At 56.3% G+C, this 56,907-nt stretch carries 56 protein-coding genes and 1 tRNA gene (2 of these 57 running past the window's edge); 39 read left to right on the top strand and 18 right to left on the bottom strand.

The annotated features are described in order from the left end of the window. The 5 genes from SIK97_RS09475 to SIK97_RS09455 all read left to right on the top strand — a co-directional run. A protein-coding gene (locus tag SIK97_RS09475; protein ID WP_057173121.1) for an N-acyl-D-amino-acid deacylase family protein crosses the window boundary here: on the top strand, positions 1–245 show its end. Its footprint begins 1,195 nt before the window's first position; only the last 245 of its 1,440 coding nucleotides appear in the window; its start codon lies beyond the left edge, outside the window; it ends in the stop codon at positions 243–245. Positions 246–255: 10 nt separating this feature from the next. Beyond that, a complete protein-coding gene (locus tag SIK97_RS09470; RefSeq protein WP_032747792.1) occupies positions 256–648 on the top strand; it encodes a RidA family protein in 393 nt (130 codons plus the stop codon). Positions 649–751: 103 nt separating this feature from the next. Further along, a complete protein-coding gene (locus SIK97_RS09465; RefSeq protein ID WP_025106892.1) occupies positions 752–2,236 on the top strand; it encodes a sodium:solute symporter family protein in 1,485 nt (494 codons plus the stop codon). Continuing rightward, positions 2,233–3,105 carry a 2-dehydro-3-deoxygalactonokinase gene (locus SIK97_RS09460; RefSeq protein WP_057173122.1) on the top strand — a complete coding sequence of 291 codons (873 nt, stop codon included), beginning with the start codon at positions 2,233–2,235 and terminating at the stop codon, positions 3,103–3,105. The genes SIK97_RS09465 and SIK97_RS09460 overlap by 4 nt, the downstream gene beginning before the upstream one ends. Further along, a complete protein-coding gene (locus tag SIK97_RS09455; RefSeq protein WP_032747798.1) occupies positions 3,092–3,694 on the top strand; it encodes a 2-dehydro-3-deoxy-6-phosphogalactonate aldolase in 603 nt (200 codons plus the stop codon). Before SIK97_RS09460 ends, SIK97_RS09455 begins: the two co-directional genes overlap by 14 nt. Here the strand turns inward: SIK97_RS09455 and SIK97_RS09450 are convergent. Continuing rightward, positions 3,691–4,554, bottom strand: a complete 864-nt coding sequence (locus SIK97_RS09450; RefSeq protein WP_014227796.1) for a MurR/RpiR family transcriptional regulator — start codon at positions 4,552–4,554, stop codon at positions 3,691–3,693. The two genes, SIK97_RS09455 and SIK97_RS09450, sit on opposite strands and share 4 nt — an antisense overlap. 70 nt (positions 4,555–4,624) lie before the next feature. Then, positions 4,625–5,158, bottom strand: coding sequence for a GNAT family N-acetyltransferase (locus SIK97_RS09445; RefSeq protein ID WP_029946908.1), 534 nt, complete (start codon positions 5,156–5,158; stop codon positions 4,625–4,627). Between the two features lie 32 nt (positions 5,159–5,190). Here SIK97_RS09445 and SIK97_RS09440 point away from each other — a divergent pair, with 32 nt between their 5' ends. Then, positions 5,191–6,027 (top strand): GNAT family N-acetyltransferase, encoded by an 837-nt coding sequence (locus SIK97_RS09440; protein ID WP_032747802.1) that lies wholly within the window; start codon positions 5,191–5,193, stop codon positions 6,025–6,027. Between the two features lie 3 nt (positions 6,028–6,030). Here the strand turns inward: SIK97_RS09440 and SIK97_RS09435 are convergent, their stop codons facing one another. Both SIK97_RS09435 and SIK97_RS09430 read right to left on the bottom strand, forming a co-directional pair. Continuing rightward, entirely contained in the window at positions 6,031–7,392 is a 1,362-nt protein-coding gene (locus tag SIK97_RS09435) for an MFS transporter (protein WP_025106887.1), read from the bottom strand. A gap of 179 nt (positions 7,393–7,571) precedes the next feature. After that, complete coding sequence (locus SIK97_RS09430; RefSeq protein WP_032747809.1) at positions 7,572–8,486, bottom strand: GntR family transcriptional regulator; 915 nt, start codon at positions 8,484–8,486, stop codon at positions 7,572–7,574. A 139-nt stretch (positions 8,487–8,625) separates the two neighbouring features. On the opposite strand from SIK97_RS09430, the gene SIK97_RS09425 reads away from it, so the two are divergent. The 10 genes from SIK97_RS09425 to SIK97_RS09380 all read left to right on the top strand — a co-directional run bounded on the left by SIK97_RS09425 (position 8,626) and on the right by SIK97_RS09380 (position 19,843). Then, the gene (locus tag SIK97_RS09425) at positions 8,626–9,648 is read left to right on the top strand and encodes a zinc-binding alcohol dehydrogenase family protein (protein WP_032747812.1); all 1,023 of its coding nucleotides are present in this window, start codon (positions 8,626–8,628) and stop codon (positions 9,646–9,648) included. Between the two features lie 11 nt (positions 9,649–9,659). Then, entirely contained in the window at positions 9,660–11,105 is a 1,446-nt protein-coding gene (locus SIK97_RS09420) for a tagaturonate reductase (protein WP_032747814.1), read from the top strand. Between the two features lie 134 nt (positions 11,106–11,239). Beyond that, the gene (locus SIK97_RS09415; RefSeq protein ID WP_032747816.1) at positions 11,240–14,005 is read left to right on the top strand and encodes a sigma 54-interacting transcriptional regulator; all 2,766 of its coding nucleotides are present in this window, start codon (positions 11,240–11,242) and stop codon (positions 14,003–14,005) included. A gap of 99 nt (positions 14,006–14,104) precedes the next feature. Next, positions 14,105–14,527 carry a PTS sugar transporter subunit IIA gene (locus SIK97_RS09410; protein WP_047724582.1) on the top strand — a complete coding sequence of 141 codons (423 nt, stop codon included), beginning with the start codon at positions 14,105–14,107 and terminating at the stop codon, positions 14,525–14,527. 14 nt (positions 14,528–14,541) lie between these two features. Then, positions 14,542–15,012, top strand: coding sequence for a PTS sugar transporter subunit IIB (locus tag SIK97_RS09405; RefSeq protein ID WP_025106881.1), 471 nt, complete (start codon positions 14,542–14,544; stop codon positions 15,010–15,012). Positions 15,013–15,030: 18 nt separating this feature from the next. Beyond that, positions 15,031–15,810 carry a PTS mannose/fructose/sorbose/N-acetylgalactosamine transporter subunit IIC gene (locus tag SIK97_RS09400; RefSeq protein WP_025106880.1) on the top strand — a complete coding sequence of 260 codons (780 nt, stop codon included), beginning with the start codon at positions 15,031–15,033 and terminating at the stop codon, positions 15,808–15,810. Then, entirely contained in the window at positions 15,788–16,639 is an 852-nt protein-coding gene (locus SIK97_RS09395; RefSeq protein WP_057173123.1) for a PTS system mannose/fructose/sorbose family transporter subunit IID, read from the top strand. Before SIK97_RS09400 ends, SIK97_RS09395 begins: the two co-directional genes overlap by 23 nt. 12 nt (positions 16,640–16,651) lie before the next feature. Then, the gene (locus SIK97_RS09390; RefSeq protein ID WP_047724579.1) at positions 16,652–17,713 is read left to right on the top strand and encodes an SIS domain-containing protein; all 1,062 of its coding nucleotides are present in this window, start codon (positions 16,652–16,654) and stop codon (positions 17,711–17,713) included. Positions 17,714–17,730: 17 nt separating this feature from the next. Beyond that, positions 17,731–18,741 carry an SIS domain-containing protein gene (locus SIK97_RS09385; protein ID WP_025106878.1) on the top strand — a complete coding sequence of 337 codons (1,011 nt, stop codon included), beginning with the start codon at positions 17,731–17,733 and terminating at the stop codon, positions 18,739–18,741. 139 nt (positions 18,742–18,880) lie between these two features. Beyond that, positions 18,881–19,843, top strand: a complete 963-nt coding sequence (locus tag SIK97_RS09380; protein WP_047724573.1) for an Rpn family recombination-promoting nuclease/putative transposase — start codon at positions 18,881–18,883, stop codon at positions 19,841–19,843. A 52-nt stretch (positions 19,844–19,895) separates the two neighbouring features. On the opposite strand, the gene opgB is transcribed toward SIK97_RS09380, so the two are convergent. The 6 genes from opgB to SIK97_RS09350 form a co-directional block, all read right to left on the bottom strand. After that, positions 19,896–22,187: a phosphatidylglycerol--membrane-oligosaccharide glycerophosphotransferase gene (opgB, locus tag SIK97_RS09375; protein ID WP_057173124.1), complete on the bottom strand. Its 2,292-nt coding sequence runs from the start codon at positions 22,185–22,187 to the stop codon at positions 19,896–19,898. A 257-nt stretch (positions 22,188–22,444) separates the two neighbouring features. Next, complete coding sequence (locus tag SIK97_RS09370) at positions 22,445–22,939, bottom strand: DUF2501 domain-containing protein (protein WP_014227812.1); 495 nt, start codon at positions 22,937–22,939, stop codon at positions 22,445–22,447. Between the two features lie 65 nt (positions 22,940–23,004). After that, positions 23,005–23,742 carry a DNA replication protein DnaC gene (dnaC, locus tag SIK97_RS09365; RefSeq protein ID WP_014227813.1) on the bottom strand — a complete coding sequence of 246 codons (738 nt, stop codon included), beginning with the start codon at positions 23,740–23,742 and terminating at the stop codon, positions 23,005–23,007. A 2-nt stretch (positions 23,743–23,744) separates the two neighbouring features. Continuing rightward, positions 23,745–24,284 (bottom strand): primosomal protein DnaT, encoded by a 540-nt coding sequence (dnaT, locus tag SIK97_RS09360; RefSeq protein ID WP_047724569.1) that lies wholly within the window; start codon positions 24,282–24,284, stop codon positions 23,745–23,747. 108 nt (positions 24,285–24,392) lie between these two features. Then, positions 24,393–24,866: a threonine/serine exporter gene (locus SIK97_RS09355; RefSeq protein ID WP_004098364.1), complete on the bottom strand. Its 474-nt coding sequence runs from the start codon at positions 24,864–24,866 to the stop codon at positions 24,393–24,395. Next, positions 24,857–25,633 carry a threonine/serine ThrE exporter family protein gene (locus tag SIK97_RS09350; protein WP_025106875.1) on the bottom strand — a complete coding sequence of 259 codons (777 nt, stop codon included), beginning with the start codon at positions 25,631–25,633 and terminating at the stop codon, positions 24,857–24,859. Before SIK97_RS09350 ends, SIK97_RS09355 begins: the two co-directional genes overlap by 10 nt. Before the next feature lie 283 nt (positions 25,634–25,916). Between SIK97_RS09350 and pobA the strand changes: the two genes are divergently transcribed. The 4 genes from pobA (at position 25,917) to bglJ (ending at position 29,635) form a co-directional block, all read left to right on the top strand. Next, a complete protein-coding gene (gene pobA / locus SIK97_RS09345) occupies positions 25,917–27,101 on the top strand; it encodes a 4-hydroxybenzoate 3-monooxygenase (protein ID WP_032747826.1) in 1,185 nt (394 codons plus the stop codon). Positions 27,102–27,123: 22 nt separating this feature from the next. Further along, on the top strand, positions 27,124–27,993 hold the full coding sequence (locus SIK97_RS09340; protein WP_032747828.1) for a helix-turn-helix domain-containing protein: 870 nt from the start codon (positions 27,124–27,126) through the stop codon (positions 27,991–27,993). Positions 27,994–28,271: 278 nt separating this feature from the next. After that, positions 28,272–28,994: a helix-turn-helix transcriptional regulator gene (locus SIK97_RS09335; RefSeq protein WP_014227819.1), complete on the top strand. Its 723-nt coding sequence runs from the start codon at positions 28,272–28,274 to the stop codon at positions 28,992–28,994. After that, entirely contained in the window at positions 28,955–29,635 is a 681-nt protein-coding gene (bglJ, locus tag SIK97_RS09330) for a DNA-binding transcriptional activator BglJ (RefSeq protein WP_032747831.1), read from the top strand. The genes SIK97_RS09335 and bglJ overlap by 40 nt, the downstream gene beginning before the upstream one ends. 13 nt (positions 29,636–29,648) lie before the next feature. Here bglJ and SIK97_RS09325 read toward each other — a convergent pair whose 3' ends face one another. Further along, the gene (locus tag SIK97_RS09325) at positions 29,649–30,107 is read right to left on the bottom strand and encodes a YbaK/EbsC family protein (RefSeq protein WP_014227821.1); all 459 of its coding nucleotides are present in this window, start codon (positions 30,105–30,107) and stop codon (positions 29,649–29,651) included. 340 nt (positions 30,108–30,447) lie between these two features. On the opposite strand from SIK97_RS09325, the gene SIK97_RS09320 reads away from it, so the two are divergent. Next, on the top strand, positions 30,448–31,791 hold the full coding sequence (locus SIK97_RS09320; RefSeq protein ID WP_025106871.1) for a PTS sugar transporter subunit IIC: 1,344 nt from the start codon (positions 30,448–30,450) through the stop codon (positions 31,789–31,791). Positions 31,792–31,837: 46 nt separating this feature from the next. Here the strand turns inward: SIK97_RS09320 and fhuF are convergent, their stop codons facing one another. Next, the gene (fhuF, locus tag SIK97_RS09315) at positions 31,838–32,626 is read right to left on the bottom strand and encodes a siderophore-iron reductase FhuF (RefSeq protein ID WP_025106870.1); all 789 of its coding nucleotides are present in this window, start codon (positions 32,624–32,626) and stop codon (positions 31,838–31,840) included. 108 nt (positions 32,627–32,734) lie between these two features. Then, entirely contained in the window at positions 32,735–33,781 is a 1,047-nt protein-coding gene (locus SIK97_RS09310; RefSeq protein WP_014227824.1) for a GGDEF domain-containing protein, read from the bottom strand. 263 nt (positions 33,782–34,044) lie between these two features. Between SIK97_RS09310 and SIK97_RS09305 the strand changes: the two genes are divergently transcribed. Beyond that, positions 34,045–34,284, top strand: a complete 240-nt coding sequence (locus tag SIK97_RS09305) for a DUF1435 domain-containing protein (protein ID WP_014227825.1) — start codon at positions 34,045–34,047, stop codon at positions 34,282–34,284. 19 nt (positions 34,285–34,303) lie between these two features. Here SIK97_RS09305 and SIK97_RS09300 read toward each other — a convergent pair. Continuing rightward, positions 34,304–34,390, bottom strand: a tRNA-Leu gene (locus tag SIK97_RS09300). A gap of 168 nt (positions 34,391–34,558) precedes the next feature. Continuing rightward, positions 34,559–35,587, bottom strand: coding sequence for a 16S rRNA (guanine(1207)-N(2))-methyltransferase RsmC (gene rsmC / locus SIK97_RS09295; protein WP_057173125.1), 1,029 nt, complete (start codon positions 35,585–35,587; stop codon positions 34,559–34,561). 158 nt (positions 35,588–35,745) lie between these two features. Here rsmC and SIK97_RS09290 point away from each other — a divergent pair, with 158 nt between their 5' ends. From SIK97_RS09290 to deoD, 13 genes are all read left to right on the top strand, one after another. After that, positions 35,746–36,159, top strand: coding sequence for a DNA polymerase III subunit psi (locus SIK97_RS09290; RefSeq protein WP_014837349.1), 414 nt, complete (start codon positions 35,746–35,748; stop codon positions 36,157–36,159). Beyond that, complete coding sequence (gene rimI, locus SIK97_RS09285; protein WP_004098383.1) at positions 36,128–36,574, top strand: ribosomal protein S18-alanine N-acetyltransferase; 447 nt, start codon at positions 36,128–36,130, stop codon at positions 36,572–36,574. The genes SIK97_RS09290 and rimI overlap by 32 nt, the downstream gene beginning before the upstream one ends. A gap of 14 nt (positions 36,575–36,588) precedes the next feature. Continuing rightward, on the top strand, positions 36,589–37,266 hold the full coding sequence (yjjG, locus tag SIK97_RS09280) for a pyrimidine 5'-nucleotidase (RefSeq protein ID WP_004098385.1): 678 nt from the start codon (positions 36,589–36,591) through the stop codon (positions 37,264–37,266). Positions 37,267–37,358: 92 nt separating this feature from the next. Beyond that, entirely contained in the window at positions 37,359–38,948 is a 1,590-nt protein-coding gene (prfC, locus tag SIK97_RS09275) for a peptide chain release factor 3 (protein WP_004098388.1), read from the top strand. A 217-nt stretch (positions 38,949–39,165) separates the two neighbouring features. Beyond that, entirely contained in the window at positions 39,166–39,777 is a 612-nt protein-coding gene (osmY, locus tag SIK97_RS09270; RefSeq protein WP_014227828.1) for a molecular chaperone OsmY, read from the top strand. A 124-nt stretch (positions 39,778–39,901) separates the two neighbouring features. Further along, entirely contained in the window at positions 39,902–40,063 is a 162-nt protein-coding gene (locus tag SIK97_RS09265; RefSeq protein ID WP_003856556.1) for a DUF1328 domain-containing protein, read from the top strand. Between the two features lie 120 nt (positions 40,064–40,183). Continuing rightward, positions 40,184–41,257: a patatin family protein gene (locus tag SIK97_RS09260; protein WP_032747842.1), complete on the top strand. Its 1,074-nt coding sequence runs from the start codon at positions 40,184–40,186 to the stop codon at positions 41,255–41,257. Further along, positions 41,254–42,048, top strand: a complete 795-nt coding sequence (locus SIK97_RS09255; RefSeq protein ID WP_057173126.1) for a metal-dependent hydrolase — start codon at positions 41,254–41,256, stop codon at positions 42,046–42,048. The genes SIK97_RS09260 and SIK97_RS09255 overlap by 4 nt, the downstream gene beginning before the upstream one ends. A 131-nt stretch (positions 42,049–42,179) precedes the next feature. Next, positions 42,180–43,457: a NupC/NupG family nucleoside CNT transporter gene (locus tag SIK97_RS09250; protein WP_014837350.1), complete on the top strand. Its 1,278-nt coding sequence runs from the start codon at positions 42,180–42,182 to the stop codon at positions 43,455–43,457. Positions 43,458–43,871: 414 nt separating this feature from the next. Beyond that, positions 43,872–44,651, top strand: coding sequence for a deoxyribose-phosphate aldolase (gene deoC / locus SIK97_RS09245; protein WP_057173127.1), 780 nt, complete (start codon positions 43,872–43,874; stop codon positions 44,649–44,651). A 77-nt stretch (positions 44,652–44,728) separates the two neighbouring features. Further along, complete coding sequence (gene deoA, locus SIK97_RS09240) at positions 44,729–46,051, top strand: thymidine phosphorylase (protein WP_057173128.1); 1,323 nt, start codon at positions 44,729–44,731, stop codon at positions 46,049–46,051. Positions 46,052–46,103: 52 nt separating this feature from the next. Then, the gene (gene deoB, locus SIK97_RS09235; protein ID WP_057173129.1) at positions 46,104–47,327 is read left to right on the top strand and encodes a phosphopentomutase; all 1,224 of its coding nucleotides are present in this window, start codon (positions 46,104–46,106) and stop codon (positions 47,325–47,327) included. 93 nt (positions 47,328–47,420) lie between these two features. After that, the gene (gene deoD / locus SIK97_RS09230; protein WP_004098401.1) at positions 47,421–48,143 is read left to right on the top strand and encodes a purine-nucleoside phosphorylase; all 723 of its coding nucleotides are present in this window, start codon (positions 47,421–47,423) and stop codon (positions 48,141–48,143) included. 49 nt (positions 48,144–48,192) lie between these two features. Here the strand turns inward: deoD and lplA are convergent, their stop codons facing one another. Together lplA and SIK97_RS09220 are read right to left on the bottom strand one after the other, a co-directional pair. Next, complete coding sequence (gene lplA / locus SIK97_RS09225; protein ID WP_014227834.1) at positions 48,193–49,209, bottom strand: lipoate--protein ligase LplA; 1,017 nt, start codon at positions 49,207–49,209, stop codon at positions 48,193–48,195. A 10-nt stretch (positions 49,210–49,219) separates the two neighbouring features. Further along, complete coding sequence (locus SIK97_RS09220; protein ID WP_048262666.1) at positions 49,220–49,861, bottom strand: YtjB family periplasmic protein; 642 nt, start codon at positions 49,859–49,861, stop codon at positions 49,220–49,222. A 104-nt stretch (positions 49,862–49,965) separates the two neighbouring features. On the opposite strand from SIK97_RS09220, the gene serB reads away from it, so the two are divergent. From serB to nadR, 3 genes are read left to right on the top strand one after another with little or no spacing between them, the layout of a single operon-like run. Further along, entirely contained in the window at positions 49,966–50,937 is a 972-nt protein-coding gene (gene serB / locus SIK97_RS09215; protein WP_014227836.1) for a phosphoserine phosphatase, read from the top strand. A 9-nt stretch (positions 50,938–50,946) separates the two neighbouring features. Beyond that, positions 50,947–52,329, top strand: coding sequence for a DNA repair protein RadA (gene radA, locus SIK97_RS09210; RefSeq protein WP_004098408.1), 1,383 nt, complete (start codon positions 50,947–50,949; stop codon positions 52,327–52,329). Between the two features lie 21 nt (positions 52,330–52,350). Continuing rightward, positions 52,351–53,583, top strand: a complete 1,233-nt coding sequence (gene nadR / locus SIK97_RS09205; protein ID WP_004098414.1) for a multifunctional transcriptional regulator/nicotinamide-nucleotide adenylyltransferase/ribosylnicotinamide kinase NadR — start codon at positions 52,351–52,353, stop codon at positions 53,581–53,583. A gap of 108 nt (positions 53,584–53,691) precedes the next feature. On the opposite strand, the gene ettA is transcribed toward nadR, so the two are convergent. Further along, on the bottom strand, positions 53,692–55,359 hold the full coding sequence (gene ettA, locus SIK97_RS09200) for an energy-dependent translational throttle protein EttA (protein ID WP_014227837.1): 1,668 nt from the start codon (positions 55,357–55,359) through the stop codon (positions 53,692–53,694). Between the two features lie 273 nt (positions 55,360–55,632). Between ettA and sltY the strand changes: the two genes are divergently transcribed. Then, positions 55,633–56,907 carry the 5' portion of a murein transglycosylase gene (gene sltY, locus SIK97_RS09195; protein ID WP_057173130.1) on the top strand. 663 nt of this gene lie beyond the right edge of the window, so the window shows 1,275 of its 1,938 coding nt (coding positions 1–1,275); the start codon lies at positions 55,633–55,635; its stop codon lies beyond the right edge, outside the window.

Below are 56,907 nucleotides of genomic sequence, written 5' to 3'. Positions count from 1 at the left end.
ACAAAATGACCGGGCTGTCGGCGGCGCGTTTCCAGCTGGCGGATCGTGGGTTGGTGAAAGTGGGCTACTTTGCCGATCTGGTGCTGTTCGATCCGCAGACGGTGCGCGATGTCGCCAGCTTCTCCGACCCGAAACAACCGGCGGAGGGGATCGAGGCGGTGATGGTCAACGGCGTGATGAGCTACGGCAGCGACAAAAAGATTATCGGGCGCGCGGGGCGTTTCCTGCGCCGCCAAATGAACTAAGGAGTGCAAAATGAGTATTAAACGTTATGGCGTAGAAGGCGGTACCGGCACCGGCGGGCAGCATCTGCCGTTCGCGCGCGCGGTGGAGGCGGGGGGCTGGCTGTACGTTTCCGGCCAGACGCCGATGAGGGACGGTGAAGTGGTGGAAGGCGGGATTGTCGACCAGGCGCGTCTGGCGATTCAGAACTGCGTGGATATCATGACCGAAGCGGGCTACACCCTGGCCGACGTGGTGCACGTCAAGGTGATCCTCACCGATGCGCGCTATTTCCAGTCTTTCAATAAAGTGTTCCGCGAGTTCTTTGGCGACAACCCGCCCGCCCGTATCTGCTGCGTCGCAGACCTGGTGGTGGATTGTAAAGTCGAAGTAGATGTGACCTGTTATAACGCGGCTCGCGTATAAAAATTTATTAACCAGAAATATAAACAGGATTTTTGAGCGCTGAATTCATTCAGCGCTTCGTAGCCTTTTACCTTTTACATACTCAACTGGCAGGATGTGAATAATGAATAGTCATATCTTTTTAGTCGGCTTTATTATTTACGCGTTGGCCATGATTTGGCTTGGCTGGTACGTGTCGCGTAATCAAAAAAGCGGTGAAGATTTTTTACTCGGCGGCCGTTCCTTACCGCTGTTCCTGACGCTGGGCTCCACCGTGGCGACCATGGTGGGGACCGGTTCAAGCATGGGCGCCGTAGGCTTCGGCTACAGCAACGGCTGGGCCGGAATGCTCTACGGCGTGGGCGGAGCCATCGGTATTTTACTGGTGGCCTGGCTGTTTGCCCCGGTGCGTAAACTGCGCTTTATGACCATGAGCGAAGAGCTCTCTTATTATACGGGCGGCAGCCATTTAATTAAAAATATCGTTGGCATAATGATATTTGTTGCCTCGATTGGCTGGCTGGGGGCGCATATTCTTGGCGGCAGCATGTATTTATCCTGGGCGACGGGGATAAATCTGACGGTGGCCAAAATTATTATTGCCCTGGCCTTTGCGATTTACGTCATCATCGGCGGTTATTCTGCGGTGGTATGGACGGATACCATTCAGGCATTAATTCTCTTTTTCGGCTTTATCCTGATGGCGATTCTGGCGGTGGTTCACGTCGGCGGATGGGATGCCATCGTACAGGCGATGGATCCCAGGGCGATGAGCCTGTTTGCGGTCGATAAGCTGGGCGTCATTCCGGCGCTATCGCTGGCGATGGTCATCGGCGTCGGCGTGCTGGCGACCCCTTCCTATCGTCAGCGTATTTATTCGGGGAAAGATGTCTCTTCGGTGCGCCGTTCGTTTGTCTATACCGGCGTGCTGTATCTGTTTTTCTCGGTGCTGCCGGCGATTATCGGCATGGCGGCATGGACCATGAACCCCCATCTTGAGAACAGCAACTACGCCTTCCTGTTCGCCACCAGCTTCCTGCCGGCGATACTGGGTCTGGTGGTGCTGATTGCCGGGCTTTCCGCCACCATGTCTTCGGCCAGCTCCGATGCGATAGCCGCCGTGGCCATCATGATGCGCGATGTCTACACCCTCGTTACCGGAAAAATGCCGCCGGCGCATAAGGCAATAACGCTCTCCCGCTGGATGCTGGCGTTCGTCATCGGCCTGGCGATGATCTTCGCCCTGACCTCGAACGATATCATCAGCTATATCACCAAAATGATCTCCATGCTGATGTCCGGGCTGTTCGTCTGTTCAATTCTGGGCCGCTTCTGGCTGCGCTTTAACTGGCAGGGCGCGCTCACCGCGCTGCTGAGCGGCATGCTGGTGTCGATTGTGGTTCTGGTTAAGGCAGACTGGCTGGCTTACTGGGGCAATCCGTGCATACCGTCGGTCGTCGGCAGCTTCGTTTCCGCCATTTTTGTCACCGTCATGACGCCAGCCAGCAAAATCAGCCGTCAGCAGGCGCTGGAAATGATTACGCAAGAGCGGGAAGGGCAGGCGATTCCGGCGAAGACGGCGGTGCAGGCCTCGGGAGAAGCACCATGAAGGACTATATTGCCGTCGACTGGGGCTCTACCCAGCTGCGCGGCTGGCTGATTCGCAACGGCCAGTGCATCGGGACGAAGCAGCTGCTGCTGGGCATCACCCGCCTGAACGGACGATCGCCCGCCGACGTATTCGCGGAGCATGTGGCTCCCTGGCGCGGCGCCGAAATGCTGCCGGTGCTGATGGCCGGGATGATCGGCAGCGATGCGGGCTGGCAAGCGGTGCCGTATCTGGCCTGTCCGGCGGCGATCGACGCGCCGGGGCAGCAGCGATGCGCCGTGGCTGAAGGCGTGTGGATTATTCCCGGGCTCAAGATTGCCCAGGGCGGGGAGTTCAACGTGATGCGCGGCGAAGAGACGCAGCTGCTGGGGGCGATGGAGCTGGCGCCAGCGGAGTGCTACGTGCTGCCGGGCACCCACTGCAAATGGGTACAGGTGACGGACGGCATGGTGCGTCATTTTGCCACGGCGATGACCGGCGAACTGCACCATCTGCTGATGACGCAATCGCTGATCGGCAAAGGGCTGCCGGCCCAGCAGGCGGACGAGGCGGCCTTTGAACAGGGGCTGGAAAAAGGGCTGGCGCAGCCGTCGCTGATTAGCGAACTGTTTGTCGCCAGAGCCGCCCGGGTACTCGGGGCGCTGGCGGCAACCTCGGTCAGCGACTATCTCTCCGGGCTGCTGATTGGCGCGGAGGTGGCGACCCTCGGGCAGCGTTACCGTACCTCCGGCGTCACGCTGGTTGGCGACCCGGCGCTGAATGCCCGCTACAGCCGGGCGATGAGGGCGCGCGGAATGACGGTTAACAGTTGCAGCGGCGATGAGGCGCTGCTGGGCGGCATGGCGAGGATAATGCATGGACAAGATTAAACTGGTAGCGATTTTACGCGGTATTCGCCCCGCTGAGGCGGCGGAGCATATTGAGACGCTGATAAAGGCGGGATTTCGCTATATCGAAATTCCGCTTAACTCACCGGACTGGCAGCAGAGCATTCCGCAGATGGCCGCGCGCTTTGGCGAGCAGGCGGTGATTGGCGCGGGAACGGTGCTTAAGGTGGAGCAGGTCGATTTTCTGGCCGATGCCGGGGCGAAGCTTATCGTGACGCCGAATACTCAGCCGGCGACCATCCGCCGGGCAGTGGCGCGCGGAATGCGGGTCTGCGCAGGATGCGCTACCGCGACCGAGGCGTTCAGCGCGCTGGACGCCGGGGCGCAGTGGCTGAAGATTTTCCCGTCTTCCACCTTCGGCCCGGACTATATTCGGGCGCTGAAAGCGGTGCTGCCGCCGGAGGTGCCGGTGCTGGCGGTCGGCGGCGTGACGCCGGAGAATCTGGCGAGCTGGGTCGAGGCGGGATGCGCCGGCGCCGGTCTGGGAAGCGATCTGTATCGCGCCGGGCAGGCCGTGGAGCGTACCCGTCAGCAGGCGGAGAGGTTTATCGCCGCCGCCCGCAGCGGTTAATCGCCCAGCGGCTGCCTGTCGACGCCGCCGCGATGGCTGTCGAGCGCCAGCTTAATCCGGCGCAGCCTGCCCTTTGCCTGGGTTTTGTTGGCCATCGCCAGTTCGGTGGCCAGCACGTCAACCATCGCCAGCATCGCATAGCGTGAAGTGCTGGGCTTGAAGATATAGTCGTTTTCGCGCACCAGCAGCGGCAGCACCAGATCCGCCTGCTCCGCCAGCGGCGTTCCGGCGGGGGTGATGGCAATGACCTTTGCGCCGTACTGCCTGGCAATCGCCGCGCTCTCAATAATTTCCTGGGTATAGCCGCCCAGCGACAGCACGATAACCACATCCTTTGGCGTCACCGCCGAGCTCATCATGCGCACCAGCAGGCCGTCGTTCTGGCTGACCACCGGCAGGCCGAGGCGAAACAGACGGTACTGGATCTCCTGGGCGCAGATGGTGGAGCCGCCGCCCATCCCGAGGGCCAGGATCTGCCGCGCGTCGCTCAGCCAGCTCACCGCGCGCTTCAGCGCCTCAATATCCAGCGCCCGGCGGTTGGTCTCCAGCACGCCGATGATCGACTCGTAGATCCCCTGCACGCCCTCAAGGTCCGGAACATCGAGGATAAATCGCTGCCCGACCGCCAGGGATTGCGCGAGCTTCATCTTCAGCTCGCGGACGTCTTTGCAGCCGAGCGCCCGGGCAAAGCGGGTGACCGAGGCCTGGCTGGTGTGGGTCAGGCGCGCCATCTCCGCGATGGGCAGCTCCGCCGCCGCCGCGACATCATCGAGAATAAACTGCGCGATGCGTTTTTCGGTCGCCGTGAGTTCCACAAAGCGATCGGTAATGCAGGAAATGATATCGATTGACCAGGACATACGGGTATCAACGGGTAAGTTTTGAATGGTACTTTGTACCATATTCCGCCGCTGAAATCAGTGCCGGAGGCTACAGCGCTAAGCGCATGGCGCAGCGCGTTTCCGGCGGCAGGCCGTGTTCCGTTTCCAGCTCCCTTTTCGCCGCCAGTCCCGCCGGTAGCCTCAGCTCGCTTAACATTGAAAACCCCAGGCGCGTGTAAAACGGCGCGTTCCACGGCACGTCGCGGAAGGTGGTGAGCGTGACCGCCGGATACGCCGCCTGGCGGGCTGTCTCTATAACCTGCTCCAGCATCATGCGGCCAACGCCTCGTCCCTGCCACGCCTGATGAACGGCGATCTCCACGATAAACAGCGCATCGTCCAGCGGTTCGCTCAGCAGGAAGCCTATCGGTTGGTCATCGGCCACGGCCAGCAGGCTATGGTCAGTTTCAAGAAACAGCCGGTGGCGCTCGGGGCTTATCACTTCGCTTTCCGCCAGCCAGGCCAGCGCCGGGATCTGGCGAAAAGCCTGGGCCGCCGAGCGCTCAATGGCGGGCAGAAGAGGGATGTCTCTCTCCTCAGTCAGGCGTAACGTCGCGGCGGCGGTTATAGTGTTAGTTTTCATCACCTCAGCATAGCAGCCTCCGGGAGAAATGTATGGAGCTTACCGCCGTTTCCGCCACCCAGTTCAGCGTCGCGCAGCTGACGACGATCCTTTGCGACTGTTTCGAAGATTACCTGGTTCCCGTCACGCTATCGGTAGAGGTTTTTGTCCAGCGTTTTAGCGCCGAAGGGCTGAGCCTGCTGGATTCCTGCGTCTGGCTGGATGGAGATGTCCCCGCGGCGATGGCGGTCGTCGCCCGACGCGGCGATGAAGCCAGGCTGGCGGCGTTCGCGGTGCGGCCTGCGTATCGCGGAAAGGGCGTTGGCCGCCGGCTGATGTCGCCGCTTATCGACGCGCTGCGCGAGCAGGGCGTACGGCGGATGTGGCTGGAGGTTATCCGCGACAACCACGCCGCGGTGGCGCTGTATCAATCGCTGGGCTTCGAGGTGCGGCACGGGCTGTGCGGCTATCTGAGCGCGCAGGCCGCGAGCGAGGAGTCATCCGTATTGCAGGAGTATGACGTGCTGGCGCTGACGCGCAGGGCCGGCGCCGAGATTAACGGCCAGCTGCCGTGGCTGATGGACCCGCTCACCTTCAGCACCCTGCCGTGCCGGGCGCTGAGCCTACATCAACAGGCTTTCGCCGTGCTGGCGACCTTAACCAGCAGGCCGCAGCTGCAGTTTTTATGGGTCGATCCCGCCGCCCGCGGGCGCGGGCTGGGACGGGAAATGCTGATGGCGCTCGCCAAACGCTTTCCGGGGCTCGGGACCTCGGTGACCATCCCGGAGCGCTTTACGCCGCTGTTTCACGCCGCCGGCTATACGCCCATGGCATTAAAACAGTATGAAATGAGCGCAACGTTGAGCGCCCCGCCGCCAGCAGGGCGTTGAGATTCAGCCGTTACGCGGGTCGCTAATCGGCTGACGAACCAGGAAAATATAGGCCAGCGCGCCGAGGGCGGTCACGCAGCCGCAGATAATCAGCGCCAGCTGGAATGAGTGGGTGGTATCGACGATAAACCCGGTCACCACCGGCGCGAAGGAGGCGCAGATAAAGCTGGCGAAGTTCTGGATGCTGCCGACGGACGCGGTCATTCTCGAGGCCACCGCGACGTGAATCAACCCCCAGCAGGAGGTGCCGGCAAAGTGGATGCAGAACAGCGCCATACCGATTAACAGCACCGCAGCGATAGAGGTAGTGGCCTGCGGCACAATTAACGTAAACGCGGCGGAGCAGAACATCCCGGCAATAATGCAAATTTTACGGCTTTTGATCGGCGCCATGCCGCCTTTAACCAGCCAGTCGGTGACGTAGCCGTTGATAAGCATACCGGCGGCGCCGAACAGGAACGGAATGGCGGCCATAAAACCGGTACTTTTCAGATCGAGGCTATACGCCGTTTGCAGGTAGCCCGGCAGCCAGGCCAGATACAGCCACGCGGTATAGTTGATGCCGCTGAAGCCCAGCATCATTCCCCACATGGTTTTGTTTTTAAACAGGCTGCGCCATTCGGAAAAGCTCAGCGGGTCGCGGCGAACGTTGACGCTTCCGGCGTTAAGGTAGGCCTGCTCGTCGGCGGTGAGAGAGATATCTTCCCGGTTGCGATAGAGCATATACCAGCCGATAGCGACGAAGATCCCCAGCACGCCGATGGTGATAAACATCCCGCGCCAGCCCATCATCAGCATCATGGCGGCAAGGATCGGCGGGCTGATCGCGACACCAATCGTCGAGGCGGCGTTAAAGAAGCCCATCGGGCGGCCGCGCTCTTTGATATTAAACCAGTCGTTGATCACCTTGACGCCGCAGGGGTTCATCGGCGCTTCGCCGATCCCCATGCCGATACGCACCAGCACGAACTGGGTAAAGCTGTGTACCATCCCCGAGACCGCCTGAAACAGCGACCAGAAAAACATCCCCAGCCCCAGCATGATGCGCGGACCTTTACGGTCCAGCAGCGGCCCGCAGGGGAGCTGGGCGATGCCGTAGGCCAGCGAGAAAACGGACAGCAGCGCCCCGATTTCGGTGGCGCTGAGCCCCAGCTCCTCGCGAATCGTTAAGTTCGCGACGGACAATGAACTTCTGTCGAGGTAATTAATCACCGCCGCCAGAAATAACAGGATCATTGCCGTTGTCTGAATTTTTTTAATGCGAGTACTACGCGTTAACGTATTATCTAACGGAACAGTCATCGTCTCCGCCTTTCCTTTATCAAAGGTTGTCTGCGGGTCGATAGTGATATTTCGTGATTCCACGCCTGACTCCTGGTTATTCTATTTGAACGACAAGTGACATCGAATGGTTTAAACCCCACCCACCTATTTCACAGTAAAGTAAGTCGACTTGTTTTCAGCATAAATAACCTTTTTTCTGGCGCTGGTTTATGTTTTGAGATCTGTGCTGCTGATTATCATTTTCTGTTTTTAATCGGTACTTAATAAGCCAGGGATTCGCTCTGCCTGAGCGAGTTAATCATTGATTGCTTCGCCGAGTTCAGGTGGTTACGCAGCGCCAGGTTGGCGTCCAGATCGCTGCGGCAGATGAGCGCGCTCAGGATAGTCATATGTTCATCAATGGCGATGATATTGCGCTGTTTAAGGTCGCTCTCATCCCACTGATAGTGAAAGTGAAAAATCACGGAAATAATCTCAAGTGATTGATTAAAAAATATATTCTCAGCCGCGGACAGGAGCAGAGAATGAAAGTCGCGATCGAGCTGGGAAAACATACGAAAGCTGTCGCCGATGCTGTCACGCAGGGCGCGATGGCGCTCAAGCAGGGTTTTCGCCTGCAGCCAGCGGGCGTCGTTGTCCGGGAGGTTGAGGAAGTGCTGTAGCGCGTGGGTTTCCAGCATTTCCCGCAGTTCGAACAGCTGCTCGGCCCAGGATTGCTCAAACTTCTTCATATTCCACTGGCCGCGCTTTTCGCTTTCAATCAGGTTGTAGCGGCTGAATTTCAACAAAAACTCCCTGACCACGACCGGGCTGACGCCGGCAGCACGCGCCAGCTGTAGCTCGGAAAATATCTCTCCGGCGCGCAGCTGGCGCTGGTTAATCATGGTGTAAAACGCCTGCTCGAAGAGACGGTTCTGTTCGGCCAGCGAGGCGCTGGAGCCATCGAAGCCGTCCTGCATCTCCGGCTGGCGAAGGATCTGGTAGTCCTGACCGCGCTGGCGCAGCACGCCGCGCTCGCACAGGTGGCTGAGGATATGGCGCACGGTGGTGCGGCTGATGTTGTACATCTCCGCCAGCGCGCTTTGTGAGGGCAGCGGCGACGGAAGAAAGCCGCGCGCCATATCGTTAATGACCTGGTTAATGACGTTGTGACGAAGATTTTGCGAGCGGCTCATTATGCATCTCCATTTTTTTAGCTATTAAAGCCGGATTTAAAACAGTTTTGTGCGTGAGATTTCACAATTTTTGCAATGAATTTATTCTCACCTCTGTTTTTCATCGATATCTAAACCAACAAATACGGAGGAAATTATTATGACGTCGATGAATACATTAGTGTGTCAGGAACCCAAAATATTGCGCTGGGAAAAACGCCAGATTCCCATTCCCGGCGATGATGAAGTGCTTATTAAAATAAAAACGGTGGGGATTTGTGGTACGGATATTCATGCCTGGGGAGGGAATCAACCTTTTTTTAGCTATCCGCGCGTACTCGGTCATGAAATATGCGGTGAGATTATCGGTCTGGGTAAAAATATTCTTAATCTGAAAAGCGGACAGCAGGTTGCCGTCATACCCTACGTCGCCTGCGGTCAGTGTCCGGCCTGCCTGAGCGGCCGGACAAACTGCTGCGAGAAAATTTCCGTGATCGGCGTACATCGGGACGGCGGGTTTAGCGAGTACCTCTGCGTGCCGGTAAAAAATCTGCTGGTGGTGGATGACGTCGAGCCGGAAGCCGCGGCGCTGATTGAGCCTTTTGCTATCAGCGCCCACGCGGTGCGTCGCGCCGCTATCCAGCCGGGAGAGCAGGTGCTGGTGGTCGGCGCGGGCCCCATTGGTCTCGGGGCGGCGGCGATCGCCAAAGCCGACGGGGCGCAGGTGGTGGTGGCGGATACCAGCCCGGCGCGGCGCGACCACGTGGCGCAGCACCTTGGTCTGGCCACGCTCGACCCTTCCGACCCGCAGTTCACCGAACGGCTGTGTGTCACGTTTGGTGGTTCGCTGGCGCAGAAGGTGATCGACGCCACGGGGAATCAGCAGGCGATGAACAATACGGTGAATTTAATCCGCCACGGCGGCAGCATCATCTTTGTTGGCCTGTTTAAAGGTGAGCTGCAGATCCCGGACCCGGAGTTTCATAAGAAAGAGACGACCATGATGGGCAGCCGTAATGCGACGGAAGAGGATTTTGCCAAAGTCGGGCGGCTGATGGCCGAGGGGAAAGTGACCGCCGGGATGATGCTGACCCACCGCTACGATTTCAGGTCGCTGGCTGAGATTTACGAAAACGACGTGATTAACAATCGCCAGCTTATCAAAGGCGTCATTCATTTTTAGCAGTAAAGGCTATGAAATCGTTAAACAGAAAAGATTTTCCCGGGCCGCGGTACCCGACGCGCGTGATTCAGTTCGGCGAAGGCAACTTCCTGCGGGCGTTTATCGACTGGCAGCTGGACCTGCTGAATGAGCAAACCGATCTGGCGGCAGGCGTGACCATCATTCGCCCGATCAACACCGAGTTTCCGCCGTCGCTTAATATCCAGGACGGACTCTACACCACGGCGATCCGCGGGCTGGACGAACGCGGCGAGGCGGTGAGCGAGGTGCGGATTATTCGATCGGTGAATAACGAGATCAACCCGTGGCAGGATTTTGCCGGCTATCTGGCGCTGGCTCGTAATCCGGCGATCGCGTTCGTATTTTCAAATACCACCGAAGCGGGCATCAGCTATCACGCCGGAGACCGGCCTGACGATAAGCCGCCGGTCAGCTTTCCGGCGAAGCTGACCCAGCTGCTGTTCGAACGGTTCCGCCATTTCAACGGCGCAGCGGATAAGGGATGGACGATGATTCCGTGTGAGCTGATCGACTACAACGGCGAAGCGCTGAAGGCGCTGGTGCTGCGCTATGCCGAAGAGTGGCAATTGCCCGCGGCTTTTCGCGACTGGGTTGAGACCGCCAATACGTTTTGTTCAACGCTGGTTGATCGCATCGTCACCGGCTACCCGCGCGAGGAAGCGGAAAAGCTCGAAGCGGAGCTGGGCTACCATGATGCTTTCCTGGATACCGCCGAATACTTCTGGCTGTTCGTTATCCAGGGGCCGCAGGCGCTGGCGAAGACGCTGCGGCTCGAACGTTACCCGCTCAATATCCGTCTCGTAGAGGATATCCGGCCCTATAAAGAGCGCAAAGTCGCCATTCTTAACGGCGCGCACACCGCGCTGGTGCCGGTGGCGTGGCTGTGCGGCGTCGATACCGTTGGCGAAGCGATGCAGGACGAAGCCATTCGCCATTATGTGCAGCAAACTATCGACGAGGAGATTATTCCGGCGCTGGATTTACCGGCCGATGAGCTGAGGCAGTTTGCCGATGCCGTGACCGGGCGCTTTCTTAATCCCTGGATTCGCCATCAGCTGCTCTCTATCGCCCTGAACGGCATGACCAAATTTCGCACCCGGATCCTGCCGCAGCTGCTGACGCATATCCGCCAGCACGGCGCAATCCCGCCGAGGCTAACGTTCGCCCTGGCGGCGCTCATCGCCTTCTATCGCGGGCAGCGCGACGGGCAGGCGTATCCGCTGCAGGATGATGATGTCTGGCTAAGCCGTTTTGCCGCAGGATGGGCGCAGGTGGCGCAAGGCCGCCCGCTGCATGAACTGGTCACCGAAGTCCTGCAGGATACCGGGCACTGGGGTGAAGATCTGACGGCAATACCGGGGCTTGCCGAACAGGTCACGCGGTATCTGGAAGTCATTTTGAGCGCGGGGATGCGGGAGGCCCTGTCGCGGCTGTAATCGGTTTGTTGTGCGGCGCCCGCGGATTTGGGCGTCGTTTTTTTTGTGCTCTGAACCGCAAAAAATAAATTAAGCGCCAATGGTTGGTGGATTTCCCGCATCATAAGCCTCTGAAAGGTGAAGAGGGGGATGCGATGCGTAAAACGGAACTGTTGGCTTTTCTGCAAAATCAGACCGATTTTTTTGATCCGGATAACCTGAGCGAGGTCTTCACCGCCGGCTACCTGGCCCGGCGTTTTGCGATGCAAAGAAACACCGCCAGCCACTATCTGAATCAGCTGGTGGCCCAGGATGTGCTGGTGAAGATTAATACCCGCCCGGTCTATTTCCTGCATAAGGCCGCCTTCTGCCAGCAGTTTTTCCCCCTTTCCCGCAGCGAGTACGCCAGCATGGCGGAGCTGCTCGCGGAGAGCGATCGGCAGCCGGAACAGGCGGATCATTTTTCATTGCTTACCGGCCATGACGGTAGCCTGCGCAAGCCTATCGAACAGATGAAAACCGCGCTGTTTTATCCCAACGGCGGGCTGCCGCTGCTGATCGTCGGCGATAGCGGAACCGGCAAAAGCTACATGGCGGAGCTGATGCACGAGTTTGCTATCGCCCAGGGACTGCTGGCGCCCGATGCGCCCTTTGTCTGCTTCAACTGCGCCCAGTACGCCAGCAACCCGGAGCTGCTGGCCGCCAACCTGTTTGGCTACGTCAAAGGCGCGTTTACCGGCGCGCAGGGCGATAAGGCCGGGGCGTTTGAAGCGGCAAACGGCGGCGTGCTGTTTCTCGATGAAGTCCACCGCCTCGATGCGCAGGGCCAGGAGAAGCTCTTCACCTGGCTGGACCGCAAAGAGATCTATCGGGTGGGAGAGACGGCGCAGGGGATACCGATTTCGCTGCGGCTGGTGTTTGCCACCACCGAAGATATTCACAGCACGTTTCTGACCACCTTTATTCGTCGTATTCCGATCCTCATTAGCCTGCCTGATTTACAAAACCGCAGCCGCGGCGAGAAAGAAGCGTTAACGCTGCAGTTTTTCTGGCAGGAGGCCCGCACGCTCGCCGCCCGGCTGCAGCTGACGCCCCGGCTTTTACAGGTGCTGACGCACTACGTTTATCGCGGCAACGTCGGTGAGCTGAAGAATGTCGTCAAGTACGCCGTCGCGTCGGCGTGGGCCAGGTCTCCGGGCAGCGAGAGGCTAAACGTCACGCTGCACGATCTGCCGGAAAATATCATGGCCGCGACGCCGGCGCTTAGCGAACCGATGGGCCAGCAGGAGCCGCTGCTTATTGAACCGCAGACCAGCCTGGTCTGGCTGCTGCGCGCGCGCGACCCGGTTCAGGGGCTGATCTATGATGCTCAGTGCCGCGTTCTCGCGCTGTATGAGGCGGTGCTGAGTAAAAAAACGGTCTGGGAAGAGGCGCAAAAAAGCATGGGCGAGGAGATGGAAACCCTCTTCGATCGGCTGGTTTTCGATAATCATGATGCCAACAGCTCGCATCTGCTGCTGCTGATAACCCATCAGGTGCGGGAGGAGTTTTATCGCCTTGAAAAGCGCTTCAATATTCAGTTTAACGGCAACTGTATCTACGCCCTGAGCCACTACCTGATTCATCGTTCTCGCCAGGCGCAGTCGACGATGAGCAATGAGAAAAGCCGCCAGCTGGAGGATTTCCTGGCGCAGAAATACCCGCTGCTGTATCGCTTTTGTGAAGAGATCCTCGCCGCGCTGGCGCTGAAGCTGGATATTGAACCCCGACGCATTGACCTGCTGCTGCTGGTGCTGTGGTTACAGAAAAATGGCGCCATTAGCCAGCAGCAGGTGACCCGGGCAGTTATCCTCGCCCACGGTTACGCCACCGCCAGCAGCATCGCCAACGTGGCGAACCGGTTGCTGAAAAGCCAGCTGTTTGAGTCATTCGATATGCCGCTCGACGTGACGCCGGAGGCTATCGCTAACCAGGTGATGGCCTGGATCGAGAGTCACGCGCTGGCCTCCGGACTGGTCATTCTGGTCGATATGGGATCGCTGAACGCCATTCACAGCCACTTCAACCGCCGGCTGTCCACGCCGATGGCGATTATTAATAACGTCTCGACCGGGATGGCGATGTACGTCGGGGAGCGGGTTTTGCAGGGCGATATGCTGGAAGATATCGTCCGGGAGATAGGCAATGACCTCGCGGTTGAGCATCAGCTCTATTACCCGCAAACGGACAAACCGCGGGCGATTCTTACAACCTGCGCCACTGGTCTGGGGGCGGCGGCGAATCTGTCGGCGCTGTTAAAAGCCAGCATTCCTGAGACGCTCGGCATCGATATTGTGGCATGCGATGTGGAAACCCTCGCCGATCCCGCGCGGCGGGCGCCGATGCTCAGCCGCTATGAGGTGCTGGCGATTGTCGGCACCCTCGATCCGCATCTCGCCGATCTGCCGTGGATCTCGCTGGATTCGCTGATTTCCGGCGAAGGAAGCCGCCCGCTGATGCGTATCTTCGGCGAACTGGCCTCCGCTGAGCAGGTCAGCGAGATCAATAACCTGATCCTGAAAAATTTCTCGCTGCGCCGGGTGATCGAGTCGGTGACGATCCTCGATACCGGTAAAGTGATCAATCAGGTCGAGCAGTTTTTACTGCGCTATGAGCATCTGGCCGGCTGCGATGTGCCTAACGATCGCAAGGTGGCGCTGTACGTGCATATCAGCTGTCTGATAGAACGCCTGATCCGTAACGCTTCGCCATCCCATTATTCCGGCAAACAGTGTCCGGAGAGCGAGCTGGTTATTCTGCGCGAGGCCTTTAGTGTCATTGAGAACGGATATAGTGTCAAAATCCCCGCCGTTGAGCTGTATTACATTCACGATATCCTGACGCGAGAAACGGAATTTATTCAGGAAGATCAAGAGTTTTAAGACTCGTCATCGGTTCGTCCTTGCGCTAACCGGCACGCCACTGTTTCTGGCACGCCGGTTGCAATTAAGAAAGCAGTGGAATGCGCTTTCGAGGTAAGGATGAAACGACACTATATTTTTGCCAGCCATGGCACCTTTGCTAACGGTTTGCTGAACTCCGTGGAGCTGATCCTCGGTAAGCAGCCGGATATTTATACTCTCTGCGCCTACGTTGAAGAGGAGGCCGATCTGACGCAGCAGGTGGAGACGCTGCTGGCGCGTTTCCCCGCCCAGGATGAGCTGATTGTCATTACGGATATTTTCGCCGGTAGCGTCAATAATGAGTTTGTGCGTTTTTTATCGCGCCCTAATTTTCATTTATTGTCCGGTTTAAACCTGCCGCTGATTATTGATTTACTTATTTCCACAGGCGAAGAAAATACCGAGAAATTAATTTCTGAAGCATTAACAAGCGCCAAAGAGAGCATTCAGTACTGCAATCAGACGATTGCCAGTGCGATGACTATTGATAAAGACTTCTGAAATGAGGGAACACCATGATTACGCTATTAAGGGTTGACCATCGATTACTTCACGGCCAGGTGGCCTTTTCCTGGACCCAGTATGTCGGCGCCGATTGCATTTTAATCGCCAACGATAATGTCCCTGAAGATGAGCTGCGGAAAACCACAATTAAGCTCGCTAAACCGCCTTCGGTAAAACTGGTGATTAAAAATATTAACGACGCTATCGAATCGATAAAAAGCGGCGTGACGGATAAATATCATCTTTTTATCGTCGTGGAATCGGTCAATGACGCCTGGCGTATTGCCAGCGCCGTCGAGGGGATAAAAAGTATTAATCTCGGCGGAATAAAAGCCAAAGAGGGCAGTAAAAATATTTCTAAGGCGATTAATTTACTGCCGGAAGAAATTGAACAACTGCAGCAGCTGGTCGGGAAAGGCGTCGAAGTTGAGATCCGCCAGGTCCCTAACGATCGCAAACAGCTTTTTGCGCAATGCGTTTAACTCCGCGGAGGACAGATTATGGTAGAGGCTCTCTTACTGGGTCTGGTGGCGTTTATCGCGCAATCGGAATATGCCCTGGGGACGTCGCTGATTTCGCGGCCAATCGTCACCGGGCTGCTGACCGGGCTGGTGCTGGGGGATGTCCAGACCGGCGTCATCATGGGCGCGACGCTTGAGCTGGCGTTTATCGGCTCTTTCTCCGTCGGCGCATCGATCCCGCCTGATGTAGTAACCGGCGGTATTCTCGGCGTGGCGTTCGCTATTACCTCCGGCGCAGGAACGGAAACGGCGCTGCTGCTTGGCCTGCCCATCGCCACCCTGACGCTGATCCTGAAAAACGTCTATCTGGGGATGTTTATCCCGATGCTCAGCCAGAAGGCTGACGGCTACGCGGAGCGGGCGGATACGGGCGGCATTGAGCGCATGCATCTGATTGCCGGCTTCGGGCTGTCGCTGATGCTCGCCACGGTGGTGACCATCTCATTCCTGGTCGGCAGCAATGCGGTGAAATCCCTGCTCGATACCATCCCGGAATTTATCAAACACGGGCTCAGCGTCGCTACCGGCATTATTCCGGCACTCGGCTTCGCAATGCTCGCCAGGCTGCTGATTAATAAGAAAGTCGCGCCGTACTTTTTCCTCGGCTTTGTGCTGATGGCCTACCTGAAAATCCCGGTGACCGGCATCGCTATTCTCGGCGCTATCGTGGCGGTGGTGATGGTTAACGTCACCGCGCTGAGCTCACCTCGTACGACGACAGAACAAGGAGTCAGCGATGACGACGAAGATGATTTCTGAAGAAACTCTGCAACCGCAGGCGCAGGAAGAGGCCCGTATCACGCCGCGCGATCTACGCCGGGTATTCTGGCGCTCCTTCCAGATGGAGTTCTCGTGGAACTATGAGCGGCAGATGAATCTCGCCTTTGTTTACGCGCTGATTCCGGTGCTGAAAAAGCTCTATCCGCGCAAAGAGGAGCTGGCCGGGGCGTTGAAACGGCATCTGGTGTTCTTCAATACCACGCCGCATATCGTCACCCTGCTGCTGGGGATCACCACGGCGATGGAGGAGAAGAATAGCCAGCAGAAGAACATGGACGCCAACGCGATTGATAACGTCAAAGCGTCGCTGATGGGGCCGCTGGCCGGGCTGGGGGACTCCTTTTTCTGGGGCACGCTGCGCCTGATCGCTACCGGCATCGGCACCAGCCTGGCGTTAAAGGGCAACATTCTCGGTCCCATTCTGTTTCTGCTGGTGTTCAACGTGCCGCACATCCTGGTGCGCTGGTTCTTTACCCGCTGGGGCTATGTGCTGGGCACCGGGGTTCTGCAGCGGATCCAGAAGAGCGGAATGATGGAGAGCCTGACCTACGGCGCGTCGATTATCGGCCTGATGGTGGTCGGGGCGATGACCGCCTCAATGATTGATATCACCATCCCCCTCTCATTCGGCGCCGGAGAGGCGAAAACCCAGGTGCAGGACATTATCAACGACATCCTGCCCTGCATGCTGCCGCTGGGGAGTTTTGGCATCGTTTACTGGCTGCTGGGGCGCAAGGTTAAACCGCTTTCTATTATCGGCGGAATGGCGCTGGTGGGCATTCTGGGGTCGTGGATAGGTTTATTTTAACGGGAGTCGAAAATGGTACCAACGATGATGACCTATATCAGCGAAGAGTCGGCCTGTCTGACGCAGATCCTGCGCGACTACCGGCAAAAGCTGGCGGCGATTGAGACCTTTGCCCGCCAGCACCCGGTGCGCCGCATTCTGCTGTTGGCGACCGGCTCGTCGCTGAACGCCGCCCTGTGCGCGCGCTATTTCTTTGAGCAGCGCTTCGGCGTACTTGTTGAGATTAAAGAGCCGTACAACTTTACGCACTACGAGGCGGTCGATCCGCATACCGATCTGGTGGTGGCGATTTCGCAGAGTGGAAAAAGCGCCTCGACGCTGGCGGCGATGCGTAAGGTGCAGGCATTGAGCCTGCCGGTTTTTGCGCTGACCTCCGATCCGCAAAGCCCGATCGCCCGGGCCTGCGACGGGATACTGGATATCAATACCGGGATTGAGAGCGTGGGGTTTGTCACCCGCGGGTTTAGCGCGACGGTGCTGAATTTGCTGCTGATGGCGTTGATGATTGCCCGTGCCCAGGGGAACGCCAGCGAGGCCGAGGAGCAGCGCTATCTTGCCGAACTGCAGCGGCTGGCGGCGGCGATCCCGGATGTCATTGACCGCACCTCGCGGTTTATCGACAGGCATGGCGAAGCGCTGCGGGGCGGCGAGCGCTTTGTCGCCACCGGCTATGGCGCGCTGGTGGGCGTCGCGAAGGAGTTCGAAACCAAATTTACCGAAACGGTACGCGTGCCTTCCAGCGGTTTTGAACTTGAGGCCTATATGCACGGCCCCTATCTGGAAGCCAATGCCCGCCATGTGATGCTGTTTATTGAAGATGCGCCGGATGCGCGGAGCCGGGCGCTGCGGGACTATATGGCGCCGTCCATTGCCCGCGCCTTTACGCTGACGCTGAGCGACGAAGAGGATGCGCAGACGCTGGCGCTAAGCTGCCCGTGTGAACATCACCTGGCGCCGCTGCTGCTGATTGTTCCCGTCCAGATGCTGGCCTGGCATACCGCCGGCCTGAAAGGCATCGATCTGGCTAAACGTATTTTTGACGATTTTGATCGCGTCTTAAAAAGTAAAATCTGATTATTCAGGAGAAAACTATGTTGGGTTTTAATCAGGACGAGTACCTGACCAGTGCTCGCGAGATCATCGCTGCGCGCAAACAGGCGGAAACCGTTGCCGATGATATTTATCAGAGCGGCTGTAGCGCCTTATTTTTCGCCTCGGTGGGCGGTTCTTTGGCGCCGATGATGGCAATAAATGAGTTTGCAAAAGAATTAACCAGCGTGCCGGTTTACCTTGAACAGGCGGCGGAATTAATTCATCGCGGACATAAAAAATTAAATAAAGATGCGGTGGTGGTGACGCTATCTAAATCCGGCGATACCAAAGAGTCGGTGGCCATTGCCGAATGGTGCAAAGCGCAGGGGATTCGCGTGGTGGCCATCACCCGTAACGCCGATTCGCCATTAGCCGAGGCGGCGAGCTGGCATATTCCGATGTGCCACAAGAACGGCGTGGAATATGAATATATGCTGCTCTACTGGTTATTCTTCCGCGTCATTTATCGTCACGGTGATTTCGCGAATTACGATCGTTTTGCACGCCAGCTGGAATTGCTGCCGGAAAATCTTCTGCAGGCCAAACGCCAGTTCGATCCGCAGGCGGATAAAATCGCCGCTCAGTATCACGGCTGCGACTATATGATGTGGATCGGCGGGGCGGAAATGTGGGGTGAGGTCTATCTGTTCTCAATGTGTATTCTCGAAGAAATGCAGTGGAAGCGGACCAAATCGGTGAGTTCAGCCGAGTTTTTCCACGGCACCCTGGAGCTGCTGGAAAAAGAGGTCCCGCTGTTCCTGGTCAAAGGCGAGGGTAAATGCCGGGCGCTGGATGAGCGCGTCGAACGCTTCGCTGAGAAGATCACCGACCATCTGGTGGTGATTGACCCGCGCGACTATCCGCTGAACGGCATTGATGAGGCTTTCCGCTGGATTATGGCGCCGTGCGTGGTTTCCACCCTGCTGGTGGACAGGCTGGCGGCCCATTTTGAACACCATACCGGGCACGACCTTAATATCCGCCGTTATTATCGTCAGTTTGATTACTAAGCTTTGCTGATGGCGGCCAGCCGGGCTGGCCGCTGCGCGATTCTCCGAGGCGCTTCCCATAAAATCATCGCCAAAACCAACGAAGTAAAAACCGATGGTAGAGTCCGGCTTTCCTTCTCTTCCAGGCAAGCGGACGGCCATGAAAAAACGGATGACCTCGACGCCGCACGATGCGGTCTTTAAGCGATTTCTTCGCCACCCGGAGACGGCGAATGATTTTCTCACGCTGCATCTGCCGGAAGCGATCCGCCAGCGGTGTGATTTTTCTACCCTACGGCTGGAGCCGGCGAGCTTTATTGATGAAGATCTGCGCGCCTGGTATTCGGACGTACTGTGGTCGGTACAAACCCCCTGCGGCCTGGGATATGTGTATGTGGTGATAGAGCACCAGAGTTCGCCGGATAACCATATGGCTTTTCGCCTGATGCGCTATGCGATTGCCGCGATGCAGCGGCACCTCGACGCCGGGCACAAAACGCTGCCGCTGGTGGTGCCGATGCTTTTTTATCACGGCGCGACCAGTCCTTATCCCTTTTCCCTGAACTGGCTGGACGAATTTGCCGACCCGCAGATGGCGAGGACGCTGTACGCCTGCCCGTTTCCGCTGGTTGACGTAACGGTGATGCCGGACGATGAAATCGTTCAGCACCGGCGGGTCGCTCTGCTGGAGCTGATGCAAAAGCATATTCGTCAGCGCGATCTCAGCGGGATTACGGAGTCGTTGGCGACCCTTGTGATGCTGGGATACACTAACCGCAGGCAGTTAAGAGTGCTGTTTCATTATATGCTGCAGTACGGCAATAGCGCCGATCCGAGCGTGTTTCTCCGCCGGTTGGCCCGCCGTCTGCCACACTATGAGGAGAGGTTGATGTCTATCGCTCAAAAGCTCAAGCAGGAAGGTCGGCAAGAGGGAAGGCAGGAAGGGATACAAGAAGGCCGACAGGAAGGCCGGCAAGAAGGGCGCCTGGAAGGCCTGCAGGAAGGGAGCCGGCGGGAAGCGCTGCGCATTGCCGGCAGTATGCTGCAGAACGGTTTAGATACCGAGACGGTACAGCGGATTACCGGACTGTCGGCGGATGAGCTAAAGCCGCTGCATAGCTAATTTCCACCCATCGTCACCACGGCCCGGCGAAAAAGCCGCCGGGCACGATGGCTTATCCTTCGCTTTTCACCACTTTGATTTCAACCATGCCGATGCCCAGCTGACGCGGAGAGTGGCCGAGAATATTGCCCTCGTTCGTGGACTGCGGGTCCGGCGGCGCAATCGTCAACGTACTGCTGCGCGACGGATTATCGAAATGCAGGGTGGTGGTGGTGACATCATTGGCCAGCGTTAGCGTTTGTTCGCTGTTGCCCACTCGTACCGGAATTGGCTTATTGGCATTCGGCCCGTAGGCTTTGGCGGTAATCACCAGATCGAATTTCTCCGGCAGCGGCTCTTTATATTCAATTTTCACTTCACTGCCGAGCTGGGCATTAGACCAGCGCCCCCAGGTTTCCGGTCGGGAGATGCCGCTGAACTGCTTCACCTCTTCCGGCGCGCCGGCGACGTTAAACAGGAAGCTGTCGGCTTTATAGCGAATATCGTTATCGACGATCTTCAGCGTATCGACGTTGCCTTTATAACGCTCCATGTCGATAAGGGTATCTTTGAACGCGGTTTTACCTTGCCACTGGGCTTTGTCGACGCGCTGGACTTTCTGTTCGCCCCCCAGCTGGCCCTGCGAGACGCACCAGTCGGTGGAGAGCGCCACTTCCGGCGACCACAGCTGACCCATCTTGTAGCAGCGGTCGACCCAGACGAAGTTATCGCGCGGCGCGAAATCGGCCAGCTGGAAGCGCAGCGGCGCGGAGTATTCGCTTTCCGGCAGCGGCTCAACGCGCTTATCGGAGATACGCAGCAGCAGCGGCAGGCGGAAATGGCTGCCGGAGAAGGAGATCATATTCTTCTGTGAATCCACGGTGAAATTCTTCATCTCTTTGGGGAAATTCCACAGGCGGATGATATCCGGCTTCCACGCCAGCACCTTCTCTTTCATATTGAGGAACACGGCGGAGAGCGACTCGCCGGAAAGGCTGCTGCGGCCAAGGCCAATAAAGTTATCGCCGCCGAGGATATCGAGCACCGTCGCGCCGTTATCCATGGTATTACGCTTGATGGCCAGCGTATCCTGCCGGGGCTCATCGCCGCGGAGAACGAAAAACAGGTTGCTGCGATTCTGCTTATTCAGATAGTCCCAGGCGCTGTTTTTCATTGCCAGGTGATCGGATGACACCACGATGACCGTATTTTTGAACCACGGCGAAGCTTTAATCTTCTCGATTAACGCCGCGATATGCTCCTGACTACAGGAGACGGCGCTGAACGAAAGATTCTTTTTACCGTCCATATCGTAGCTTTTACGCTGGCAGGTGCGGGAGATAAAGCCATCCGGATGATGGGTATCGACCGTCAGCGCAAACAGCGAAAAGCGTTTTCCTGACTGCGAAAGCGCTTCGAATTTTTTCCAGGTTTCATCAAGAACCGTATCATCGTAGAACCCCCAGTCGTTACGATAGGTCGGATCGGCGACCGTGGTTTTTAGCTCTTCCGCGCCGTACAGATGATCGAAGCCGTGAGATTTAAGGAAAACGTCTTTTCCGGCGAAGCGCAGATTAGCGCCCTGCACAAAGTAGTTCTCATAGCCCGAGTTTTTCAGGATATCTCCAAGGCAGATATTCTGCGGGAAAAAGCTGGAAACCGAGGCCGAGGCGTTGCCTTCAAACGGCGCAAACAGCGGGATCCCGCACTGGGAGGCGACCATTCCGGCAATCGTGTAGTCGGTACCGGGGAGCTGGGCGGTGTTGCTGAAGTCCAGCCCCTCGCTTTTCAGTTTGCCGAGCTCTGGGGTCAGGTTCGGGAACGCATCGTTATTAAAATAAGTGCGCTCAAGGCTTTCGCCGTAAATGTACACCAGGTTCAGTTTCGGGTTGGCGATGCTTTTTGACGGCTCTTTGTAGTAAGCCGCAAAGTCAGGATCGCCATCGCGGGACTGGGATTTAACCAACTCGCTAATCTGGCGGAAGGCGGGGCTGGCATCCACTGACGCCAGCGCCAGAACCAGCGCCACCAGGCTGTAACCAAAGTGATGAGGATGATGCCGGCGACGGCGGAGCACCCAGCCGAGTGCGCCAAATACCGCGACCAGCGCGACGACCAGCCCCACGCCCGGCAGAATATATTTGCCCACGCCGGCGCCCGTCAGGCTGTTGGTCAACGTATAAAGTACCGCGTCATTGATACCGTCGCCGGTGAAGTAATTGCTGGCGTAGAGGGTAATATTCAGAACAACGAACAGGCCCAGCACCGTGAGGGTGGCGGCGAACCACCAGGTATTACGACCGGCTTTTAATGCGTAAATCATCACCGAAGCAAGAAACAGGGCGATGGATAACAACTCTGACACAGCTCATCCTCATTCACGCCAGCTGTCGGCTGGCCAGATAGATCTTTTTTCACGCTACACTGTAATTGCAGCGCAATATTGCCGCAATTGTATCGTCATGAATTTGTGCTGTGGTTCAGAATTGGTTTAGAAATCGCCATTTTTGAACTGCCTCACATCCAGTCAGCCAGGGGATTTGGGGGAAAGATGTTAAAAAACAGACGTTGCCGCCGCGCAGGCCAAGGTAACGCGCCAAACGCGGCATTAAGAGGATAAAATCAGGAGAGGAAGCTCACGCCCTGTTTTAAGACCAGATCGCAGGCTTTGGTTTTCACTTTTTCCGCCAGCGGGCTGCTGCCAAGGGTGTTCAGATTCAGCTGCTGGCCGTCTTTACTGGTCAGCAAGCCCTGAAGGCCCTCAAGATAGCTGGTGTCCTCTTTTTGTTTTTCCGGCGTGCTGAGACCCAGCTTATCCAGAACCTGATTTTTAACGTTTTCGGTATTGGTAACCGAAGCCAGCTTCTGTTTCGCGCAGTAAGACATAATCCCGGCGGCATTATTCATGCTGCTGGAAGTCAACGACTGGCTGCCGCCGTTGAGCAAACCGGTCAGCGAAGAGAGGGACATACCGCCGCTTTGCTGGCTTCCGCTCTGACTGCTGAGCTGGTTAGCGGCGCTGGAGAGCGAATCCTGCCAGGAGGTGGCGTGCGCGCCAAAGGTCAATAAAGCGCCGGCCACCATTGCCGTGCGGAACAACGTTTTTGCAGATTTCATAGACGTACTCTTCGCCGTGACTGAATAATCCCCTGATTATAACGCCGGCGGGGTTCAGAAATATCTTAATACTCTTTTCCGGTTACGCGATCGCGGTAGCTGTCCCAGTTGAAGTTAACCCACAGGCTATTGCCCAGCCGCATCCGGTCCATCACGCGCTCGCCGAGCAGCTTGTTCATCTCGTCCATGGTGCTGTTGGTTAGCATACCGGTAGGGCGCTTTGACGAAGAGCGGCGATCGACGATCTGGTTAATAATCACCTTTTCGTAGCGTGATTCCGTTTGCATGCCGATTTCGTCAATCACCAGCAGGTCCACCTTGCTCAGGTCGGTGAGCAGCTGCTCTTCGCTGGTTTCCCGGTTGCCAAAGGTATCTTTCATCGCTGACATGATATCGGCGACGGTGATAATCAACACCGACTTACCCCGAAGCAGCAGTTCGTTGCAGATAGCGGCGGCGAGATGGTTTTTTCCGGTACCCGGTTTGCCGGAGAAGATAAAGCTGGCGATATTGCCGTCGAACTCCTCGACGTACTGGCGCGCTCGGGACAGCGCAATCATCTGGCCTTCACACTCCACCCGGTAGTTATCCAGCGAGCAGTTTTGATGCAGCGGGCGGATGCCGGAGCGGTTAAAGGTTCGCTGCATTTTCATGGCCCGGTTTTCGCGTTCCAGCGCCTCAGAACGCAGCTTGCCCTGTTCTTTTTGCCATGCCAGCAGCTCCTCACCTGTCTTAAACGCGGGTTCGACATGGGCTGGCATCATCTTTTGCAGGCGCTTCATTAAATCGCCGACATTTTTCATGCTCATCCTCGGAATCCTCGTGGAATGTGATTATCAGGTTCGCTAATCGCGTTGACGTCCCGGCGCGGCTGGCCGCCGTTGCTGGCCCGGCCAATCTGTACGCTGCGCGCCAGCTTCTGCTGCCACTGGACATGATGAAAGACTTTACCTTCAGCCTGCCAGTAAGCGACAAATGCCGCCAGCTCTTCCGGCGTAACGGGCTGGCTCAGGGCGATGCCCCACAGCGCGGCCAGGCGCTGAAAATCCGCATCCGGCTGCCAGTCGGCGTACATCGGAAATTTCCCCATCGGAACCGCAACGGGGGTCGCCGTCGGCTCGTCAAAAAACTGCGCGTCCAGCGCAATATCGCTGTTAGGACGCGCGAGTTTTGCTTCCAGCTCCAGCAGCTGCGACAGACGCTCCGGCGTCAGCGCATAGAATGCGGGGGCGTTGTTGGCAAATACGGCGACGGCGCCGCTGGCCGATTTTGCCAGTACCGCTGCGTGATCCTGCATGAAGTCATCCAGACCGCTAAAATCGGTAGTTAATATTCGTGAAGACATAAATCAATCTCAACTCTGAACAACTAAAAAGAGAGGGGTAGCTGCACACATAGTAGCATAGAGGTCGCTCAGGAAGGAGCGCCGCGGGCGACCCGGCGGCGCGATTAGCTAGACGCGCGGACGCTTGCGATACAGCCAAAGCCCGGGGATAGACAAGCCAATGGATAATGCGCCAACGATCGATGAAGCCTTAAGGAAGTTGCTCAGCAGCATAATCATCATCTCTTCCGAGTAGCCGAAATGGCTGATTTTCACCGCTGAAATCATCGCGGTATAGGCGGAGATGCCGGGGAACATCGGGATCACCGCCGCTACGGTAAAAATCTTCGGGTGCGCCAGATACCAGCGGGACCACTGGATACCGATGCTGCCAACCAGCAGTGCCGCCATAAACGTCGCCCACTCAATATTAAAACCCGCCGTCATCATGACCATGCGCGAGCCGTGGCCGATAGCGCCCAGCAGCGCGCACCAGCGCAGCGCCCGCTGCGGGACGTTGAACACCATGGCGAACCCGACGGCGGGAATGGCTGCCAGCATCATATCCAGCGCCAGTTCGTAGAGATAGAAAATTATGCCCATCCGCGTAGCCCCCACATCGTCATCGCCATCACCACGCCGATACAGGTGGCGAGCGTCAGCAGGCTGGCAATGGCCCAGCGCGCCAGACCGGTGTTGATATGCCCCTTAAACATGTCGGCAACGGCGTTGATCAGCGGAAAACCGGGTACCAGCAGCAGCACGCTGGCGGCCATCGCGATCGTCGGCGTGCTGGCGAAAGCCGGCAGGCGCAGCATCAGCCCGGAGATAGTCGTTGCGACGAAGGCGGTGAGGCAAAAGTTGATTTGCGGATGCATTGAACGATGGGTGAGTACCTGGCGAATATACATGGCTACCGTACTGGCGCAGAAGGTGACCAGCGCACCGTCCCAGCCGCCGTTGTTAAGTTTGCAAAAGCAGGCGCAGGAGAGGCCGACCATGAAAACCAGCAGCCAGCGCGGATAGCGCAGCGGCTTGATTTGCGCGAATCGCTTTTCGACATCCTTATAATCCAGCAGCTTATGCTCTGCCATAATCACAATATGCTGAACCTCCGTGACGACGTGCATGTTGATGCCGCGATCGGTGTTTTTTCGCGTTGAGGTCAGACACTCCCCGTCCTTAATGGTGGTGAGAACAATCGCATTCGAAGAGATGGCGCTTTCCACGCTATCCATCCCTAAGGCCAGACCCAGACGGGTTGAGAGCTCCTCAACCAGCGCGCTTTCCGCGCCGTGTTGTAATAAGAAAAGACCACATTGAATACACAATCGCGTGATAGCGCGCTGAGTTGCCCGATCTGCTTGCATAAATACCTGCTGTCCGTGATGCCCGTTGCCGTAGTGTCTGGCGATACTTTTACCTGAAGTCTTGTTTTAGCTGAGCGGTCAGGATCAAACAATGTGTAAAAAACCACCCGCTCTACGGGAACCCTGAAATTTGAACTCTGCCACACTTCCGCAAGATTGGTGAAAAGTCCAATTTTTGCACCCGTTTCTCCCTTCTTTTTCCCATCAGAGTTATCAAAAATGCAAATTCAAACTTTTAATAAACAAAAAACAAACAAATAATTAACCATGCTGAGGCGATGCGATGAAAACACAGGTGGCGATTATCGGAGCGGGCCCGTCGGGACTCCTGCTGGGGCAGTTATTACATCACGCCGGGATTCAGACCGTCATCCTTGAGCGACAGACGCCTGAGTATGTGCTGGGGAGGATCCGCGCGGGAATTCTGGAAAGCGGAACGGTAGAACTGCTGCGCGAAGCCGGGGCGGCCCGGCGAATGGATGCGGAAGGGCTGATCCATCACGGCGTCGAATTTTTGTTTGAGGGCAAGCGCGTACCGGTTCCGCTGACGGAACTGACGGCAGGCAAAAGCGTGATGGTGTATGGCCAGACCGAAGTGACGCGGGATTTGATGGCGGCGCGGGAGGCATGCGGGGCAGCGACGATTTATGGCGTCAGCGATGTCACCATTAATGAGGCAAAAAGCGATCGACCGTCGGTCTCTTTTATCAGCAATGGCGAAAACTGCCGCCTTGAGTGCGACTTTATTGCCGGCTGCGACGGCTTTCACGGCGTGTCCCGTCAGAGCATCCCGGCAGGGGTGCTGAAAGAGTACGAGAGCGTCTGGCCGTTTGGCTGGCTCGGGCTGCTGGCCGATACGCCACCGGTGAACCCGGAGCTGATTTACGCCCACCACGAGCGGGGGTTTGTGCTCTGTAGTCAGCGCTCACTAACTCGAAGCCGCTATTATCTGCAGGTACCGCTTAGCGAAAAGGTGGAAGAGTGGTCTGATGAACGCTTCTGGACTGAGCTCAAGCGGCGTCTCCCTGATGAGCTGACCAATAAGTTAGTAACCGGTCACTCACTTGAGAAGAGTATCGCGCCGCTGCGCAGCTATGTAGTGGAGCCGATGCAGTACGGGAGGCTATTTCTGCTGGGGGATGCGGCGCATATCGTACCGCCTACCGGGGCGAAGGGGCTGAATCTCGCGGCGTCCGATGTGAACTATCTTTGGCGGATCCTGCGTGAGTATTATCACCATGGCCGTATTGACCTCTTAGCCAGCTACTCGCGTTTGGCGCTGGATCGGGTGTGGAAAGGTGAGCGATTCAGCTGGTTTATGACGCGTCTGCTGCATGATTTTCCGCAACAAAGCGAGTTCGACAGAAAAATGCAGGCGGCGGATCGTCGCTACTATCTTGAATCACGCGCCGGGTTAACCACTATCGCTGAAAACTATGTGGGTCTGCCGATGGAACGCGTGGCGTAATAGAAAAGGCTCTGGAGTCGTGATGCAGGCAGCGAGTACCATTCCCGTTTTCAAACTGTATGGCGAAGATCAGGGCTGGCCAACGCCCGATCTTCTGCACTGTGAGTCCATACTCCAGCGCAGCCATCTTTATGAATGGCATATCCGCGTGCATCAGCACGCAGAGCTGGTGCAGCTACTGTATCTGCATAAAGGGCGGGCGGAGATTGAAATCGAAGGCGCGACGACCGTGATGACGGAGTCCTGTATTCAGGTGGTTCCGGCGCTATGTATTCATGGATTTCGCTTTTCGCCGGGTACGGAGGGCTACGTTTTGTCGCTGGCGCTGCCGCTGCTCGGAAGCCTTGAAAATCAGTTTGGCAGTCAGCTGGATGTGCTCGGCCACCCGCGTTGCGTGTCGGTGAAGAGCTCCCGGGGCCATATCCGGGCGCTGTTTACCGCTTTGCAAGAGGAGTACCGCGAAGATTACGATGCGCGCGAAATGATGCTTCATTCACTGCTGGGAGCGCTGTTGGTCTGGCTGAATCGGCAATATCAACCGCAGCTCATAACGGAGGACAAAGCGGAACGTAAGCGGAGCGTCATGCGTCATTTCTCGCGCCTTATCGAAAGCCACTATCGTGAACATATGCCATTAGCCGGGTATGCCAGGGAGGTGGGGGTGTCTGCGACTCATTTGAATTATTTGTGCCATGAATTTTATGGCTGCAGCGCACTGGGAGTTTTACATCAAAGGTTGATGCTTGAGGCGCGTCGCAACCTGCAGTACACCAGCATGACTATCGCTCAACTTTCTGATTACTTAGGGTTTACTGACGCGGCCTATTTTTCTCGCTTCTTTCGCCGCTATAGCGGTGAATCACCAAAAGTATTTAGGAAAAAAATAAAATAAATAAATCTTTATTTAATATATCTTAAGTTAGCGTATCTAACGACGATGTTAACCATTTCTAATTTATTGATGACAACTACCTGTGTTAATGTTAATCATTGGTATGGATAACAGCAATATGTTACTCCTCATTATTAAGTTGGCTTTAGGGTGCGATATCGCGCACCCGCCAGGGATGATAAAGATTCATTTGGGCAAAATAATTACGATGACTATTAAATTATGCATCCAATTGTTTTTCCGCCGGCGGTGAGTCTTCGACAGGAAGCGGAGGGTTTATGTTACCAGGACAAGGTAAGTTCGGCATTATTATCAGCAGAATACCGGTTATGCAGTCCGGCTTAAAAGCCATCGTTGGGGAGCATCTCCCTGATTATGAATTGAGTTTTTGTCGTTCTCAGGATGAGCTAACCCTGCTGCAGCTGCGTCGTGCAGTGTTAGTCATTGCTGACTTGTCCGGTGAAATAGAGCATCCAAGAAATATTTGCGAACATTACTACTCTTTAATGACTCAATACAGGGATATACACTGGGTCTTTATGGTAGGCAACGCCTGTTTTCCGTTAGCTGTTCAATTATTAATGCGTCCTGAAAGTACATTAATTTCGGACAGCGAGCCGGTAAAACGTCTCATTGAGGTTGTGCGCGCGGGTGGACTTGCCGCTGAACGAATTAGCCAGACGTTGTTCTCTCCTGAGGTAGAACGCATCGATGAAGAACCGCAAAAGCTGGTTATTCTGACTCTTTCTGAGCGTAAGGTGTTGAGGCTTCTTGCAAAAGGATGGGGAATTAATCAAATTGCTGCTTTATTGAAGAAGAGCAATAAAACCATAAGTGCGCAGAAAAATAGTGCTATGCGCCGCTTATCTTTGCGTAGTAATGCAGAGATGTATGCCTGGATTAATAGTGCACAGGGAATGAAGGAGCTGAATATTTATTCAGCCTATGGAGATCAAACAGAATGGAAAAAGACCTCACAACAAGATATGTCGCTGTCGTAGAGAAATGTGCGATGACAGAAGTGGCGCTTCGCCACATATTAATTAATGAAAGTGGTAAGAATTATCGTATTCAGTTCTTTAAAGATACGATGGCATTAAAACGGGAGTTTCAGGCGAGAGATTTTTCTGCGATTATTTTTTCACTTTCAGGTAACCGCAGATCCCGACTTGAAAGCTTGCTCTTTCTCCATGAGATCGCGCGTTATTGTCCCGACACGCAAAGAATTATCTTAGCTAATGATGAAGCGGAAATGCGTTTGGTCAGCCATCTGACGCCTTCTCGCTTACACGGTATTTTGAATAAATCGGCCTGTCGGCTACAGCTGCAGGAGTGCTTGCTTCAGCTTCTCGATCGTAGCTATCCGGCGAATGAGAGCTCGTTAAGCCAAAAGCAGAGTATCTATAGCCAACTTTTGAGCCCAACGGAACATACCATCCTGCGATATATGTCTTATGGCTACTCGTTGCCGGAAATAGCGACGCAGCTGGAACGCAATATCAAAACGATTCGGGCCCATAAGTTTAACGCCATGACCAAGCTCGGCGTCAGTTCTGATATGGGACTACTGAGCGCGGCAGACATACTCATGCGCCTGTCGGCGAATAATGATGATGCCACGGTGATGCGCCTTGCTCAGTAACCTCAGCGGTCTGTTAAAGACACACGTCAATCCACTTAGCATCAGTCAGCTGCGCCAACCGTTCAGGTGAAATACGAACGGCGCTATATATTGAACCTGCTGCTGGCAGCACTTCCGGGTACTGCCTCAGTGAGATATCGCAGTACACAGCCAGCGGAACTTCCAGGCCAAATGGGCAGACGCCGCCAATGGGGTGTCCCGTTAGCGTAATGACCTCATCGCTGCTTAGCATACGGGCTTTAGCGCCAAAGGCTTCCTTTAGCTTTTTATTATCCAGGCGCGCATCGCCTTTCGCGACAACGAGAACAACCCTTTCTTTTATTTTTAAAGACAGGGTCTTGGCGATTTGCCCGGGTTCAACGTTATGCGCCGCTGCGGCTAACGCTACCGTGGCCGTGCTCTGAGTAAGTTCGATGATTTCGATATCGGGGGCGTGGTCAGTAAAAAACTGCCGCACGGACTGCAGACTCATTGGAATCTCCTGATTAAGGCTTGTTAAAAATCTGTCACAAGCTTCGCAAAGTGTAAATATCCATGGTAGAGAATCAAGATTCTTTTTAATTTCTGGATCTCCTTCACATTCACCGCAACCGGTTACTGTAACCGGTTGCGGTTATTCACGGAGACAGGAATACTGACAAGGTAACTTCCCTGCGTCACCTATAACAAAGAGCCGAAGATGAATCGAACCTGGTTGAGCAGTCAGGCCAGCAGGCTACCCGATTGGGTAACTCCCTCGCCGAAGCGGGTTCATCATAACGGCAAGATAATCGTTGTTGGGCCTGTTCATCTAGCCTGTCAGGAGGGCTGCTATGTCTGCTAACCATGCTGCATTTAATCTGATATTTCGCTTCGTAGAAAATTACATCAGCCCTGTCGCTGGACGCATCTCGTCTCAGCGCCACGTTATGGCAATCCGCGACGGTTTTATCTCCGCCATGCCGTTTATGATTGTCGGCTCTTTTCTGCTGGTATTTGCGTATCCGCCGTTTTCACCGGATACCACATGGGGATTTGCCCGCGCCTGGCTGGATCTGGCAAAAGAGTTTGAAGGACGAATTCTGACGCCGTTCGATATGACGATGGGCATTATGTCGATCTACATTTGCGCCGCGATCGCCTATAACCTCGGCAAGCATTACGAAAAAACCAATCAGCTCGACCCCTTTATGTGCGCCATGCTGTCGATCATGGCCTTCCTGCTGGTGGCGGCGCCAAAAACGAACGGCAACCTGCCGGTAGATAGCCTGGGAGGAACGGGCATATTTACGGCGATTCTGGTGGCGGTCTACTGCGTTGAAATGATGCGCTTCCTGAAGGCGCATAATATCGGTATTCGCTTGCCGGATCAGGTGCCGCCGATGATCAAAAACTCGTTTGATCTGTTGATCCCGGTACTGGTTGTCGTCCTGACGCTCTATCCCCTGAGCCTGCTTATTCAGCATCATTTCGATATGCTGATCCCTCAGGCGATTATGGCTATCTTTAAGCCGCTGGTTTCCGCAGCGGACTCCTTACCCGCAATTTTGTTGGCGGTTCTGGTGGGCCACCTGCTGTGGTTTGCGGGGATCCACGGTGCGGCCATTGTTTCCGGCATGCTGCAAATGTTCTGGCTCACTAACCTCGGCATGAACCAGCAGGCCCTGGCTCAGGGGGCTCCGCTGCCGCATATCTTTATGGAAGCGTTCTGGACATTCTTTATTGTGATTGGCGGTTCAGGGGCGACGATGGGGCTGGTATTCTGCTATCTGCGCAGCCGCTCCGCGCATCTGCGTTCGATTGGCCGTCTGAGCGTGGTGCCAAGCCTGTTTAACATCAACGAGCCGGTTATTTTTGGCACCCCTATCGTGATGAACCCGGTATTCTTTATTCCCTTCCTGCTGGCGCCGATGGTTAACGCCGTACTGGCCTGGGCGGCAATGAAGCTGGATCTTATCGGCCGGGTGATTTCGGTTGTACCGTGGACTGCTCCGGCGCCGATTGGCGGCGCGTGGGCGCTGGGGTGGGATTTCCGGGCGGCGATTCTGGTGGTCGTCCTGGCCTGCGTTTCGGCGATTATCTACTTCCCGTTCTTCAAGGTGTACGAGAAACAGCTGCTCGCGCAGGAGGCCGAAGAGGCGCAGCGCATGGCGGAAGAGAGTCAGCAAACGGCATAAAAACAAACGGGCGGCTGAATAGCCGCCCGTTTGTTTTCACCATCGATTATTTCAGCGTACAGTCCCCGCACTGCTGTACGTCCGGCAGGCGATAGCGCTGGCAGCAGGTGCGGCGCACGAGCTGCCCTTCACGTAAAACCACCGTACGCCACAGCGGGTTATCCTCACCGCCTGATAGCTGTTTGTTGAAGAAGAAGAGCTGACGCAGCGCGGCTACTTTTTCATCTCCGACCAGGGTTCTCATTTCCCCAAGATACCAGTTAATCAAATAACCCGTATTGCTCCAGATAAGTTTGCCATTGATATCGCCAGTGGCTTCAAGCGCCTGCACCACGGGTTGCAAAGCGGTGGTGACCAGCTTTTCCATCCGGGACTGAGCGGATTCTGCCGAGGAAGTACCTGCTGAATGGATATCAATCCAGAAACAGGCGGCACGGCCTGTTTCATGAAACTCGACGCGAAAATGCTCCGGCGCCAGGCTAACGGCGCGTTCTTCACTCAACAGCGCCAGCATTAAAGGGGGCACCAGTAAACCGATGTACCATTGTGCCCAGAGGGATAGCAGCGGTTTTTGCTCACGGGCTTGCCCGGGCTGGTTGCGATAAATATGGTCAGAATACGTCGCGATTAACGAACTCAGCGTCGCGGGCTGCGACCACTCAGCCAGGGTGAGGGCATGGTGAGGGGCTTCTTCATTCAGACGGATAAAATCCAGCAGATGCGGACGTAACGCGGTAATCTTGTCCCGTATTGCGTTCGCCAGTTCACGCTCAGCCGAAGGGAGCGGAGCCCGCCAGATGATCTCATTGTTGAATGCAAGTGAACGGTAAGCCATCGGGTGCCAGATACAAATCTAAATGATAATGATTTCTGATACTAATGCCGCGGCACCGGCTTGGCAAGAGATTTGTCCGCGCGGTGACGCCTGCCGCGCGGTAAAGGCCTAGCTGGTGAGAATAATGTTACGTCCCATATTTTTGGCTTCGTAGAGCGCGTTGTCCGCCCGTTTCAGCGCGCTGTCGATATCCGCATCCATCAGCGGCGTCATGCCGATACTGATGGTCACGTTGGTCGCGACGCTTTCATTAAACATATGCGGGATTTTCAGATCGTAGACCCGCTGGCGGATGCGCTCTGCGGCCTGAAGGGCGTTTTCCGCACTGCTGCTGGTCAACAGCACCATAAACTCCTCGCCGCCAAAGCGGGCAACGATGTCGCGCGAGCGCACGGCGTTACGAATGGCGGCGGAGACCTGAATCAAAGCCTGGTCGCCCATCATATGCCCGTAGTGGTCGTTGTAGGCTTTGAAATGATCAATGTCCAGTAGCAGAACGTAATGCCCGGCGCCGTCGAGAGAAAGAATGGTGTCCAGCCGGTTTTGTAAGCCCCGGCGATTATACAAACCGGTAAGCGGATCCAACATACTGAGATCGTTAAGGGTATTGCGTTCCTTCAGCAGCTTATCCATGAGCCCCTGCGTGAATACATCGCTGCGTTTCTGAATAAGGCTTTGCAGGGTGATACCGGCAATAGGCAACAGAAAGCACCAGGACATGCGCAGCCATTGTTCTCCTCCGCCAAGAATCAGGCAGATAAGGTATGTGGGTAAAGAGTGCAAAGTAAAGCCAATGATATTGCTGGAAAAAGCAATGGTGCCAATAAATAACACGCTTAATAAGGCGATCACCAGGTAGTTAAAATGCGGCGGCCCCATCACCATTGCTTTTAGCGCAACGTGCCACGCCCAAAGCAGGCCAAATAGCAGAGAAATAACCGGAATATTTATTTTGTGCTGAGAGAATTTACAGTGCCATAGCAGCAGGACCGTGCTGCAGGCAACTATCAGAAAACAGGGTAATGTAAAAGTGATGACGGTAAAGAGCGGGCTGACAAGGGATAAGACGGATGAAACTAAATTAAGCAGTAAAAATAGCCGTAAGGAATACTGATATTTCTGTTCGTAATGGGAGCGCCAGGATTGTGCAGTCATGTCGGAGTTGTCATTATTAATCGTTAAAATTCAATGTGATGTTAGTTTGAAGTGAATAATAAAAAACAGTGCGCAAAATAAGGTTTTTACGAAATAATCAGATAATTTAATATATTATTTTTTGCCGCTTAATTTATCACCTTCATGAATGTATGTCATTACCACAAACGTAAAGAATAAGGACGCGCTATTTCCCTGGGATGACAAATGATAAAAATTAACATATGATATTGGTTATCATTATCGTTGTGAGAGGCGAAAACATGTTGCAGCGAACTTTAGGGAGTGGATGGGGCGTGTTAATCCCTGGCGTACTGATTGCCGTCCTCGGGTTTGCCGATTTGTCGGTAGATGCCTGGCGCGGATTGGTGACGCTGGGAATGCTCATGTCAGCGGTGATGATTTGGCACCGTCAGCTAAGGCACTTTGTTCTGCTGCCATCATGCGTGGCGCTGGTCAGTGGGATGATGCTGGTAATAATGAATTTGAAGCTGATGGGATAAAACGGAAGGGTAAGAATATTGGTGCGAGGGGGGGGACTTGAACCCCCACGTCCGTAAGGACACTAACACCTGAAGCTAGCGCGTCTACCAATTCCGCCACCTTCGCATACCATCGACACTATGAAAGTATCGTTACCACGGAGGCGCATTCTAGTGGTTTTCAGCTATTCGTCAATAGTTAATTGTATCAGTTGGATTGATTGTTGCAAAAATGGACGGTCAGAGAGGAAAAACATCGGCGACCAGCGTCTGCTGGCGCCGAAAAAACGCAGGATTATTTCTTCGCCTGACGGGTCATCACCGTCCGGTAGACCTTAAAGCGGCCCGTTTGGGCAATCACTTCATGGAAGCCGAAGATCTCATCCAGCACGTTCGGATAGGGCAGGAAGGCGTTAGCGACGATGCGCAGCTCGCCACCGCTGTTCAAATGACGAACAGCGCCGCGAATCAGCGTTTGCGCGGCCTCCAGGCTGGTCTGTAGACCATCGTGGAAAGGCGGGTTGGAGATAATCATGTCGAAGCGGCCGTTCACTTCAGAGAACACGTTGCTGGCGAACACTTCCCCTTCGATGCCGTTAGCGGCCAGCGTGGCGCGACTGGCTTCAACTGCCGGGGCGCTGACGTCGCACAACGAGAGGCGGACTTTAGGCGAGTGGCTGGCCAGCACGGTTGCCAGCACGCCAGCGCCGCAGCCGACATCAAGCACTTTACCTTTGGTATGCGGCGTCAGCGTGGAAAGCAGCAGCTGGCTACCGACATCCAGGCCATCGCGGCTGAAGACGCCCGGCAGCGTTTTAATCGTCAGATTTTCCAGCGGATACTCGCCCCAGAATTGCTCGGGATCGAAGGTCGGCTGTTTTTCCAGACGACCGTGATACAGCCCACAGCGGCGCGCGCTGTCGACTTTAGTCAGCGGCGCATATTCCGCCAGCATCTGCTCGGCGCTGCGCACGCCGCTGCGGTTTTCGCCAACCACGAAAATATCAATACCGACCGGCAGCAGGGACAGCAGATTCATCAGCTGAAACTGCGCTTCCGGTTTGTTCTTTGGCCAGTAGTAAATCAGCGTATCGCAATCGGCGACATCGCCGGCCTCTGCGACCAGGCTATAGCGGGCATTTTCGCCCATCTGGCGGCTCAGTACCTGCCAGTGGTGGAACTGCTGGGTATGGGCGCGGCTGGCGGCCGTGTCCAGACGTGCGGGCAGGTCATCCTGCAGGTCACCGGCAAACAGAACGCGGGCGGACTCGAAATCATCACTGTGGCGCAGCAAGACTTCACTTGCCGGGGTAAAAGCGGACATGAAACACTCCTTCATTAAGACTGGCGCCGATTATACACGTTATCTTTCGGCCTGCCTCTTTGTTGGCGGCGGGATGCGCTCCGACCGCCGCGTAGTTTGTTGGCGCAGATACGACGGATTTGCTATATTGCGCGCTTAATTAACAGGAGTGTTTCGCTATGACATCCCGACGAGACTGGCAATTACAGCAGCTGGGCATCACCCAGTGGTCGCTACGTCGTCCTGGGGCGTTACAGGGTGAAATCGCTATCTCGCTTCCTGGACACATTCGTCTGGTGATGGTGGCGGAAGAACCGCCATCGCTGACCGAACCGCTTATCAGCGATATTCTGCGCGCGCTGGCCCTGATGCCGGAGCAGGTGATGCAGCTGACGCCTGAACGCGTTGCGATGCTGCCTCAGGACGCACGCTGTAATAGCTGGCGGCTGGGCACCGACGCGCCGCTGCTGCTGGCGGGCGCACAGCTTTCCACGCCCGCTTTCGATGAACTTCAGACCAGCACGCCTGCTCGCATGGCGCTCTGGCAACAGATTTGCGCACATGAACACGATTTCTACCCTCAACCCGGCTGATTTGCCCCGCGCCTGGCAAATTGAAACGCGCGCCCACGCTTTTCCGTGGAGCGAACAGACGTTTGCCAGTAATCAGGGCGAGCGCTATCTGAATCTTCAACTGTCCGTGGACGGCGTGATGGCGGCCTTTGCCATTACGCAAATCGTGCTCGACGAAGCGACGCTGTTCAATATTGCCGTCGACCCCGCTTTCCAGCGTCGCGGTCTGGGCAGGGCGCTGCTGGAACGGGTGATTGATGAAGTTGAAAAACGCGGCGTCGTCACGCTGTGGCTGGAGGTGCGCGCGTCTAACGTCGCCGCCATCGCGCTCTATGAAAGCTTAGGCTTTAACGAGGCGACGATTCGCCGCAACTATTACCCCACGGTCGACGGACGTGAGGACGCCATCATAATGGCACTGCCAATCAGTATGTAAGACAAGGTGATACGATGAAGTGGGACTGGATTTTCTTTGATGCCGACGAAACGTTATTTACGTTTGACTCATTTAGCGGCCTACAGCGGATGTTTCTCGACTATAGCGTGACGTTCTCCGCAGAGGATTTTCAGGACTACCAGGCCGTGAATAAGCCGCTATGGGTGGATTATCAAAACGGCGCCATTACCTCTCTTCAGCTGCAGCATCAGCGCTTTGACGGTTGGGCGGAACGCCTGAACGTCCCTCCCGGCGAGCTGAACGCCGCGTTTATGAACGCGATGGCGGAGATCTGCTCGCCGCTGCCGGGAGCGGTATCGCTGCTTGATTCGCTGCAGGGGAAGGTAAAAATGGGCATCATCACCAACGGTTTTACCTCACTGCAGCAGACGCGTCTTGAACGTACCGGACTGCGCGATCACTTTGATTTGCTCATTATTTCCGAAGAGGTTGGGGTGGCTAAGCCGGATGCGCGTATTTTCGACTATGCGCTGGCGCAGGCGGGCAATCCCGATCGTTCGCGGGTGCTGATGGTTGGCGATACGGCGGAATCGGATATTCGCGGCGGCGTGAATGCCGGGCTGGCGACCTGCTGGTTCAACCCCCATCAGCGCGAACTGCCCGCGGACCTCCGCGCGGACTGGACGGTCACCTCTTTAAGCGAACTGGAGCAACTCCTGTGTAAACACTGATTGCCTCCCCCCCATTGATGGGTAAAATAGCCGCAATTTTTTCGTATTCAACATGCGCGGCGCGTTGCCGCGTTTACTAAGAAGATTGAATTATGACGTTGTCTCCTTATTTGCAGGAGGTGGCCAAGCGCCGCACTTTTGCCATTATTTCTCACCCGGATGCCGGTAAAACGACCATTACTGAAAAGGTGCTGTTATTCGGACAGGCTATTCAGACCGCCGGAACGGTGAAAGGTCGCGGCTCCAGCCAGCATGCGAAATCTGACTGGATGGAGATGGAAAAGCAGCGCGGTATCTCCATCACCACGTCCGTGATGCAGTTCCCGTATCACGACTGCCTGGTTAACCTGCTCGACACCCCGGGCCACGAAGACTTCTCCGAGGATACCTACCGTACCCTGACGGCGGTGGACTGCTGCCTGATGGTTATCGATGCCGCGAAAGGCGTCGAGGATCGTACCCGTAAGCTGATGGAAGTCACCCGTCTGCGCGATACGCCGATCCTGACGTTCATGAACAAACTCGACCGCGACATCCGCGATCCGATGGAGTTGCTGGATGAAGTGGAAAACGAGCTGAAAATCGGCTGCGCGCCGATCACCTGGCCGATTGGCTGCGGCAAACTGTTCAAGGGCGTTTACCATCTTTATAAAGATGAAACCTACCTGTATCAGACCGGTAAAGGCCACACCATCCAGGAAGTGCGCATCGTGAAGGGGCTGGATAACCCGGAGCTTGATGCCGCGGTGGGTGAAGACCTGGCGCAGCAGCTGCGCGATGAGCTGGAGCTGGTGCAGGGCGCGTCTAACGAATTCGATAAAGAGCTGTTCCTGGCGGGCGAAATTACGCCGGTATTCTTCGGCACCGCGCTGGGTAACTTTGGCGTCGATCATATGCTGGACGGTTTAGTGGAGTGGGCGCCCGCGCCGATGCCGCGCAAAACCGACACCCGCACCGTGGAGGCCGCGGAGGAGAAGTTCACCGGCTTCGTCTTTAAAATTCAGGCCAACATGGACCCGAAACACCGCGACCGCGTGGCCTTTATGCGCGTGGTTTCCGGTAAGTACGAGAAGGGTATGAAGATGCGCCAGGTGCGTATCGGCAAGGACGTGGTGATCTCCGACGCGCTGACCTTTATGGCCGGCGACCGTTCGCATGTGGAAGAGGCGTATCCGGGCGATATCCTGGGTCTGCATAACCACGGCACCATTCAGATTGGCGATACCTTCACCCAGGGTGAAATGATGAAGTTCACCGGTATCCCGAACTTCGCCCCGGAACTGTTCCGCCGCATTCGCCTGAAAGATCCGCTCAAGCAGAAACAGCTGCTGAAAGGGCTGGTTCAGCTCTCTGAAGAGGGAGCGGTGCAGGTGTTCCGTCCGATCGCCAATAACGATCTGATCGTTGGCGCGGTGGGTGTGCTGCAGTTTGATGTGGTTGTTGCTCGCCTGAAGAGCGAGTACAACGTTGAGGCGATTTACGAGTCCGTCAACGTCGCGACCGCACGCTGGGTGGAATGCAGCGACGCGAAGAAATTCGAAGAGTTTAAGCGTAAGAACGAAATTCAGCTGGCGCTGGATGGCGGCGATAACCTGACTTATATCGCCCCGACCATGGTTAACCTGAACCTGACGCAGGAACGTTACCCTGACGTCCAGTTCCGTAAAACCCGCGAGCACTAATCCTCTCCGGAGCGCGGTTTTCGCCGCGCTCCACGCCATTTTCCCCTCGGATTGCCCTTTCTGGAAAGTTCTTAATTCTTACCGTTTTGCGCGCTTTTTTACCCGTTAATGCCGCACTCTTCCGCGTATCTACTACATTTAATAAGTAATTTTTGGAATCCTGGCTTAATAGACTACTTATTTTGCTTTACCTGCTTAGATATAACGAGGAACAACGATGACAAAACTTAAGAGCGGCAAGACACTCCTGGCCCTCTTCCTGGGCTCAGCAATAATCAGCGCTTCGGCGTATGCGGAAAACTCGACCGCAGATAGCGCAAAATCTGCAGCAAGCAATGCCGGGCAAGCCGTCGATAATTCGATGAACAAAGTCGGGAATTTTATGGACGACAGCACCATCACCGCCAGGGTGAAAGCGGCGCTGATCGATCATAAAGATATTCGCAGCACCGATATCTCTGTGAAAACTGAAAACAAAGTCGTCACGTTAAGCGGTACGGTTGACAGTTCAGAGCAGCATAAGCAGGCGCTTAGCGTAGCGAAAGCGGTTGAAGGCGTGACCTCCGTTAACGACAAGCTTAGCGTACAGAACGAAAAATCTGCTTCGCTGAAGGGCTACGCCGGCGACACGGCGGTGACCAGCGAGATCAAAGCGAAATTACTGGCTGACGATATCGTTCCGTCGCGTAACGTGAAGGTTGAGACCACCGATGGCGTTGTACATTTATCCGGTACGGTAGAGTCCAGTAAGCAGTCGGAGCGGGCGGAAGGTATTGCGAAAGCCGTTTCCGGCGTCAAAAGCGTGAAGAATGACCTTAGCGTCAAATAAATCTATTCACTAAAAAAATTTATTCTGCGGTCTTTCCGCAGGATGTGTAGCACCACAGGGTTGTGTATGCGCGGCCTGAGTGCGCAGAAAATCGACCGTCATTAACTATGGTAAGGAGAGACGTATGTTTAGATGGGGCATTATTTTTCTGGTGATCGCGTTAATTGCCGCCGCTCTGGGCTTTGGTGGCCTGGCGGGTACCGCTGCCTGGGCTGCGAAAATTGTCTTCGTTGTCGGTATTATCCTGTTCCTGGTCAGCCTGTTCACCGGCCGTCGGCGTCCCTAGACGTTAACGCGTGAAATACCGTCTTACATAAAGCCAGTCAATGTGACTGGCTTTCTCAGTTTCAGGGCGTTAAAAATTGCGTTACCTTTGTTTTTATAATAAGCCAGACAGGAAAGCAGGGTGGGGCAGCGAATTCCCGTTACGTTGGGCAACATTACGCCGTTATCTGTTAAACCCTTCCAGCCGGGCAGGCTCGCACTGGTGTGCGAAGGCGGGGGGCAGAGAGGGATTTTTACCGCCGGGGTACTGGACGAATTTATGCGCGCGGGATTCAACCCGTTCGACATGATGTTCGGTACCTCTGCCGGGGCGCAAAATCTCTCGGCCTATCTGTGCAACCAGCCCGGCTATGCCCGCAAAGTGATCACCCGCTACACCACCGCCCGCGAGTTTTTCGACCCGATGCGTTTTGTGCGCGGCGGGAATCTTATCGATCTTGACTGGCTGGTCGACACCACCTCGAAAAAGATGCCGCTGGCGATGGCCTATGCTGAAGATTGTTTTGCTCAGGGAAAAGAGTTCTGGATGTGCGCCTGTCGCGGCGATGATTACACGCCAAACTACTTTTCCCCCACTCAGCAGACCTGGCTTGACCTGATTCGCGCCTCCAGCGCCATTCCCGGTTTTTACCGCAGCGGCGTGCTGCTGGATGGCGTGAGCTATCTTGACGGCGGCGTCAGCGATGCGATCCCCGTACAGGAAGCGGCCCGCCGAGGGGCGCAAACCATCGTGGTGATCCGCACCGTTCCGTCCCAGATGTACTACACGCCGCAGTGGTTTAAACGGATGGAGCGCTGGCTTGGCGAAAGTAGTCTGCAGCCGTTTGTGAATCTGGTGCAGCATCACGAAACCACCTATCGCTCCACGCAAGAGTTCATTGAAAAACCGCCGGGTAAGCTGAGAATTCTGGAAATTTATCCGCAGAAGCCGTTGAGGAGTATGGCGTTAGGCAGCCGTCTTCCGGCGTTGCTGGAGGACTACAAGACCGGACGCCAGTGCGGGCGCTACTTTCTCGCTACCGTCGGTAAACTGCTGGCCGACAGACCGCCGCTGCTGCGCCATGCGCCGCGTATTGCGGTACCGAAAACGGTCGTTATTCCGCCAGCGCCGGTGGCCAATGAGATCCCTCAGGCGCCGGTCATCGCGGCGGTGCAGGCCAATGATGCCAGCTTTGAAAATGAGGACCTGGCGTGACCCTACGATTTATTGATACCCACTGCCATTTCGATTTTCCCCCTTTCACCGGCGACGAAAGCGCCAGCATTGCCCGGGCGACGGAGGCTGGCGTGACGCAGATCGTGGTACCTGCGACAGAAGCGGATAACTTCGCCCGCGTGTTAGCGCTGGCGGAGAAATATGATGAGCTCTACGCCGCCTTAGGCCTCCATCCGATAGCGATTGAACGGCATAGCGCAGAGAGTCTTGAACGGCTTGAAGCCTGCCTGGCGAAACGCGACGCTAAGCTGGTCGCGGTTGGGGAGATCGGTCTCGATCTCTATCGGGAAGATCCGCAATTTGCACGTCAGGTTTCTGTATTTGAGGCGCAGATGCGGCTGGCGAAACGCTACGATTTGCCGGCGATCCTCCACTCAAGACGCACTCACGACAAGCTGGCGATGCTGCTGAAAAAGCACGCTTTACCGCGAACCGGCGTAGTGCACGGTTTTGCCGGTAGCCTTCAGCAGGCGGAGCGATTTGTGCAGCTGGGCTACAAGATTGGCGTTGGCGGCACCATTACCTATCCGCGCGCCAGTAAGACCCGCGATGTGATCGCGCAGCTGCCGCTTTCGGCGCTGCTGCTGGAGACCGATGCGCCGGATATGCCGTTGAACGGTTTCCAGGGGCAGCCGAACAGGCCAGAACGGGCGGCTCGCGTCTTCTCCACCTTATGTGAACTACGCCCGGAGCCCGCGGAAGAGATAGCGAATACCCTGATTGATAATACAAATGCGCTTTTTGCGCTTCCGCAGCGCTTTGTTGAGTGACCTGTGTCTCATTCCTGCCTTTTTATCTCATTGTTTTGCTTAAAATGTGTGAGCTGAAATGAGCATGATGGTTTCATGCCGTTATAATCGCGGGGTTTTAAGGCTGAACTCTCAATACACAGGGACTCTGTATGCAAATTATCATGGGACTTATCGGCATGGTGGTGCTGTTAGCCATCGCTGTGCTCCTCTCCAGTAATCGAAAAGCCATCAACCTGCGTACCGTCCTCGGCGCCTGGATTATCCAGGTGGGGATCGGCGCGTTAATTCTCTACGTGCCGGCCGGGCGCACCGCGCTGCTGGCCATGTCGAACGGCGTTGCCAACGTGATTGCTTACGGCAATGAAGGGATCGGCTTTATCTTTGGCGGGCTGGTTTCCGACAAGATGTTTGAAGTCTTCGGCGGCGGCGGGTTTGTTTTTGCCCTGCGCGTCCTGCCGGTCATCGTCTTCTTCTCATCGCTGATCGCCGTGCTTTATTACCTCGGCATCATGCAGTTTGTTATCCGCATTCTCGGCGGGGCGCTGCGCGCGGTACTGAAAACCTCGCGCACGGAATCGCTCTCTGCCACGGCGAACATCTTCGTTGGCCAGACCGAAGCGCCGCTGGTGGTGCGTCCATATATCGCCACCATGACCCGTTCCGAGCTCTTCGCCGTGATGTGCGGGGGCCTGGCCTCGGTTGCGGGCTCCGTTCTGGCCGGTTACGCGCAGATGGGCGTACCGCTGGAATACCTGATTGCCGCTTCGTTTATGGCGGCGCCGGGCGGCCTGCTGTTCGCGAAGATTATCGTGCCCGAAACCGAGCAGCCCCGGGACAACCCGGCGATGGACAAAAACGACGCCGATCCGCAGGCGCCGGCGAACGTGCTGGATGCCGCCGCGTCCGGCGCGGCTTCCGGGATGCAGCTGGCGCTTAACGTCGGGGCGATGCTGCTGGCGTTTATCGCGCTGATTGCCCTGGTTAACGGTATTCTCTCCGGCGTGGGCGGCTGGTTTAACCATCCGGACCTGTCGCTGCAAATGATCCTCGGCTGGGTCTTCTCGCCGCTGGCGTGGGTGATTGGCGTGCCGTGGAATGAAGCCACCGTTGCCGGCTCGTTTATCGGCCAGAAGCTGATTATCAACGAGTTTGTGGCCTATATGAATTTCGGTGAATACCTGAAAGCCGACGCCGAGGTCGCTGCCGCCGGTTTGCAGGTGATTTCAACTCACACCAAGGCCATCATCTCGTTTGCCCTGTGCGGTTTTGCCAATCTGTCATCCATTGCGATCCTGATTGGCGGACTGGGCGGCATGGCGCCTAATCGCCGTCAGGAAATTGCCCAACTGGGTATGCGGGCCGTGGCGGCGGGGACGCTGTCTAACCTGATGAGCGCCACGATAGCGGGCGTATTCCTCGCGCTGTAACGCCCTCTTGCACGCTAAGAACCCCGCGGCATTGCCGTCGTGGGGTTCTCACTTCAGAATGTTAAAATCCTATCATTATATAATTCTTTATTTATCAAAATGTAATGATCTTTATGGCCTTTTTTCGCACAAAATGCCCGTGTCGGTATCGTGGCTTGTTGCCTGATGGTGTTATAATAATAACATTGATTCGGAGTGGCGATTCCTGATTATGCTTAAAGAGAGTCTGGCGTTGGAAGAGCACGGATTAGGCTTTGTTATGTGATTTGTATCACTATACAGTAATGCAAATTAGTAATTAGTTTTCATTAACTGTGATGTGTATCGAAGTGTAGCGGCGAGGGAATGTTACAATAGTAACAGACTCGCAAGGTGAACAAACTTTAAAACGGCACTACGCCGTCGGAGTATGAAATGACTGATTTAACGGCAAGCAGCCTGCGCGCGTTGAAACTGATGGACCTGACCACCCTGAATGATGACGACACCAATGAAAAAGTGATCGCGCTGTGTCACCAGGCCAAAACACCGGTAGGGAATACTGCTGCAGTATGCATCTACCCGCGCTTTATCCCGATCGCGCGTAAAACGCTGAACGAGCAAGGTACCCCGGATATTCGTATCGCGACGGTGACCAACTTCCCGCACGGTAACGATGATATTGATATCGCGCTGGCGGAAACCCGCGCGGCGATCGCTTACGGCGCTGACGAAGTTGACGTCGTGTTCCCTTACCGTGCGCTAATTGCGGGCAATGAACAGGTCGGTTTTGACCTGGTGAAAGCCTGTAAAGAAGCCTGCGCGGCAGCAAACGTGCTGCTGAAAGTGATTATCGAAACCGGCGAATTGAAAGAAGAAGCGCTGATTCGTAAAGCGTCTGAAATCGCCATCAAAGCCGGCGCCGACTTCATCAAAACCTCTACCGGTAAAGTTCCGGTGAACGCGACCCCGGAAAGCGCGCGCATCATGCTGGAGGTCATCCGCGATATGGGCGTTCAGCAGAGCGTCGGCTTCAAGCCAGCAGGCGGCGTGCGTAGCGCAGAAGACGCGAAAAAATTCCTCGCGATTGCTGATGAGCTGTTCGGTGCCGACTGGGCCGACTCTCGCCACTACCGTTTTGGCGCCTCCAGCCTGCTGGCAAGCCTGCTGAAAGCGCTGGGTCACGGCGATGGTAAGAGCGCCAGCAGCTACTAAAACGTAATTTGCCGACCTCAAGGCCGGATGCTGTCCGGCCTGCGGTTGGTCTTTGACTCTTTCCCCGGGAGGTTATCTTGTTTCTCGCACAAGAAATTATTCGTAAAAAACGTGATGGTCATGCGCTGAGCGATGAAGAAATTCGCTTTTTCATCAACGGTATCCGCGATAACAGCGTCTCAGAAGGGCAGATCGCCGCGCTGGCGATGACCATTTTTTTCCACGATATGTCTATGCCGGAACGCGTTTCGCTGACCATGGCGATGCGGGATTCAGGAACCGTTCTGAACTGGAAGCATCTTAACCTTAATGGCCCCATCGTCGATAAACACTCCACCGGCGGCGTAGGCGATGTGACCTCGCTGATGCTGGGGCCGATGGTTGCGGCCTGCGGCGGCTATGTCCCGATGATCTCGGGGCGCGGTCTCGGGCACACCGGCGGTACGCTCGACAAGCTGGAAGCGATTCCTGGGTTCGATATTTTCCCGGACGATAGCCGCTTCCGTGAAATCATTAAAGATGTCGGCGTCGCGATTATCGGGCAGACCAGCTCTCTGGCGCCGGCGGACAAACGTTTTTACGCCACGCGCGATATCACCGCAACGGTGGACTCTATCCCGCTGATCACCGCCTCCATTCTCGCCAAGAAGCTGGCGGAAGGCCTGGACGCGCTGGTGATGGATGTCAAAGTCGGCAGCGGCGCCTTTATGCCTACTTATGAGCTTTCCGCCGCGCTGGCCGAAGCGATCGTCGGGGTATCCAACGGCGCCGGCGTGCGGACGACCGCGCTGTTAACCGATATGAACCAGGTGCTGGCTTCCAGCGCCGGTAATGCGGTGGAAGTGCGTGAAGCCGTGCAGTTCCTCACCGGCGAGTACCGCAATCCGCGGCTGCTTGAGGTGACGATGGCGCTGTGCGTCGAGATGCTGATTTCCGGCAAGCTGGCGCAGAATGACGCAGACGCGCGGGCGAAGCTACAGGCGGTGCTGGATAACGGTAAAGCCGCAGAAGTCTTCGGCCGGATGGTGGCGGCGCAAAAAGGGCCGAACGACTTCGTGGAAAACTACGATAAGTATCTGCCGGCCGCGATGCTGAGCAAAGCCGTCTATGCCGAAGGCGAAGGGTTTGTCGCCGAAATGGACACCCGCGCGCTGGGCATGGCGGTGGTGTCAATGGGCGGCGGTCGCCGTCAGGCATCGGATCTGATTGATTACAGCGTCGGTTTCACCGACGTGGTTCGCCTCGGCGCGCGTATCGACGCGCAGCAGCCGCTGGCGGTTATCCATGCTAAAGATGAAAACAGCTGGCAGGAAGCGGCCAAAGCCGTGAAAGCGGCCATTAAACTTGACGATAAAGCGCCTGAAATGACGCCGACGGTCTATCGTCGTATCACCGAATAGTTATATACTGATCTGATCGCTTTTTTGCAGCGCAAAAGGTACGGAGAATAATATGAAACGTGCATTTATTATGGTGCTGGACTCATTCGGCATCGGTGCGACTGAAGACGCCGATCGCTTTGGCGACGTCGGTTCAGACACCATGGGCCATATTGCAGAAGCCTGCGCCAAAGGCGAGGCTGACAACGGCCGCAAAGGCCCGCTCAATCTACCGAATCTGACCCGTCTGGGGCTGGTTAAAGCCCATGAGGGTTCTACCGGTAAAATTGCCGCCGGTATGGACGGCAGCGCGGACGTTATCGGCGCCTACGCATGGGCGCATGAGCTCTCTTCCGGTAAAGACACCCCGTCAGGCCACTGGGAAATCGCCGGCGTGCCGGTTCTGTTTGACTGGGGCTATTTCCCCGAGCATGAAAACAGCTTCCCGCAGGAACTTCTGGATAAACTGGTTAAGCGCGCAAACCTGCCGGGCTACCTCGGCAACTGCCATTCTTCCGGTACCGTTATCCTCGACCAGCTGGGCGAAGAGCATATGAAAACCGGCAAGCCGATTTTCTATACCTCCGCTGACTCGGTATTCCAGATTGCCTGTCATGAAGAGACCTTTGGTCTCGATAAGCTGTACGAGCTGTGTGAAATCGCGCGTGAAGAGCTGACCGAAGGCGGCTACAACATCGGTCGCGTTATCGCGCGTCCGTTTATCGGCGACAAAGCCGGTCACTTCCAGCGCACCGGTAATCGCCACGATTTGGCCGTTGAGCCGCCGGCGCCGACGGTGCTACAGAAGCTGGTCGACGAGAAAAAGGGCCAGGTGGTTTCGGTCGGTAAAATCGCCGATATCTATGCCAACTGCGGCATTACCAAAAAAGTGAAGGCGACCGGCCTGGATGCGCTGTTTGACGCCACCATCAAAGAGATGAAAGAAGCGGGAGACGAGACCATCGTCTTCACCAACTTCGTGGACTTCGACTCTTCCTGGGGCCACCGCCGCGACGTTGCAGGCTATGCCGCAGGGCTGGAGCTGTTCGACCGCCGTCTGCCGGAGCTGATGGAACTGGTCGGGGAGGATGACATTCTGATCCTGACCGCCGACCACGGCTGCGACCCGACCTGGACCGGTACCGACCATACCCGCGAGCACATTCCGGTGCTGATCTATGGCCCGAAAGTGAAGCCGGGTTCGCTGGGTCACCGCGAAACCTTCGCCGATATTGGCCAGACCCTGGCAACGTACTTCGGTACGTCTCCGATGGAATACGGCAAAAACATGCTGTGATTATTTGCCCGGTGAGCCTCGCTCGCCGGGCCTTTTTTGTCGACCTGATTAGGCATAGCCGCCATCAGGTAAAACATTCAGAAGGATTTAACGATGGCTACTCCACACATTAACGCAGAAATGGGCGATTTCGCTGACGTTGTGCTGATGCCTGGCGACCCGCTGCGCGCGAAGCACATTGCAGAAACGTTCCTTGAAGATGTCCGCGAAGTGAATAACGTGCGCGGTATGCTGGGCTTCACCGGTACCTACAAAGGCCGCAAAATTTCCGTTATGGGTCACGGCATGGGGATCCCCTCCTGCTCCATTTACGCAAAAGAGCTGATCACCGACTTCGGCGTCAAAAAAATCATTCGCGTCGGCTCCTGCGGCGCGGTGCGTATGGACGTTAAGCTGCGCGATGTGGTTATCGGCATGGGTGCCTGCACCGACTCTAAAGTTAACCGTATGCGTTTTAAGGACCACGACTTTGCGGCGATTGCCGACTTTGGCATGGTGCGTAACGCGGTTGACGCGGCAAAAGCGCTGGGCGTTGACGCTCGCGTGGGCAACATTTTCTCCGCTGACCTGTTCTATGCGCCGGACGGCGGCGAAATGTTCGACGTGATGGAAAAATACGGCATCCTGGGCGTGGAAATGGAAGCGGCCGGCATCTACGGCGTCGCGGCGGAATTTGGTGCGAAAGCGCTGACCATCTGCACGGTCTCCGACCACATCCGTACCCACGAGCAGACCAGCTCCGCTGAACGTCAGACGACCTTCAACGACATGATTAAAATCGCGCTGGAATCCGTTCTGCTGGGCGATAAAGAGTAATCATCTCTTCCGCCCTCTCCCTATGGGAGAGGGCCGGGGTGACCGCACGTTAGCGTACCGCGCCGGCAATCCATGCCGAGAGCTCCCGCAGCGCTTTCTCCTGCTCCGGGAAATCCACGAGTAATGCATCGCACTCCTGCTGCAGCATATCCGCGCGGTAGAGGCATCCCTGCAGCCTGGCGGCCAGCGCTTCCAGCGGCGCCGGGTTGAGGCTGTCGGTAAAAATCTGCGTGCGCGTGATATGGCCTTTTTCGACGTCGAAATGGAGCTCTACGCCGCCCCAGGTAAAACGTTCATCCAGCAGATGGCTGAAGGCCGGAGCCTGGCCAAAGTTCCACTCCCAGCTGCTCTGGCGGGCAAAGGTCGCGGCAAAATTCGGCAGGTCCGGCATTTTCTCCGGAGAGATCACTTCGGCCTCCACGCGCTCGCCGTAATGGGCGAAGAACGCCTCCTGAATCGCTTCGCAAACCTGCTGATGGGTAATGCCCGGCAGCAGCTCGACCAGATTGGCTACCCGTCCGCGCACGGAGGTAATGCCTTTGGCCTGCAGCTTCTTCTTATCGGGATTGAGGTAGTTGGCCAGGCGGCTTAAATCGGCGTTCAGCAGCAGCGTACCGTGGTGAAAGCCGCGATCCATCGTTTCGCGATAGGCGGAACCGGAGACCTTGCGGTCGCCTTCGGCGGTTTTGACCACCAGATCGTTGCGGCCCGAGGCTTCCGCCGCTACGCCCAGCGCATTCAGCGCCGTCAGCACGATATTTGTGGAAACGGTTTTATCGTACTCCGGTTTGCCGGCCATAAAGGTAAAGCAGGTATTGCCCAGATCGTGGAATACCGCGCCGCCGCCGCTGCTGCGACGGGCCAGGCGCACGTTATCTTCTTCCATACGTCGGGTGTTGCACTCTTTCCACGGGTTCTGCGCGCGGCCAATGACCACCGTATCGGCATTGCGCCACAGAAACAGCACCCGTTGAGTCGCGGGCATCTGGCGAAAAATAGACTCCTCAACCGCCAGATTGAACCAAGGGTCGTAAGAGTCGGAGAGCAGCAGGCGCAGCGTGGACATGGCGATTTCCTTATTCTGATTCATCTTTATCTTCATCCTGCACCGGCTTATTGGCGGTGAGCAGGAAAGGCGATTGCTGCCAGCGGGTACGTTTACCCTGCAGCAGGGTGCGCGTCAGGACGACGCCGATGGCCAGAGATAGCAGCAGCATCAGACGCAGGATATTGGTGGTATTATCGACCTGCTGCGCTTCGGTGGCCAGGGTATGGGTATCCAGCGTCAGGCGCAGGTAGCCGAGCGGGCCGTTTTTACCCTCAACAGGTTCGACGATTTGCTGGTTGAAGTAGCCGCCGGCTTTTTTACCGTCCAGCGCCAGCCGATCGCGTACCTCGACGCTTTCGCCGGAACGCGCCACCAGGTCGCCCTGTTCGTCATATACGCCGGCGTCGAGGATCCGGCTTTTATGGGTAAGCTGATCCAGCAGCTGGCTAATCCGCTTTTCGTCGGGCGTTTCGCTACGCATCAGCGGCGCCAGGTTGAGCGTGACCTGCTGGGCGAGCGTGCGGGCCAGTTCTTCCAGCTGCGGATTGCGCTGCTTCTGGCTGTTCTGGCTGAACCATGAGGCCCCCTGCATCAGGGCGACGAGGAGCGCGAGACAGATCAGAACAATCACCGCGCGATGCAGCCGGAATTTAAGTTTTGCGCGTACCATATTCCACCTTTGAAAATTTGCAGCTTAATGTTGCCAGAAGCGCTGGTTACAAGGTAGCCTCATGCGTTATTTTCCTCGCCTGAATGAAGTTATGTGGAGCCGTGATGCCAAACAGTTTGACCTGGTGCGACCTGCCTGAAGATGTTTCCCAGTGGCCTGGATTGCCGCTTTCCCTGAGCGGTGATGAGGTCATGCCGTTGGATTATCACGCCGGACGCAGCGGCTGGCTGCTGTATGGCCGCGGTCTTAACAAGCGTCGCCTGACCGAGTGGCAGCGAGAACTGGGGGCGGCCCTGGTGATTGTTGCCTCCTGGGCGGTTGACGACTATCAGGTGATTCGGCTGGCTGGTTCTTTAACGCTACGAGCGACCCGTCTGGCCCATGAGGCCGGTTTTGACGTCGCGCCGCTGGGTAAAATCCCGCATTTACGTACGCCGGGGCTGCTGGTCATGGATATGGACTCGACGGCGATTCAGATTGAGTGCATTGATGAAATCGCCAAACTGGCCGGTACCGGCGAGCTGGTCTCTGAAGTGACCGAGCGCGCGATGCGCGGCGAACTTGATTTTACCGCCAGCCTGCGCCAGCGGGTGGCGACGCTGAAAGATGCCGATGCCAATATTCTGCTGCAGGTGCGGGAAACGCTGCCGCTGATGCCGGGCCTGACCCAGCTGGTGCTGAAGCTGGAAACGCTCGGCTGGAAAGTGGCGATCGCCTCCGGCGGCTTCACCTTCTTTGCCGAGTATCTGCGCGACAAGCTGCATCTCGACGCGGTGGTCGCCAACGAACTGGAGATCATGGACGGTAAGCTGACCGGCAACGTTATTGGCGATATCGTCGATGCGAAATACAAAGCCAATACGCTGCGTAAACTGGCGGAAAAGTATGAGATCCCGCCGGCGCAAACCGTCGCCATTGGCGATGGCGCAAACGATCTGCCGATGATTAAAGCGGCAGGGCTCGGCATCGCCTATCATGCTAAGCCCAAAGTTAATGAACTGGCGGAAGTGACAATCCGCCACGCTGACCTGATGGGGGTATTCTGTATTCTCTCCGGCAGCATGAATCAAAAGTAAGAGGTTAACGTGGCGAAAGCTCCAAAACGCGCATTTGTCTGTAATGAATGCGGTGCGGATTATCCGCGCTGGCAGGGGCAGTGCAGCGCCTGCCATGCCTGGAATACCATAACCGAGATGCGCATTGCCGCTTCGCCCCAGGTGGCAAGAAACGAACGTCTGTCAGGATATGCCGGTAATGCCGGCGTATCGAAAGTGCAGAAGCTCTCCGATATCAGCCTCGAAGCGCTGCCGCGCTTTTCGACCGGCTTTAAAGAGTTTGACCGCGTGCTCGGCGGCGGCGTGGTGCCGGGGAGCGCGATTCTGATCGGCGGCAACCCCGGCGCGGGTAAGTCGACTCTGCTGCTGCAAACCCTGTGTAAGCTCGCCGAAGGTATGAAAACGCTCTACGTCACCGGGGAAGAGTCGCTTCAGCAGGTGGCGATGCGCGCTCACCGTTTAGGCCTGCCGACGGCTAACCTCAATATGCTGTCAGAAACCAGCATTGAGCAGATTTGCCAGATTGCCGATGAAGAAAAGCCGCAGCTGATGGTTATCGACTCCATCCAGGTGATGCATATGGCCGACGTACAGTCGTCGCCGGGCAGCGTGGCCCAGGTGCGCGAAACGGCGGCCTATTTAACGCGCTTTGCCAAGACGCGCGGCGTGGCTATCGTCATGGTCGGCCACGTGACCAAAGACGGCTCGCTGGCCGGGCCGAAAGTGCTGGAGCACTGTATCGACTGCTCCGTGCTGCTCGACGGCGACGCCGATTCTCGTTTCCGCACCCTGCGCAGCCATAAAAACCGCTTCGGCGCGGTCAACGAGCTGGGCGTATTCGCCATGACCGAGCAGGGGCTACGTGAAGTGAGCAACCCCTCGGCTATCTTTCTGAGCCGCGGTGACGAAGTGACTTCCGGCAGTTCGGTGATGGTGGTCTGGGAAGGCACGCGACCGCTGCTGGTGGAGATCCAGGCGCTGGTCGATCACTCGATGATGTCCAACCCGCGCCGCGTGGCGGTGGGGCTGGAGCAGAACCGTCTGGCGATCCTGCTGGCGGTTCTGCATCGTCACGGCGGTCTGCAGATGGCCGACCAGGACGTCTTCGTCAACGTGGTTGGTGGGGTGAAGGTCACCGAAACCAGCGCCGATCTGGCGCTGCTGCTGGCGATGGTTTCCAGCCTGCGCGACCGTCCGCTGCCCCAGGACCTGGTGGTTTTCGGCGAAGTGGGTCTGGCAGGCGAGATTCGCCCGGTGCCGAGCGGCCAGGAGCGTATTTCAGAAGCGGCTAAGCATGGTTTTCGTCGGGCGATTGTTCCGGCAGCCAATGTGCCGAAAAAAGTGCCGGAAGGGATGCAAATCTTTGGCGTGAAAAAGCTTGCGGACGCACTTAGCGTCTTTGACGACTTATAATAAGTTAAAAGGAGACTCGCGATGTCGTCATTTGACTATTTAAAAAGCGCCATTAAGCAGAAGGGGTGTACGCTACAGCAGGTAGCTGACGCCAGCGGGATGACAAAAGGCTATCTGAGCCAGCTGCTGAACGCGAAAATTAAAAGCCCCAGCGCGCAGAAGCTGGAAGCGCTGCACCGGTTTCTCGGGCTGGAGTTTCCGCGTCGGCAAAAAAGCGTTGGCGTGGTATTTGGTAAGTTTTACCCGCTGCATACCGGCCACATCTATTTGATTCAGCGCGCCTGTAGCCAGGTCGATGAGCTGCACATCATTATGGGCTACGACGATCCCCGCGACCGCGAGCTGTTTGAAAAGAGCGCGATGTCGCAGCAGCCGACCGTGCCCGATCGCCTGCGCTGGCTGCTGCAGACCTTCAAGTACCAGAAAAATATCCGCATCCACGCCTTCAATGAAGAGGGGATGGAACCTTATCCGCACGGCTGGGACGTCTGGAGCCGCGGGATCCGCGCCTTTATGAACGAGAAGGGCATTGAGCCTAACTGGATCTACACCTCGGAAGAGGGCGACGCGCCGCAGTATCTGGATCATCTGGGAATTGAAACCGTACTCATCGATCCTAAACGCACCTTTATGAACATCAGCGGCGGGCAGATTCGTGAAAACCCGTTCCGCTATTGGGAATATATTCCTACCGAAGTGAAGCCGTTTTTCGTGCGCACGGTGGCGATCCTGGGCGGTGAATCGAGCGGTAAGTCGACGCTGGTGAATAAGCTATCCAATATCTTTAATACCACCAGTGCCTGGGAGTATGGCCGCGACTACGTCTTTTCGCACCTCGGCGGCGATGAGATGGCGCTGCAATATTCCGACTACGACAAGATTGCCCTCGGCCACGCGCAGTATATTGATTTCGCGGTGAAGTATGCCAACAAGGTGGCGTTCATCGACACGGACTTTGTCAGCACCCAGGCGTTCTGTCTCAAGTACGAAGGGCGGGAACACCCCTTTGTGCAGGCGCTGATCGACGAGTATCGTTTTGACCTGGTCATCCTGCTGGAAAACAACACGCCGTGGGTGGCGGATGGTTTGCGTAGCCTTGGCAGCTCGGTGGACCGCAAAGAGTTTCAGACGCTGCTGGTGTCGTTGCTCAAGGAAAACGAGATAGATTTTGTGCATGTAAAAGAGGCCGACTACGATGCCCGCTTCCTGCGCTGCGTGGAGCTGGTGAAAGAGATGATGGGCGAGCAGGGATAGGCCTTCTGCGGCCTGATGCCGCATGAATGCCTGCGCCGGGCTACAACCCTCTCCCGGCGGGAGAGGGGGCAAACACGAAAAAGGGCAACCTGCGTTGCCCTTTTGCTTTTATTTCGCGATACGTTTGTACTTTATACGCTTCGGCTCCAGCGCATCGGCGCCGAGGGTGCGTTTCTTGTACTCTTCGTATTCGGTAAAGTTACCTTCGAAGAACTCCACCTTACCTTCATCCTGGTAGTCCAGAATGTGGGTCGCGATGCGGTCGAGGAACCAGCGGTCGTGCGAGATAACCATCGCGCAGCCCGGGAACTCCAGCAGGGCGTTTTCCAGCGCGCGCAGGGTTTCGATATCCAGGTCGTTGGTGGGCTCATCGAGCAGCAGGACGTTACCGCCCACCTGCAGCAGCTTCGCCAGGTGCAGACGACCGCGCTCACCGCCGGACAGCTCGCCAACGCGCTTGCCCTGGTCAACGCCTTTGAAGTTAAAGCGGCCCACGTAGGCGCGGCTCGGCATCTCGGTGTTGCCAATCTTCATGATATCCAGCCCGCCGGAAACTTCTTCCCATACGGTTTTGCTGTTGTCCATCGCGTCGCGGAACTGATCGACGGAGGCCAGCTTGACGGTTTCACCCAAGGTGATTGAACCGGCATCAGGTTGTTCCTGACCGGACATCATGCGGAACAGGGTGGATTTACCCGCGCCGTTCGGGCCGATGATGCCGACGATAGCGCCTTTCGGTACCGAGAAGCTCAGGTCGTCAATCAGCAGACGGTCGCCGTAGGACTTACGCAGGTTGCTGACTTCAACCACTTTATCGCCCAGACGTGCGCCTGGCGGAATAAACAGTTCGTTAGTCTCGTTACGCTTCTGGTACTCGACGTTGTTAAGCTCTTCAAAGCGCGCCAGACGGGCTTTGCCCTTAGACTGACGGCCTTTCGCGCCCTGACGGACCCACTCCAGCTCTTTCTCGATTGACTTACGGCGCGCCGCTTCCTGAGAAGCTTCCTGCGCCAGACGCTGATCTTTCTGCTCCAGCCAGGAGGAGTAGTTGCCTTCCCACGGAATACCTTCGCCGCGGTCAAGCTCAAGGATCCAGCCGGCGACGTTATCGAGGAAGTAGCGGTCGTGGGTAATCGCCACGACGGTGCCTTCGAAATCGTGCAGGAAGCGTTCCAGCCACGCGACGGACTCTGCATCCAGGTGGTTAGTCGGTTCATCGAGCAGCAGCATGTCTGGTTTTTCCAGCAGCAGGCGGCACAGCGCGACGCGGCGGCGCTCACCGCCGGACAGGTTGGCGATTTTCGCGTCCCAGTCCGGCAGACGCAGGGCATCCGCCGCGCGCTCAAGCTGGACGTTCAGGTTATGGCCATCGTGCGCCTGGATAATCTCTTCGAACTTGCCCTGCTGAGCGGCGAGCTTGTCGAAGTCGGCATCCGGCTCCGCGTATTTGGCGTACACCTCATCCAGACCTTTCAGGGCGTTGACCACTTCGGCCACCGCTTCTTCAACCGACTCACGTACGGTCTGCTCCGGATTGAGCTGCGGCTCCTGCGGCAGATAGCCGATTTTCAGGCCCGGCTGCGGACGGGCTTCGCCTTCGATATCGGTATCGATGCCGGCCATGATGCGCAGCAGGGTAGACTTACCGGCGCCGTTCAGACCGAGAACGCCGATTTTTGCGCCAGGGAAAAAGCTCAGGGAGATATTTTTCAGAATATGACGTTTCGGCGGAACCACTTTGCCGACACGATGCATGGTATAAACGAATTGAGCCACGTTGGACTTCGCCTCTTTTATATACTCTTCATCCCTCAGGCTCGCTTGATGCAGCCAGAATGATTTTGAGTAGGGTAGTGAATAGTTTTCAAAGGCGAAGTGTAGCCTTTTTCGCGCTTTAATCCCAGCGAGGCGATGGGATTCACAAAAGCGTAAAAAAATGTCCGGGACGTGGCGCGATTCGCGTTGTCTGATTAGCATATCTACGTAATACCTGAAATTTTTGCCCGCGGCATGATGCTGCTGTGGTGTATCTGAATAGAGGAAGAGCTTGTGGAAAAAGCCAAAACTGTGACGTGGCGTCTTCTGGCCGCCGGCGTAAGTCTGCTGACGTTAAGCCAACTGGCGCATGCGGATTCACTGGATGAACAGCGCAGCCGCTATGCTCAAATTAAACAGGCGTGGGACAGTCGACAAATGGACGTCGTCAATCAGCTGATGCCCACCCTGACGACCTATCCGCTCTATCCTTATCTCCAGTACCGGCAGATTACCGACGATCTGATGAACCAGCCGGCGCTGGTGGTGACCAACTTTATCGCCGCCAACCCGACGCTGCCTCCCGCGCGCTCGCTGAAATCACGGTTCGTCAATGAACTGGCGCGCCGTAGCGACTGGCGCGGCCTGCTGGCCTTCAGTCCGGATAAGCCGACCGGCACCGAGGCGCAGTGCAATTACTACTATGCGAAGTGGAACGTCGGCCAGGCTCAGGAGGCCTGGGACGGCGCCAAAGCGCTGTGGCTGAGCGGCAAAAGTCAGCCAAACGCCTGTGATCAGCTGTTTGGCGCCTGGCGCGCCTCCGGCCAGCAGGATCCGCTGGCCTACCTTGAACGCATTCGCCTGGCGATGAAAGCGGGCAATACCAGCCTGGTGCGGGTCCTGGCCCAGCAGATGCCTGCCGATTATCAAACGATTTCGACGGCGGTCATCGCGCTGGCTAACGATCCCAATAGCGTGATGACGTTCGCCCGGACAACCGGCGCGACGGATTTTACCCGCCAGATGGCGGCGGTCGCGTTTGCCAGCGTTGCGCGGCAGGATGTGGAAAATGCGCGCCTGATGATCCCCTCATTAGCGCAGGCGCAGCAGCTCAATGAAGATCAGATTCAGGAGCTGCGGGACATCGTCGCCTGGCGCCTGATGGGCAGCGACGTGACCGAAGAGCAGGCCATCTGGCGCGACGATGCCATCATGCGTTCGCAATCCACCTCGCTGGTGGAGCGCCGGGTACGTATGGCGCTGGGCCTTGGGGACCGCCGGGGCCTGAACACCTGGCTGGCGCGCTTGCCGATGGAGGCGAAAGAGAAGGACGAATGGCGCTACTGGCAGGCCGATCTGCTGCTGGAGCGCGGGCGCGATGACGAAGCGAAAGATATTCTCCGCTCGCTGATGCAGCAGCGCGGCTTCTATCCGATGGTCGCCGCGCAGCGCCTTGGCGAGGAGTACAGGTTCCGCATCGATAAAGCGCCAGCGAACCTCGATCCGGCGCTGACCTCGGGGCCGGAAATGGCGCGGGTGCGCGAACTGATGTACTGGAATATGGATAAC

The sequence above is a fragment of the Klebsiella sp. JN_Kp126 genome, assembly GCF_033843325.1.
GTDB lineage: Bacteria > Pseudomonadota > Gammaproteobacteria > Enterobacterales > Enterobacteriaceae > Klebsiella > Klebsiella michiganensis.
The sequence above is the reverse complement of the archived record's forward strand: the minus strand, read 5'-3'. Positions and strand labels throughout refer to the sequence as shown.

Bases quoted from the DNA above. Each gene is read 5' to 3' on its own strand.
- SIK97_RS09305 (WP_014227825.1), top strand. From the start codon at position 34,045: ATGTTGCAGCGAACTTTAGGGAGTGGATGGGGCGTGTTAATCCCTGGC.
- serB (WP_014227836.1), top strand. From the start codon at position 49,966: ATGCCAAACAGTTTGACCTGGTGCGACCTGCCTGAAGATGTTTCCCAG.
- fhuF (WP_025106870.1), bottom strand. From the start codon at position 32,626: ATGGCTTACCGTTCACTTGCATTCAACAATGAGATCATCTGGCGGGCT.
- SIK97_RS09370 (WP_014227812.1), bottom strand. From the start codon at position 22,939: ATGAAATCTGCAAAAACGTTGTTCCGCACGGCAATGGTGGCCGGCGCT.
- SIK97_RS09415 (WP_032747816.1), top strand. From the start codon at position 11,240: ATGCGTAAAACGGAACTGTTGGCTTTTCTGCAAAATCAGACCGATTTT.
- SIK97_RS09340 (WP_032747828.1), top strand. From the start codon at position 27,124: ATGCAGGCAGCGAGTACCATTCCCGTTTTCAAACTGTATGGCGAAGAT.
- SIK97_RS09350 (WP_025106875.1), bottom strand. From the start codon at position 25,633: ATGCAAGCAGATCGGGCAACTCAGCGCGCTATCACGCGATTGTGTATT.
- SIK97_RS09290 (WP_014837349.1), top strand. From the start codon at position 35,746: ATGACATCCCGACGAGACTGGCAATTACAGCAGCTGGGCATCACCCAG.
- SIK97_RS09410 (WP_047724582.1), top strand. From the start codon at position 14,105: ATGAAACGACACTATATTTTTGCCAGCCATGGCACCTTTGCTAACGGT.
- SIK97_RS09405 (WP_025106881.1), top strand. From the start codon at position 14,542: ATGATTACGCTATTAAGGGTTGACCATCGATTACTTCACGGCCAGGTG.
- SIK97_RS09425 (WP_032747812.1), top strand. From the start codon at position 8,626: ATGACGTCGATGAATACATTAGTGTGTCAGGAACCCAAAATATTGCGC.
- SIK97_RS09430 (WP_032747809.1), bottom strand. From the start codon at position 8,486: ATGAGCCGCTCGCAAAATCTTCGTCACAACGTCATTAACCAGGTCATT.
- SIK97_RS09220 (WP_048262666.1), bottom strand. From the start codon at position 49,861: ATGGTACGCGCAAAACTTAAATTCCGGCTGCATCGCGCGGTGATTGTT.
- deoC (WP_057173127.1), top strand. From the start codon at position 43,872: ATGACTGATTTAACGGCAAGCAGCCTGCGCGCGTTGAAACTGATGGAC.
- pobA (WP_032747826.1), top strand. From the start codon at position 25,917: ATGAAAACACAGGTGGCGATTATCGGAGCGGGCCCGTCGGGACTCCTG.
- nadR (WP_004098414.1), top strand. From the start codon at position 52,351: ATGTCGTCATTTGACTATTTAAAAAGCGCCATTAAGCAGAAGGGGTGT.
- SIK97_RS09385 (WP_025106878.1), top strand. From the start codon at position 17,731: ATGTTGGGTTTTAATCAGGACGAGTACCTGACCAGTGCTCGCGAGATC.
- SIK97_RS09400 (WP_025106880.1), top strand. From the start codon at position 15,031: ATGGTAGAGGCTCTCTTACTGGGTCTGGTGGCGTTTATCGCGCAATCG.
- bglJ (WP_032747831.1), top strand. From the start codon at position 28,955: ATGGAAAAAGACCTCACAACAAGATATGTCGCTGTCGTAGAGAAATGT.
- deoB (WP_057173129.1), top strand. From the start codon at position 46,104: ATGAAACGTGCATTTATTATGGTGCTGGACTCATTCGGCATCGGTGCG.
- lplA (WP_014227834.1), bottom strand. From the start codon at position 49,209: ATGTCCACGCTGCGCCTGCTGCTCTCCGACTCTTACGACCCTTGGTTC.
- SIK97_RS09390 (WP_047724579.1), top strand. From the start codon at position 16,652: ATGGTACCAACGATGATGACCTATATCAGCGAAGAGTCGGCCTGTCTG.
- rimI (WP_004098383.1), top strand. From the start codon at position 36,128: ATGAACACGATTTCTACCCTCAACCCGGCTGATTTGCCCCGCGCCTGG.
- SIK97_RS09250 (WP_014837350.1), top strand. From the start codon at position 42,180: ATGCAAATTATCATGGGACTTATCGGCATGGTGGTGCTGTTAGCCATC.
- SIK97_RS09420 (WP_032747814.1), top strand. From the start codon at position 9,660: ATGAAATCGTTAAACAGAAAAGATTTTCCCGGGCCGCGGTACCCGACG.
- SIK97_RS09465 (WP_025106892.1), top strand. From the start codon at position 752: ATGAATAGTCATATCTTTTTAGTCGGCTTTATTATTTACGCGTTGGCC.
- SIK97_RS09455 (WP_032747798.1), top strand. From the start codon at position 3,092: ATGGACAAGATTAAACTGGTAGCGATTTTACGCGGTATTCGCCCCGCT.
- yjjG (WP_004098385.1), top strand. From the start codon at position 36,589: ATGAAGTGGGACTGGATTTTCTTTGATGCCGACGAAACGTTATTTACG.
- SIK97_RS09310 (WP_014227824.1), bottom strand. From the start codon at position 33,781: ATGACTGCACAATCCTGGCGCTCCCATTACGAACAGAAATATCAGTAT.
- SIK97_RS09265 (WP_003856556.1), top strand. From the start codon at position 39,902: ATGTTTAGATGGGGCATTATTTTTCTGGTGATCGCGTTAATTGCCGCC.
- dnaC (WP_014227813.1), bottom strand. From the start codon at position 23,742: ATGAAAAATGTCGGCGATTTAATGAAGCGCCTGCAAAAGATGATGCCA.
- SIK97_RS09460 (WP_057173122.1), top strand. From the start codon at position 2,233: ATGAAGGACTATATTGCCGTCGACTGGGGCTCTACCCAGCTGCGCGGC.
- SIK97_RS09470 (WP_032747792.1), top strand. From the start codon at position 256: ATGAGTATTAAACGTTATGGCGTAGAAGGCGGTACCGGCACCGGCGGG.
- prfC (WP_004098388.1), top strand. From the start codon at position 37,359: ATGACGTTGTCTCCTTATTTGCAGGAGGTGGCCAAGCGCCGCACTTTT.
- SIK97_RS09440 (WP_032747802.1), top strand. From the start codon at position 5,191: ATGGAGCTTACCGCCGTTTCCGCCACCCAGTTCAGCGTCGCGCAGCTG.
- deoD (WP_004098401.1), top strand. From the start codon at position 47,421: ATGGCTACTCCACACATTAACGCAGAAATGGGCGATTTCGCTGACGTT.
- osmY (WP_014227828.1), top strand. From the start codon at position 39,166: ATGACAAAACTTAAGAGCGGCAAGACACTCCTGGCCCTCTTCCTGGGC.
- SIK97_RS09355 (WP_004098364.1), bottom strand. From the start codon at position 24,866: ATGGGCATAATTTTCTATCTCTACGAACTGGCGCTGGATATGATGCTG.
- SIK97_RS09445 (WP_029946908.1), bottom strand. From the start codon at position 5,158: ATGAAAACTAACACTATAACCGCCGCCGCGACGTTACGCCTGACTGAG.
- dnaT (WP_047724569.1), bottom strand. From the start codon at position 24,284: ATGTCTTCACGAATATTAACTACCGATTTTAGCGGTCTGGATGACTTC.
- rsmC (WP_057173125.1), bottom strand. From the start codon at position 35,587: ATGTCCGCTTTTACCCCGGCAAGTGAAGTCTTGCTGCGCCACAGTGAT.
- SIK97_RS09395 (WP_057173123.1), top strand. From the start codon at position 15,788: ATGACGACGAAGATGATTTCTGAAGAAACTCTGCAACCGCAGGCGCAG.
- SIK97_RS09380 (WP_047724573.1), top strand. From the start codon at position 18,881: ATGAAAAAACGGATGACCTCGACGCCGCACGATGCGGTCTTTAAGCGA.
- SIK97_RS09325 (WP_014227821.1), bottom strand. From the start codon at position 30,107: ATGAGTCTGCAGTCCGTGCGGCAGTTTTTTACTGACCACGCCCCCGAT.
- SIK97_RS09320 (WP_025106871.1), top strand. From the start codon at position 30,448: ATGTCTGCTAACCATGCTGCATTTAATCTGATATTTCGCTTCGTAGAA.
- SIK97_RS09450 (WP_014227796.1), bottom strand. From the start codon at position 4,554: ATGTCCTGGTCAATCGATATCATTTCCTGCATTACCGATCGCTTTGTG.
- SIK97_RS09335 (WP_014227819.1), top strand. From the start codon at position 28,272: ATGTTACCAGGACAAGGTAAGTTCGGCATTATTATCAGCAGAATACCG.